Origin of the sequence: Candidatus Poriferisodalis sp. (assembly GCF_965208555.1) — a bacterium.
GTDB lineage: Bacteria > Actinomycetota > Acidimicrobiia > Acidimicrobiales > Poriferisodalaceae > Poriferisodalis.
This window is the reverse complement of the sequence record NZ_OZ242342.1, coordinates 3,432,075-3,489,365: the sequence shown is the minus strand read 5'-3', so window position 1 is coordinate 3,489,365 and position 57,291 is coordinate 3,432,075. Positions and strand designations below refer to the sequence as shown.

At 66.6% G+C, this 57,291-nt stretch carries 48 protein-coding genes, 3 tRNA genes and 2 pseudogenes (2 of these 53 running past the window's edge); 24 read left to right on the top strand and 29 right to left on the bottom strand.

Annotation, left to right across the window (positions count from 1 at the left end; translation table 11 throughout):
- Positions 1-381, bottom strand: the 5' portion of a protein-coding gene (thrH, locus tag ACOGXE_RS15920) for a bifunctional phosphoserine phosphatase/homoserine phosphotransferase ThrH (protein ID WP_419931865.1). 264 nt of this gene lie to the left of the window's left edge; only the first 381 of its 645 coding nucleotides appear in the window; its start codon is at positions 379-381; its stop codon lies beyond the left edge, outside the window.
- Between the two features lie 68 nt (positions 382-449).
- On the opposite strand from thrH, the gene ACOGXE_RS15915 reads away from it, so the two are divergent.
- Both ACOGXE_RS15915 and ACOGXE_RS15910 read left to right on the top strand, forming a co-directional pair.
- Complete coding sequence (locus ACOGXE_RS15915; RefSeq protein WP_419931864.1) at positions 450-980, top strand: VOC family protein; 531 nt, start codon at positions 450-452, stop codon at positions 978-980.
- A 28-nt stretch (positions 981-1,008) separates the two neighbouring features.
- Entirely contained in the window at positions 1,009-2,163 is a 1,155-nt protein-coding gene (locus ACOGXE_RS15910) for an acyl-CoA dehydrogenase family protein (protein WP_419933542.1), read from the top strand.
- On the opposite strand, the gene ACOGXE_RS15905 is transcribed toward ACOGXE_RS15910, so the two are convergent.
- The 4 genes from ACOGXE_RS15905 to ACOGXE_RS15890 are packed head-to-tail and all read right to left on the bottom strand — an operon-like array spanning position 2,160 to position 6,692.
- A complete protein-coding gene (locus ACOGXE_RS15905; protein ID WP_419931863.1) occupies positions 2,160-3,650 on the bottom strand; it encodes a 2-oxo acid dehydrogenase subunit E2 in 1,491 nt (496 codons plus the stop codon). The two genes, ACOGXE_RS15910 and ACOGXE_RS15905, sit on opposite strands and share 4 nt — an antisense overlap.
- Positions 3,651-3,664: 14 nt before the next feature.
- The gene (locus ACOGXE_RS15900) at positions 3,665-4,705 is read right to left on the bottom strand and encodes an NAD(+)/NADH kinase (protein WP_419931862.1); all 1,041 of its coding nucleotides are present in this window, start codon (positions 4,703-4,705) and stop codon (positions 3,665-3,667) included.
- A complete protein-coding gene (locus ACOGXE_RS15895) occupies positions 4,702-5,703 on the bottom strand; it encodes an alpha-ketoacid dehydrogenase subunit beta (protein ID WP_419931861.1) in 1,002 nt (333 codons plus the stop codon). The genes ACOGXE_RS15900 and ACOGXE_RS15895 overlap by 4 nt, the downstream gene beginning before the upstream one ends.
- Positions 5,700-6,692 (bottom strand): thiamine pyrophosphate-dependent dehydrogenase E1 component subunit alpha, encoded by a 993-nt coding sequence (locus ACOGXE_RS15890; RefSeq protein WP_419931860.1) that lies wholly within the window; start codon positions 6,690-6,692, stop codon positions 5,700-5,702. The genes ACOGXE_RS15895 and ACOGXE_RS15890 overlap by 4 nt, the downstream gene beginning before the upstream one ends.
- A 153-nt stretch (positions 6,693-6,845) precedes the next feature.
- Here ACOGXE_RS15890 and ACOGXE_RS15885 point away from each other — a divergent pair, with 153 nt between their 5' ends.
- Positions 6,846-8,636, top strand: coding sequence for an IlvD/Edd family dehydratase (locus tag ACOGXE_RS15885; protein ID WP_419933541.1), 1,791 nt, complete (start codon positions 6,846-6,848; stop codon positions 8,634-8,636).
- A 42-nt stretch (positions 8,637-8,678) separates the two neighbouring features.
- Entirely contained in the window at positions 8,679-9,632 is a 954-nt protein-coding gene (locus ACOGXE_RS15880; protein ID WP_419931859.1) for a calcium/sodium antiporter, read from the top strand.
- Between the two features lie 61 nt (positions 9,633-9,693).
- Here ACOGXE_RS15880 and ACOGXE_RS15875 read toward each other — a convergent pair whose 3' ends face one another.
- Positions 9,694-11,160 carry an MFS transporter gene (locus ACOGXE_RS15875; RefSeq protein ID WP_419931858.1) on the bottom strand — a complete coding sequence of 489 codons (1,467 nt, stop codon included), beginning with the start codon at positions 11,158-11,160 and terminating at the stop codon, positions 9,694-9,696.
- Positions 11,161-11,202: 42 nt separating this feature from the next.
- On the opposite strand from ACOGXE_RS15875, the gene ACOGXE_RS15870 reads away from it, so the two are divergent.
- Genes ACOGXE_RS15870 through ACOGXE_RS15860 form a run of 3 tightly spaced genes read left to right on the top strand, consistent with a single transcriptional unit; the run spans position 11,203 to position 15,740 of the window.
- Entirely contained in the window at positions 11,203-13,299 is a 2,097-nt protein-coding gene (locus ACOGXE_RS15870; protein ID WP_419931857.1) for a molybdopterin-containing oxidoreductase family protein, read from the top strand.
- A gap of 12 nt (positions 13,300-13,311) precedes the next feature.
- The gene (locus ACOGXE_RS15865; protein ID WP_419931856.1) at positions 13,312-14,814 is read left to right on the top strand and encodes a class I adenylate-forming enzyme family protein; all 1,503 of its coding nucleotides are present in this window, start codon (positions 13,312-13,314) and stop codon (positions 14,812-14,814) included.
- Positions 14,811-15,740, top strand: a complete 930-nt coding sequence (locus ACOGXE_RS15860) for a YihY/virulence factor BrkB family protein (protein ID WP_419933540.1) — start codon at positions 14,811-14,813, stop codon at positions 15,738-15,740. The genes ACOGXE_RS15865 and ACOGXE_RS15860 overlap by 4 nt, the downstream gene beginning before the upstream one ends.
- Before the next feature lie 38 nt (positions 15,741-15,778).
- Here the strand turns inward: ACOGXE_RS15860 and ACOGXE_RS15855 are convergent, their stop codons facing one another.
- The 3 genes from ACOGXE_RS15855 to ACOGXE_RS15845 form a co-directional block, all read right to left on the bottom strand.
- Positions 15,779-17,056, bottom strand: coding sequence for a DUF222 domain-containing protein (locus ACOGXE_RS15855; protein WP_419931855.1), 1,278 nt, complete (start codon positions 17,054-17,056; stop codon positions 15,779-15,781).
- Positions 17,057-17,225: 169 nt separating this feature from the next.
- Complete coding sequence (locus ACOGXE_RS15850) at positions 17,226-18,644, bottom strand: McrC family protein (RefSeq protein ID WP_419931854.1); 1,419 nt, start codon at positions 18,642-18,644, stop codon at positions 17,226-17,228.
- Entirely contained in the window at positions 18,645-20,894 is a 2,250-nt protein-coding gene (locus ACOGXE_RS15845; RefSeq protein ID WP_419931853.1) for an AAA family ATPase, read from the bottom strand. It lies immediately after the preceding gene.
- A gap of 160 nt (positions 20,895-21,054) precedes the next feature.
- On the opposite strand from ACOGXE_RS15845, the gene ACOGXE_RS15840 reads away from it, so the two are divergent.
- The 3 genes from ACOGXE_RS15840 (at position 21,055) to ACOGXE_RS15830 (ending at position 23,490) form a co-directional block, all read left to right on the top strand.
- Entirely contained in the window at positions 21,055-21,840 is a 786-nt protein-coding gene (locus ACOGXE_RS15840; protein ID WP_419931852.1) for a hypothetical protein, read from the top strand.
- A 175-nt stretch (positions 21,841-22,015) separates the two neighbouring features.
- Entirely contained in the window at positions 22,016-22,567 is a 552-nt protein-coding gene (locus tag ACOGXE_RS15835) for a TIGR03086 family metal-binding protein (RefSeq protein WP_419864680.1), read from the top strand.
- Positions 22,564-23,490, top strand: coding sequence for an MBL fold metallo-hydrolase (locus ACOGXE_RS15830; RefSeq protein WP_419931851.1), 927 nt, complete (start codon positions 22,564-22,566; stop codon positions 23,488-23,490). The genes ACOGXE_RS15835 and ACOGXE_RS15830 overlap by 4 nt, the downstream gene beginning before the upstream one ends.
- Before the next feature lie 68 nt (positions 23,491-23,558).
- Here ACOGXE_RS15830 and ACOGXE_RS15825 read toward each other — a convergent pair whose 3' ends face one another.
- The gene (locus tag ACOGXE_RS15825) at positions 23,559-25,010 is read right to left on the bottom strand and encodes an NAD(P)/FAD-dependent oxidoreductase (RefSeq protein ID WP_419931850.1); all 1,452 of its coding nucleotides are present in this window, start codon (positions 25,008-25,010) and stop codon (positions 23,559-23,561) included.
- A 93-nt stretch (positions 25,011-25,103) separates the two neighbouring features.
- Here ACOGXE_RS15825 and ACOGXE_RS15820 point away from each other — a divergent pair, with 93 nt between their 5' ends.
- From ACOGXE_RS15820 to ACOGXE_RS15795, 6 genes are all read left to right on the top strand, one after another.
- Complete coding sequence (locus ACOGXE_RS15820) at positions 25,104-25,784, top strand: GNAT family N-acetyltransferase (protein WP_323672852.1); 681 nt, start codon at positions 25,104-25,106, stop codon at positions 25,782-25,784.
- Positions 25,781-26,806 carry an agmatinase gene (speB, locus tag ACOGXE_RS15815; RefSeq protein ID WP_419931849.1) on the top strand — a complete coding sequence of 342 codons (1,026 nt, stop codon included), beginning with the start codon at positions 25,781-25,783 and terminating at the stop codon, positions 26,804-26,806. Before ACOGXE_RS15820 ends, speB begins: the two co-directional genes overlap by 4 nt.
- On the top strand, positions 26,803-27,957 hold the full coding sequence (locus ACOGXE_RS15810) for an ABC transporter ATP-binding protein (RefSeq protein WP_419931848.1): 1,155 nt from the start codon (positions 26,803-26,805) through the stop codon (positions 27,955-27,957). The genes speB and ACOGXE_RS15810 overlap by 4 nt, the downstream gene beginning before the upstream one ends.
- Positions 27,957-28,910 carry an ABC transporter permease gene (locus ACOGXE_RS15805; RefSeq protein WP_419931847.1) on the top strand — a complete coding sequence of 318 codons (954 nt, stop codon included), beginning with the start codon at positions 27,957-27,959 and terminating at the stop codon, positions 28,908-28,910. Before ACOGXE_RS15810 ends, ACOGXE_RS15805 begins: the two co-directional genes overlap by 1 nt.
- Positions 28,907-29,743 (top strand): ABC transporter permease, encoded by an 837-nt coding sequence (locus ACOGXE_RS15800; RefSeq protein WP_419931846.1) that lies wholly within the window; start codon positions 28,907-28,909, stop codon positions 29,741-29,743. The genes ACOGXE_RS15805 and ACOGXE_RS15800 overlap by 4 nt, the downstream gene beginning before the upstream one ends.
- A gap of 83 nt (positions 29,744-29,826) precedes the next feature.
- Complete coding sequence (locus ACOGXE_RS15795; RefSeq protein ID WP_419931845.1) at positions 29,827-31,038, top strand: polyamine ABC transporter substrate-binding protein; 1,212 nt, start codon at positions 29,827-29,829, stop codon at positions 31,036-31,038.
- A 27-nt stretch (positions 31,039-31,065) separates the two neighbouring features.
- Here ACOGXE_RS15795 and ACOGXE_RS15790 read toward each other — a convergent pair whose 3' ends face one another.
- From ACOGXE_RS15790 to ACOGXE_RS15775, 4 genes are all read right to left on the bottom strand, one after another.
- Positions 31,066-32,304, bottom strand: coding sequence for an acyl-CoA dehydrogenase family protein (locus ACOGXE_RS15790; protein ID WP_419931844.1), 1,239 nt, complete (start codon positions 32,302-32,304; stop codon positions 31,066-31,068).
- Positions 32,305-32,383: 79 nt separating this feature from the next.
- Entirely contained in the window at positions 32,384-33,229 is an 846-nt protein-coding gene (locus ACOGXE_RS15785) for an enoyl-CoA hydratase/isomerase family protein (RefSeq protein WP_419931843.1), read from the bottom strand.
- A 44-nt stretch (positions 33,230-33,273) separates the two neighbouring features.
- Complete coding sequence (gene infA / locus ACOGXE_RS15780; protein ID WP_323672860.1) at positions 33,274-33,498, bottom strand: translation initiation factor IF-1; 225 nt, start codon at positions 33,496-33,498, stop codon at positions 33,274-33,276.
- Positions 33,499-33,634: 136 nt separating this feature from the next.
- Positions 33,635-34,162 (bottom strand): flavin reductase family protein, encoded by a 528-nt coding sequence (locus tag ACOGXE_RS15775; protein ID WP_419931842.1) that lies wholly within the window; start codon positions 34,160-34,162, stop codon positions 33,635-33,637.
- A 148-nt stretch (positions 34,163-34,310) separates the two neighbouring features.
- Here ACOGXE_RS15775 and ACOGXE_RS15770 point away from each other — a divergent pair, with 148 nt between their 5' ends.
- Positions 34,311-35,984 (top strand): N-acyl-D-amino-acid deacylase family protein, encoded by a 1,674-nt coding sequence (locus tag ACOGXE_RS15770; RefSeq protein WP_419931841.1) that lies wholly within the window; start codon positions 34,311-34,313, stop codon positions 35,982-35,984.
- 81 nt (positions 35,985-36,065) lie between these two features.
- Positions 36,066-37,070 (top strand): low-specificity L-threonine aldolase, encoded by a 1,005-nt coding sequence (ltaE, locus tag ACOGXE_RS15765; protein WP_419931840.1) that lies wholly within the window; start codon positions 36,066-36,068, stop codon positions 37,068-37,070.
- A 25-nt stretch (positions 37,071-37,095) separates the two neighbouring features.
- Here ltaE and ACOGXE_RS15760 read toward each other — a convergent pair whose 3' ends face one another.
- Both ACOGXE_RS15760 and ACOGXE_RS15755 read right to left on the bottom strand, forming a co-directional pair.
- A complete protein-coding gene (locus ACOGXE_RS15760; protein ID WP_419931839.1) occupies positions 37,096-39,141 on the bottom strand; it encodes a flavin-containing monooxygenase in 2,046 nt (681 codons plus the stop codon).
- A gap of 201 nt (positions 39,142-39,342) precedes the next feature.
- Positions 39,343-39,846 carry an FABP family protein gene (locus ACOGXE_RS15755; protein WP_419931838.1) on the bottom strand — a complete coding sequence of 168 codons (504 nt, stop codon included), beginning with the start codon at positions 39,844-39,846 and terminating at the stop codon, positions 39,343-39,345.
- A 63-nt stretch (positions 39,847-39,909) separates the two neighbouring features.
- On the opposite strand from ACOGXE_RS15755, the gene ACOGXE_RS15750 reads away from it, so the two are divergent.
- Entirely contained in the window at positions 39,910-40,260 is a 351-nt protein-coding gene (locus tag ACOGXE_RS15750; RefSeq protein WP_419931837.1) for a thioesterase family protein, read from the top strand.
- A 41-nt stretch (positions 40,261-40,301) separates the two neighbouring features.
- Here ACOGXE_RS15750 and ACOGXE_RS15745 read toward each other — a convergent pair whose 3' ends face one another.
- Positions 40,302-40,643, bottom strand: coding sequence for a peroxiredoxin (locus tag ACOGXE_RS15745; RefSeq protein WP_419931836.1), 342 nt, complete (start codon positions 40,641-40,643; stop codon positions 40,302-40,304).
- Positions 40,644-40,661: 18 nt separating this feature from the next.
- Positions 40,662-40,790, bottom strand: a complete 129-nt coding sequence (locus tag ACOGXE_RS15740; RefSeq protein WP_419931835.1) for a hypothetical protein — start codon at positions 40,788-40,790, stop codon at positions 40,662-40,664.
- A 129-nt stretch (positions 40,791-40,919) separates the two neighbouring features.
- On the opposite strand from ACOGXE_RS15740, the gene ACOGXE_RS15735 reads away from it, so the two are divergent.
- Together ACOGXE_RS15735 and ACOGXE_RS15730 are read left to right on the top strand one after the other, a co-directional pair.
- Positions 40,920-42,053 carry an ergosterol biosynthesis protein gene (locus ACOGXE_RS15735; RefSeq protein ID WP_419931834.1) on the top strand — a complete coding sequence of 378 codons (1,134 nt, stop codon included), beginning with the start codon at positions 40,920-40,922 and terminating at the stop codon, positions 42,051-42,053.
- Between the two features lie 39 nt (positions 42,054-42,092).
- On the top strand, positions 42,093-43,226 hold the full coding sequence (locus ACOGXE_RS15730; protein ID WP_419931833.1) for a DUF1295 domain-containing protein: 1,134 nt from the start codon (positions 42,093-42,095) through the stop codon (positions 43,224-43,226).
- Positions 43,227-43,283: 57 nt separating this feature from the next.
- Here ACOGXE_RS15730 and ACOGXE_RS15725 read toward each other — a convergent pair.
- Positions 43,284-43,357 (bottom strand) — tRNA-Val (locus ACOGXE_RS15725).
- Between the two features lie 21 nt (positions 43,358-43,378).
- Positions 43,379-44,155, bottom strand: a complete 777-nt coding sequence (locus ACOGXE_RS15720) for an inositol monophosphatase family protein (protein WP_419931832.1) — start codon at positions 44,153-44,155, stop codon at positions 43,379-43,381.
- A gap of 133 nt (positions 44,156-44,288) precedes the next feature.
- On the opposite strand from ACOGXE_RS15720, the gene ACOGXE_RS15715 reads away from it, so the two are divergent.
- Positions 44,289-44,858 (top strand): hypothetical protein, encoded by a 570-nt coding sequence (locus tag ACOGXE_RS15715; protein ID WP_419931831.1) that lies wholly within the window; start codon positions 44,289-44,291, stop codon positions 44,856-44,858.
- Between the two features lie 51 nt (positions 44,859-44,909).
- Here ACOGXE_RS15715 and ACOGXE_RS15710 read toward each other — a convergent pair whose 3' ends face one another.
- The 8 genes and pseudogenes from ACOGXE_RS15710 to ACOGXE_RS15675 form a co-directional block, all read right to left on the bottom strand.
- A complete protein-coding gene (locus tag ACOGXE_RS15710) occupies positions 44,910-46,064 on the bottom strand; it encodes an ABC transporter ATP-binding protein (protein ID WP_419931830.1) in 1,155 nt (384 codons plus the stop codon).
- Positions 46,061-46,732 (bottom strand): annotated as a pseudogene (locus ACOGXE_RS15705) (oligopeptide/dipeptide ABC transporter ATP-binding protein); the annotation flags it as partial. The pseudogene ACOGXE_RS15705 and the gene ACOGXE_RS15710, both read right to left, overlap by 4 nt.
- 687 nt (positions 46,733-47,419) lie before the next feature.
- Positions 47,420-47,794: pseudogene (locus ACOGXE_RS15700) on the bottom strand (ATP-binding cassette domain-containing protein); the annotation flags it as partial.
- Positions 47,795-47,836: 42 nt separating this feature from the next.
- Entirely contained in the window at positions 47,837-48,667 is an 831-nt protein-coding gene (locus ACOGXE_RS15695) for an ABC transporter permease (RefSeq protein ID WP_419931829.1), read from the bottom strand.
- On the bottom strand, positions 48,660-49,799 hold the full coding sequence (locus ACOGXE_RS15690; RefSeq protein WP_419931828.1) for an ABC transporter permease: 1,140 nt from the start codon (positions 49,797-49,799) through the stop codon (positions 48,660-48,662). The genes ACOGXE_RS15695 and ACOGXE_RS15690 overlap by 8 nt, the downstream gene beginning before the upstream one ends.
- 57 nt (positions 49,800-49,856) lie before the next feature.
- Positions 49,857-51,809, bottom strand: a complete 1,953-nt coding sequence (locus ACOGXE_RS15685; RefSeq protein ID WP_419931827.1) for an ABC transporter substrate-binding protein — start codon at positions 51,807-51,809, stop codon at positions 49,857-49,859.
- A 34-nt stretch (positions 51,810-51,843) separates the two neighbouring features.
- Complete coding sequence (locus ACOGXE_RS15680; RefSeq protein WP_419931826.1) at positions 51,844-53,787, bottom strand: ABC transporter substrate-binding protein; 1,944 nt, start codon at positions 53,785-53,787, stop codon at positions 51,844-51,846.
- A gap of 30 nt (positions 53,788-53,817) precedes the next feature.
- Positions 53,818-55,854: an ABC transporter substrate-binding protein gene (locus ACOGXE_RS15675; protein ID WP_419931825.1), complete on the bottom strand. Its 2,037-nt coding sequence runs from the start codon at positions 55,852-55,854 to the stop codon at positions 53,818-53,820.
- Between the two features lie 149 nt (positions 55,855-56,003).
- On the opposite strand from ACOGXE_RS15675, the gene ACOGXE_RS15670 reads away from it, so the two are divergent.
- A tRNA-Ile gene (locus ACOGXE_RS15670) sits at positions 56,004-56,076 on the top strand.
- Positions 56,077-56,159: 83 nt separating this feature from the next.
- Positions 56,160-56,232: transfer RNA gene (locus ACOGXE_RS15665), tRNA-Asn, on the top strand.
- A 6-nt stretch (positions 56,233-56,238) separates the two neighbouring features.
- Here ACOGXE_RS15665 and dnaG read toward each other — a convergent pair.
- Positions 56,239-57,291: the 3' portion of a DNA primase gene (gene dnaG / locus ACOGXE_RS15660; protein ID WP_419931824.1), read on the bottom strand. It continues 963 nt past the right edge of the window; only the last 1,053 of its 2,016 coding nucleotides appear in the window; its start codon lies beyond the right edge, outside the window — the gene reads right to left on this strand; the stop codon is at positions 56,239-56,241.

The window sequence follows — 57,291 nt, the reverse complement described above, 5'->3', positions numbered from 1 at the left end:
ACGCCGCCACCCGGCCAGGCGGCCGTCGATCACGTCGAGCCGGTGGCACAGCAGATGCGGGTAGTCCATCAGCTCCAGGAAGTGATCGTCGAACTGCTCGAACGTGTCCGACAGCAGCACCACCACCCAACGCCGCCGGAGCTCGTCGAGGAACTCCCGCGCACCGTCCAGCAGGGGCAGCCCGGCGATCACGTCGCGGATCTGATCGAGCGACACGTCATGGGCGTTGAGCACGTCGATCCGGTACCGCATGAGTGCGTCGTAGTCCGGTTCGTCACGGGTCGTGCGCCGCAGCTCGTCAATGCCGGTGCGCTCAGCCACCGCTATCCAGATCTCCGGCGTCAGGACGCCTTCCATGTCCAACGCAATGAGCCTCTGCACGAGCGCCGATTCTCGCACGCAACGGATAATCACCCACGCCACTAGGGTCAACGACGAGGAGGCTCACCATGCCGAAGCCCACAAAGATGGCTCATTGCGTGTTTCGCACCGATGACATCGGGGCAGTGCGCGACTGGTGGTGCACGGTGCTGGATGCGCGGGTCGTCCACGAGAACGAGTTCATCTGCTTCATCTCCTATGACGACGAGCACCATCGGATGGCATTCGTCAACCGCGGTCAGCCTGGCCGCTACGAGTCGCGCAGCGGCACCCTGGAGCACATCGCATACACCATGGGCAGCTTCGGCGACCTCATGGACCACTACGAGCGGCTGCGGGCCGAGGGCATCCTGCCGGTGCGCACCATCAACCACGGCCCGACTACCTCCATGTACTACGCCGATCCCGACGGCAACGGAGTGGAGTTCCAAGTCGAGAACTTCGCCACGATGGCTGAATGCATCGAGTTCATGAATGGGCCGGTGTTCGCGGAGAACCCCATCGGTGTGCTGTTCGACGCCGACGTGCTGCTTGAGCGATTCCGCCGCGGCGATCCGCTCGCGGAGCTAGTGCAGCAGGGTTCTGCACCAGCTGCTTGACACCCCTCGAAGGCATCTGGTGAGCACGATGGTCCATCGCAACGTCTACATGACCGACGAGCTGCAGGCGATCTATGACCAGACGGTCGCCTTCGTCGCCAACGAGGTCACGCCGCTGGGCGATGCCTGGGAAGAGGCCGGCCAAGTGCCTCGCGAGATCTACAAGCGCATGGGCGAGCTCGGGATGTTCTCGCTGCGGGTGCCCGAACGGTGGGGCGGGCTGGGCCTCGGACCGCTTGCGTCTGCGACGTTCGCCGAAGCGCTCGGCACTTCCACCTACGCAGGCTTCGAGGCGAACATCTTGGTGCACACCGACATGGCGCTGCCGCACCTGCTCAACGCAGGTTCTGACGCGCAGCTCGAACGCTGGCTGCCGTCGATCCAGTCCGGCGACACCATGATGTGCATCGGCGTGACCGAGCCCGATGCGGGATCCGACGTGGCGGGACTGCGCACGACCGCGGTGCCCGACGGAGACGGGTGGCGTCTCAACGGCACCAAGACGTTCATTACCGGTGCTGTCTACGGCGACGTGATCGCACTGGCAGCGCGCACAAATCCCGATGACCGCTACGGAATCTCCATGTTCCTGGTTCCGACCAGCGCGGAAGGGTTCGAAGTCGCCAACAGGCTGGACAAGCACGGCTGGCGCTGCTCGGACACCGCTGAACTCGTGCTGACTGACGTGTGGCTTCCCGGCGATCACCTGCTCGGCGAGGTGCACCGGGGCTTCTATGCCGCCATGGCCAACTTCCAGAACGAGCGGATGGTCATCGTGGGCATGGGCATCGGCGCCGCGCAGGTCGCGATCGATCTCACCAACGCCTACACCCAGCAGCGCAAGGCGTTCGGCGGCTCGCTCTACGAGCTCGGCGCCATCCGCCAACGCATGGCCATGAATCAGGCCAAGGTCGATGCCGCCCGCGCCTCCATGTACCACGCTGCCTGGCTGGCCGAGCAGGGCATCGATGCCACCAAGGAGATGTCAGGCGTCAAAGCCTTCGGCGCCGAGGTCGTCAACCAGGTCATGTACGACTGCGTGCAGTTCCACGGCGGCCTCGGCTACATGCGCGAGTCGACCATCGAGCGCATGTACCGCGACGCCCGCATCCTGCCGATCGGCGGCGGCGCCACTGAAGTCATGCTCGAAGAGGTTGCCAAGCGCAGCTACGTCGACAGCTAGCGCGACTCCAGCCAGTCCCGTACCGCACCGGCGAAACGGGCAGCAGGCGCGCCGTCGAAGGCCCGGTGATCCCAGGTCAGCGAGAGGGTCAGTACCGGGCGAGCTGCCGGCACATCGTCTGTCCAGACGGTCTCGTCGCGGATGCGGCCCACGCCCAAGATCGCGGTGTTCGGCGAGTTGATGATCGGCGTGAATGCGTCCACGCCGAACATGCCCAGCGCGGTCACCGTGAACGTGCCGTCCTGGTAGTCGTCATAACCGAGCGAGCCGTTACGTGCGCCCTCGGCAAGGCGGGTGGTCTCGGCTGCGATCTCGCCGAGGCTGAGACGGTCAGCGTTGCGCACAACCGGCACGAGCAACCCATCGTCGAGCGCGACGGCGAGCCCGATGTGAATGTCACCCAAGAGCGCAACGGCATCGTCGGTGACCTGGGAGTTCACCCGTGGATAGGCGTGCAGCGCCGCAGCGGCCGCCGCCACCACATAGTCGGTGTAGCCCGGCACCTCTGCTCGCACCGATTCTGATGCCCGAGCGCCGTCGCCAGCGTCGCCCCCGCGAGCAGCCTCGACAAGTGCCGCCCGTTCCGCCACCACAGCGCTCATGTCAACGTCCATCGTGAGCGTCAGCTGCGCCATCGAATGAAGGGAGGCGCTCATGCGTTCAGCGATCACGCCCCGCATCCCTCGCAGCGGAATCTGCTCGGTCGGCGTCTGTGTGAGCGGGGCCGAGGCCGGTCCCGGAGTCGCATCCGCCGCCTGGCTCGGGGGCTCGGCCCTCTCGGACGCGGAGGTCAGGCTGGACAGCAGTTTCCTGACGTAGGCGGCCACGTCCGCCCGCGAAATGCGCCCGTCTGCAGCGCTGGCGTGCACGGCACCGAGGTCCGCGCCGAGCAGGTCAGCGAGCTGGCGCGCTGCGAAAGTCGCCGGCGGCGCCATCGATGTATCCGGTCGGTGTGCAGCTAGGCGGGATCCAGCAGCCGGCTGCGCCGGTTGCGATGCTGCCGGAGCCTCACTCGCCGCTCGCACATCACGGTCGGTGATGCGGCCGTTGGGACCGGTCCCGGCAACCGCAGCAAGCTCGACGCCGAGTTCGCGGGCCAGCCGCTTGGCTGCCGGTGACGCCAGAATGCGCTCGCCGGGCGCACGAGCCGGCGCCGCCGGAGCTGGCTGCGGCGACGGTCGAGAAGCCAGACCGGCTGCTGCGGGCGCGGGCGCCGCGGCCGGCGCCGACTCGAGAGCCGGCGGTGTCTCACCGGCCCCCAGAAACCAGCCGATCCGAACCCCGCAGGCGTACTCCTCGCCTACCTCACCGGTCTGAGCCAGCATCCCGCTGCCCGAGGCCTCGATCTCGGTCTCGACCTTGTCTGTCTCCACCAGCAGCACGGCCTGCCCTGCGGTGACTTCGGCACCGTCCGGAACCAGCCACCGCAGAATCGTCCCCGACTCCATCGTCAGGCCCAGCTTCGGCATCGCAAACTCGGTGGCCATCGATGTCCCCTCGCTCAGCGACCGGCAGTCGCAGGGCCGAAGGGGTAGCGCCGTCGCTGCGCCATCGCAACTGCGGCGCCCACATCGATCAGCTGTGGACCATCCGGATTGACCGTGACAGTTGCCCGCTGGCGAGGCCCGAGAACGATCTCGCGCTCACCGTCGAGCGTCAGAACGCCGGGACCGGACAGCATGACCGGCTGGCCGAAACGCAGCATTTCGCAGTGGGCGATGTCGAGGTCGGAGTAGCTGCCGGGCATCACGGCCGCCCGGATGTGCCTGCCTCGCTGTATGCCCTGTGCATCGCGGGAGGCACATTCCAAGCCGACATGCACCCCGCCGGCATCGCGCCGCCCCACAGGCGCAACGGCCGCAGCGATGGCCGACAGCCCAACCGATTGCGGTTCAGCAACAGCAGCAACGATCTCGCTTACCGATGCCGAGTCCCAGACGGCGCGTGCCCCCACGAACGCTCCCCGCACCAAGCACACGTCGACGAGCGCCACGTCGGCATGACGGGTCCCTTCGATCGCAACATCGATGATCTTCGACCGTGACGTCACATCCGCTGCGGCGAGCTGGTTGCTTGCCACCGCTCCCGCGGCAAAACCGGCCACGGTGGCTTCCATCTGCAGCGGGAAAACGTTGTTGGTGCCGACCGCCAGCGGCACCAACGGTACATCTCGCCATCCTTTGGCGACATCACGCTGGGTGCCGTCGCCGCCGAGCGCAATCACCGCCCCCACGCCCCTCTCGCGAAATTCTGAGGCGGCCATCTGGGAGTCGCGGCCGTTGTGCCAGCCGTATGGCTCGAAGACCTGCACGCCTGGGGCGACGTCGAGACCCGCCACGGCTCGCTCCCCGAGCCGTGCCCGGTCGCCGCTGATCATCACCTGCCCGGCGCCGCCCTCGAATGCGCCCACGACAGCACGGCGGATGACGCCGATCTTGACCGCATCCGATACCGGTGTCGCACCCGAGGTGAGGCGCCGGACATCTTTGCCGGCCAGAGGATTGGCGACGATGCCGACCACGTAGCCGGCAGCTTCGCTCACGCGGCTGCGAGTGCTCGGATCCGCTCGCCGATCATCTCGGCGTTGGGCACCCATTCGGACTCGAGCGCGGGACTGAAGGGCACCGGGCTGAACGGTGCGCCGACGCGCTCGATCGGAGCATCGAGATAGTCGAAGGCCTCCTCGGCAATCTGGGACGCGATCTCGCCGCCGAGACCGCCGAACCGGACCGCCTCGTGCACGACTGCAACACGGTTCGTCCGGCGAGCCGACGCGATCACCGTGTCGATGTCCAGCGGCTGCAGCGTCCGCAGATCGATCACGTCGCACTCGATGCCCTCTGTCGCGAGGGTCTTCGCTGCCGAAGTCGCCTCATGCACCATGCGGCCGTAGGTCACCACGGTGATGTCGTCGCCGGACCTCACCGTGCTGGCCGAGCCCAAGGAGATCTCGTACAGGTCCTCGGGCACGTCACCCTTGAGACCCAGCAGGCGCTTGTGCTTCACGAACACGGTGGGGTTGTCGTCGCGAATGCACGATATGAGCAGCCCTTTCGCGTCGTAGGGATTCGACGGCATCACCACCTTGAGGCCCGGGATGTGGCACAGCATCGCCTCGAGGCTCTGGCTGTGCTGTGCCGCTGCCGACAACCCGGCACCAGCGCTCGTCGTGATCGTCATCGGCAGTGTGGCCTTGCCGCCGAACATGTACTTCAGCTTCGCCGCCTGGTTCACGATCTGGTCCATGGCCACGAGGATGAAGTCCATGAACATCAGGTCGACGACCGGGCGCAGGCCGCTCACCGCCGCGCCGGTGCCGAGCCCCACGATGGCCTGCTCGCTGATCGGCGTGTCCACCACGCGCAGGTCGCCGAAGCGCTCGTTCAGCCCGCGGAACGAGCCGAAGACTCCCCCGGCGCGCCCCACGTCCTCACCGGCCACGAACACGTTCGGGTCGGCTTCCATCATCTGAGCGAGACCTTCGGTGAAGGCTGCCCCGTAGGCGATGCTTCGCTCGGCAGTATCGGTCGTCTGATTCATGACGAGGCTCCTGAATACGCGGACGGGGTATAGACATCGACCAGCAGGCTGTCGGGGTCAGGCAACGGGCTCTCTTCGGCGAAGGCGATTGCGCCTTCGATGTCGGCTTCCGCTGCGTCGTGCACCGCTTGGGCGCCGTCAGCGTCCAGCACGCCGGCGGCCGCGAGCCGATGCTCGAACAGATCGATCGGGTCCCGCTGCTTCCACTGCTCGAGCTCGTCATCGGAGCGGTACTTCATCCCGAGCGTCTGCACGCCGTGGTGGTTGTAGAAGCGGTAGGTCTTGGCCTCGATGAACGAGGGCCCCTCGCCCCGGCGGGCCCGGCCCACGGCCTCGTTGGCCGCTTCCCACACGGCGACCACGTCCATGCCGTCCACGATCGCCCCGGGCATGCCGTAGCCGGCTGCGCGGTCCACCACGTCGGTGATGGCCATGGTGCGATCACGCGGCGTGAACTCGCCGTACTCGTTGTTCTCGCACACGAACAGGACCGGCAGCGACAACGCAGCCGCCATGTTCGCCGCCTCGTGGAAGGCACCGATATTCGAAGCGCCGTCGCCGAAGAACACCACCGAGACCCGATCGTTCCCGCGGTATTTGTTGGCGAATCCGGCGCCCACGGCGATCGGGACGCCGCCCCCCACGATGCCGTTCGCACCGAGCATGCCCAGATCGAGGTCGCAGATATGCATGGAGCCGCCCTTGCCCCCGCAGTAGCCAGTGGCCTTGCCCATCAGCTCCGCCATCATCCCGCCGTAGTCGCCTCCCTTGGCCACCAAGTGCCCGTGACCCCGGTGGGTCGAGCTGATCTGGTCGTCGTCGTCGAGGTTGGCGCACACGCCGGCGGCCACGGCCTCCTCACCCACATACAGGTGCAGGAAGCCGGGCAGGCGGTTCTGCTCGGCGAGCCGGCCAGCGGCTTCCTCGAAGTGGCGGATGCGCACCATGCGCCGGTGCAGATCCAGCAGTACTTCTGGACTCGGATCCATGCGTGACCCCCTCTGCCGAGCTCTGGCCCGGCTCAGACTAGTTCTGGGCCGTCGCGCAGGTCCGCGTAGGGTGGCCCGGTGGCTCCTGAACAAGATGCACACACGACTTCGGACCCTCGTTCGATTCATCCCGCAGACGGTCCCGATCCCGGCATCGGGCGCGGCGGCCTGCGCTCAGCGGCCTGGTTCGACATCGAGGGCGACCCGCTCATGTCGGCGCTCTACCTCGAGCGCTACGCCAACTACGGGTTGACACGCGAAGAGCTCCAGTCGGGCAAGCCGATCATCGGCATCGCCCAGACCGGCTCAGACCTGTCGCCGTGCAACCGGCACCACCTCGAGCTCGCCAAAAGGGTGCGCGAGGGCATACGCGAGGCCGGCGGCATCGCCTTCGAGTTCGGCGTGCACCCCATCCAGGAGACCGGAAAGCGTCCCACGGCTGCGCTCGACCGCAACCTCGCGTATCTGGGCCTCGTCGAGGTGCTGCAGGGATATCCCCTCGACGGCGTGGTGCTCACGATCGGCTGCGACAAGACCACCCCCGCCTGCCTGATGGCAGCTGCGACCGTCAACCTGCCGGCCATCGCCCTGTCGGTCGGGCCGATGCTGAACGGCTGGCACGAGGGCCGCCGGACCGGCTCGGGCACCGTCGTGTGGAAGGCCCGAGAGCTGTACGCGGCCGGCGAGATCGACGATGCGGGATTCATCGATCTGGTGGCCTCCTCAGCTCCGTCAGTGGGCTACTGCTCCACGATGGGCACAGCCACCACGATGAACTCGCTGGCCGAAGCGCTGGGCATGCAGCTGCCAGGCTCGGCAGCCATCCCCGCCCCGTACCGGGAACGGGCACAGGCGGCATACCGCACGGGCTTGCGCATCGTCGAGATGGTGCGGGAGGATCTTCGACCGTCCGACATCATGACCCGGGAGGCATTCGAGAACGCCATCGTCGTGAACTCTGCCATCGGCGGCTCGACCAACGCCCCGATCCATCTGAATGCGATCGCCGCTCACCTCGGCGTGCCGCTCGACAATGACGATTGGCAGAAACACGGCTACGCAGTGCCATTGCTGGTGAACCTGATGCCCGCCGGGGAGTATCTGGGCGAGGACTACCACCACGCCGGCGGTGTGCCAGCCGTGGTCGGCGAGCTGATGCGAGCCGGGCTGCTGCCGCACCCCGAGGCGCTGACCGCCAACGGCCGCGGCATCGGCGAGAACTGCGCCGATGCCGCGATCATGGATACGGACGTGATCCGCGCAGTCGGCGAACCGCTTCTGGCCGACGCGGGCTTCATCAACCTGTCGGGCAATCTCTTCGACAGCGCCATCATGAAGACCAGCGTCATCTCCGACGAGTTCCGCCAGCGCTACCTGTCCAATCCCGACGATCCCGATGCCTTCGAAGGCCGCGCCATCGTCTTCGACGGACCGGAGGACTATCGGGCCAACATCGACAACCCCGAACTCGGCATCGACGAGCACTGCATGCTGTTCGTGCGCGGGACGGGCCCAGTGGGGTACCCCGGCGGCGCCGAGGTGGTCAACATGCAGCCTCCGGCAGCGCTGCTGGTGCGGGGCGTCCACTCGCTGCCATGCATCGGCGACGGTCGCCAGTCCGGCACGTCGGGCTCGCCGTCGATCCTGAACGCAGCTCCCGAGGCAGCCGTGGGCGGTGGCCTGGCGCTGCTGCGCACGGGCGACCGCGTCCGCATCGACCTACGGCGCGGCAGCGCCGACATGCTGGTGGACGACGCCGAGCTGGCACGGCGTCGCGCCGAGCTGGACGACGTCGGCGGCTACCCCGTGCCGCCCTCGCACACCCCGTGGCAGGAGATCCAGCGTTCGATCGTCACCCAGTTCGACGAAGGCATGGTGCTGCGTCCGGCGGTCAAGTACCGGGACACTGCTCGTACCCATGGCACACCTCGGCACAACCACTAACAGCCGGTTGACGGCGCTCAACGAGCCCCGGACACCTCAGCGATGATCTGGGCACTGCTGGCGCTGCTGGCAGGTCTCGTGCTGCTAGTGGTGGCCGGAGACCACTTCGTCGCGGGAGCATCGCGCCTTGCGACCGCGCTGCGCATGCGCCCCGCAGTGATCGGCGCGGTTGTGCTGGGCTTCGGCACATCCGCTCCCGAGATGGTCGTGTCCGCGCTGGCGTCGATCAATGACAACCCGGCGCTGGGTGTGGGCAACATCGTGGGCTCGAATGTGGCCAACCTCAGCCTCGGCCTCGGTTTGGCGGCGTTGCTGATGCCGATCCCGTTCTCCAACATCGCGCTGCGCCGAGACGTCCCATGGTCGGTAGCAACCGCCGCCGTCTTCGCCCTGCTCGTGATGGACGACTACCTCAGCCGGCTCGAAGGCGGGTTGCTGGCGGCGCTGATGGCGATCACGCTGGCATGGCTGATCCGCACGTCGCGTGATGACGAGCGGCTGCCCGATGCAGGCGGCGCTCCCGGCACGACGGCACGCGACGCCGGGACGGCATGGCGCAATCTGGTGCGAGCGGTCCTGGGCTTGTGCGGCGTGATCCTCGGCGCTCAGCTCGCCGTGGAAGGTGCCATCGCCCTGGCCAAGCACTGGAATCTGAGCGGCGGCTTCATCGGCTTCTCGATCGTGGCCCTCGGTACGTCGCTGCCGGAGGTGGCAACGGTGGTGGCCGCTGCCCGCAAGGGCCATACCGAGCTGATCGTGGGCAACCTGTTCGGCTCCAACGTCTTCAACAGCCTGGCTGTGGGCGGGGCCATGGGTCTCGTGGGCGCCGGTGCCATCGACGACCCGTCGCTGACCGGCCTCGGCATCGGGGCGATGATGGCGGTGGTGCTGCTGGCCTACCTGGGCGCCTTGGTGGGCAAACGTGCCGGGCGCATCGACGGCGTCGCCCTGCTCGCCATCTACATCGCCACCATGATCCTGCTCGGCACCAGTTGAGGCAGGTTCAGTGCGCTGGGTATAGCTGTCGCACGAACGACGGTGCGCACCGCCGCACTTGCTAACGACTGGATGAGGCCAAGCCCCGCTGCCAGATCCACAACAGCACGATGCCGATCGCCGACATGGTCGCCGATGCGTAGAAGGCGCCGACGGTGGCACCGACCATCCACGCCGTGACTCCCAGTATCGGCCCGCCGATTCCCGCCGAGAGCTCGAAGAACATCGTGAAGGTGCTCACGGCTTGCGCGCGTTCGTTGGGCGGCACACCGTCCACCGCAGCCACCATGAGCGCCGGGTAGAGCAGTGATCCGCCCAGAGCCAAGATGACGGTGCCGATATAGAAGCCGGCTTGCGAAACGAACGTGCCCATCACTGCCATTCCCACCGTCGCTCCGATGAGCGCCAACGTTGCTGTGCGCTTGGTTCCTAGCTGGTCGGGCAGCTTCCTTCCGATGACCCGCAGTACGAGTACCAAGATGCCGTAGATGAAGAAGATCGATCCGATGAAGTCCGAACTCCAACCTTGCTGTTCAGCGATCTTGGGCAGGAAGCCCCACAACGCAGGGAAGATGATGATGCCCATCGCAAGGACGACCCCGGGCCACAGGGCCGGCTTGTAGAAGATGCGCCCGGCGTGCTGCGAGGCCGCCGGGGCGCTCGACTCCTGAGGCCCCGGCAGTGAGGAACTTCTGCCGTGTCGACCGACCAATTCGAACACCATCGGCCGAGCCGCTGCAGCAAGACGCTCCCGAAGCGCTAGCGCCCCTGCTGTGCCGTTCACAGGTGGTTCCGGGTCGCCCTGGTTGCGATGCGGTACTTCACCGGGTGAATCGTTGGGCAGCAGACGAGCCACCAAGGCCCCTACCAGCATGAGCCCTCCGGCGACGAGGAACGCTGTGTCGAAGCCGCCGAGCGGCGACCACGTCTCTGCCCAGTCATTGACGGCGACTCCGAACCACGGGCCCAGCGACATGCCGAGGTAGATCGACACCGAGAACCAGCTCAGGGCCTCTCCCCGTCGATGCTCAGGCGCCAAATCGCTGACCAGTGCTGCACTGCCGACAAAAAAGGCGCCCTGGAATCCCCCCGTCAGTAACCGCATGACGAGAAGAACTACGTACGTATCGGCCCAGGCATGCGCAGCGAAGGTCAGTGCGGTGGCAAGACTTCCCACCACGATCAGGTACCTGCGGCCGCGTGAGTCGCCCAGTCGGCCGATCGTCGGCCTCGCAGCGATGGCAGTCACTGCGAAGACGCCGATGACGAAGCCGATAGCCACATCCCCGCCACCGAGCTGAACCGAGACCAGCAGCGTCGTCACCGGCAGCATCGCGGAAAACGACACTGCCGAGAAGAGCGCGCTGACGTTCAGAATCAGGAATGGGGCGCTGAACAGGCGCAAGGGTTCGCCAAGCGGCGAAGCAGCGGCGGGTGCCGCCGTGAACGTTGTCTGCGACATGGCGCCCTGGCTTCGTTGACGCTCAGCCCGGAATTCGATACCGGTGAGCGGGTCCCGGTGCGCCATGCTAGGGGCGATGTTCGAGATGTCGCCGGGAGCTTGCGGCCGATGAGCGACGTGCCGACCGTCGTGCGCGGGGCCTGCCATCACGACTGCCCCGACACGTGCGCCTGGGAGGTGACGGTCCGCGAGGGCGTGGCAGTAAATCTGCGAGGCGATCCGTCCCACCCGTTCACCGACGGCCAACTCTGCCCCAAGGTGAATCCCTTCCTCGACCGCGTCTATCACCCCGACCGGCTGCTGCGGCCGCTCCGGCGAACCGGGCCCAAGGGCGAGGGGCGGTTCGAGCCGATCGGCTGGGATGCCGCGATCGCTGAGATCGCCGAGCGGATCGGCACTGCCGTCTCGCAGCGCGGCGGTGAGACGGTGCTGCCGTACTCGCTCGACGGCACTCAGGGGCTCGTGCAGAAAGGCGTGCTGGCCGATCGGTTCTTCGCAGCGCTCGGGGCTACGCAGCTGAACCGGCACATCTGCGGTGTGACCGCCTGGCATGGCGCCGCCGACGTGCTCGGCATGCCGCTCGGAGCGGACCCCACCGAGATTGCGAGCGCCCGCACCATCGTGCTGTGGGGCACCAACACACTGCTCACCAACCGCCACCTGTGGCCCTATGTGGAGGAGGCGCATCGCAACGGCGCCAGCGTCATCGTCATCGACCCGGTCTCGACGATGACTGCTCGACGGTCCGACTGGCATGTCCAGCCGCGCCCCGGCACCGACGTCGCGCTCGTGCTGGGAATCATCGGAGTGCTGGACCGCGATGACCTCATCGACCCCGAACGTCTGAGCGCAACAACGTCGGGCTGGCCCGAACTGCGAGCCGAAGCGAGAGCGCTCGGCCTCGACGGTGCCGCTTCGATCACCGGTATCGAGAGCGCCGACATCGTCTCGCTGGCCCATCGCATCGCACATCACCAACCCGCGGTGTTGCGTGCGCTCATCGGCATGGAACACCGCGAGCACGGCCAGGACATCCACCGAGCCGTTGCAGCCCTGGCCGCCGTGTCGGGCTCGGGGTACATGCGCTCCACGCAGGTCTATTTCGACACGGCGTTCGCGGACATCGTGCCACCGCCGGGGCCGCAGCGTGTCGTCAACATGTCAGTCCTCGGCGAGGTGCTCACCGACCCCGACCTGGAGCCGCCGGTCACGGTGCTGATGAACTACGGCTGCAACCCTGCTGCCATCACGCCGGACCAGAACCGGGTGGTCGCCGGTCTTGAACGCGACGACCTGTTCACGGTGGTGATCGAGCAGTTCATGACCGACACGGCTCGCTATGCCGACATCGTCCTGCCTACCACCACCCAGATCGAGCATCTCGACCTGATGAACGCGTGGGGCCACCTCTACGTGTCGCTGAACCTGCCGGCGATCGAGCCGCTCGGCGAGTGCATGCCGAACACCGAGATCTTCCGCCGGCTGGCCAGCGCACTGTCGCTCGACGCATCCGGACTTGCCGACAGCGATGAGCAGATAGCGCGGGACTTGCTGGCGAGCGGTCACCCCTGGCTCGACGGCATCACCTACGAACGGCTCCAGCGCGACGGCTGGGCACGGCTGGCAGTGCCTCCGGGCTGGTCGGCGCTCGAAGAGCGGGAGGTTCCCCTTCCGCCGTCCTCGGATGGCGGTGGGCTCGGGATCGCCCGCAAACGTCAGCTTGGCCCGATGCGGCTCGGAGCTTTGCAGTACCGGCCCGCCACTGAGTCCGCCGACGGCAGAGCCGAACTCGCAGAGCGCTACCCGCTCGCGCTCATGTCGCTCAAGCAGCACCAGCGATTCCTCAACAGCCACTACGGCGGGTTCGAGCACCACCTGCCCGATCCGCCTCAACCGCAGCTCGAGATCGGTGCCGCCGACGCTGCGGCACGCGGCATCGCCGACGGCGAACGGGTGCGTGTGTTCAACCACCGCGGCGCACTGTTCGTCACGGCCGCTGTATCGGATCGCCTCCAGCCTGGTCTGGTGACGATGCCCTTCGGCTGGTGGGCGGGCAGCGCCGACGAGCGCACGGTCAACGTGCTCACCAATGCGACGGTCGGCGGCCACGATCCCGATGTCGGTTCGTCCGCATTCCACGACACCCTCGTCGAAGTGGAACCTGCCCCGGACACACAGCAGCTAGCCGATGACTCATCGTCGTAGCCTGCAACGACCATGAACCTCGCTGAGCTGCTCGAGCGATTCCCTCGCGACGACGCCGTTGTGCTCGTCGATCGCTCGGCCACCCCGCCCGAGCAGGTCACCGCATCTGCCCTGCGCGAACGGGCTCTGCGTTGCGGGGCAGGTCTCGCGGCCCGCGGCCTGGCGCCGTTCACCCGCATCGGGCTGCTCGCAGCGAACTGCGGCCAGTACTACGACGTGATGTTCGGCGCTCCGGCGGCGGGGCTGGTCTTCGTGCCGCTCAACACCCGTCTTCCCGCCGAGACCCAGTCCTACATCCTCGACGACGCCGACGTGCAGCTGGTCATCTCCGATGCCGCGCACGCGCCGCTGGTGCCCCCAGACATTCCGCACATCGTCATCGGCACCGCCGAATGGGAGGCCTTGGCAGCCCACGAGCCGTTGAGCGCGGCAGTCGCCGTGGACGGCGACGACATTGCGGTGCAGATCTACACCTCGGGTTCGACCGGGCGGCCCAAGGGCGTGCTGCTGACCCACCGCAACGTCACCTTTACGGTCCTTGAATACGGCGCGGCGATGCCGGGCGAGGTGATGCTGGTCTCGGCCCCGCTGTACCACAAGAACGCTTCGATGTCGTCCAAGCTGGCGTTCGCGAACGGCGGCACGGTGGTGCTCCTCGGGGGATTCACTGCGTCGGGCTACATCGAGGCGATCACCGAGCACAGCGTGACGATGTGCTCGGGCGTACCGACGATGTTCGCTCTCGTCACTGCCGAGATCGCCTCCCGTGTCGCGGCCGGTAACGAGATCCCTGACCTGTCCTCGGTGCAGCGTGCCTTCATCGGCTCGGCTCCGCTCACCGAGGCGCTCTACGACGACGTGCAGCGGCTGCTCCCTCAGGCCGTCGTGTCCAACGGCTACGGCACCACCGAGGCGGTGCTGGAGTTCGGACCGCATCCCGAGGGCAAGCCCAGGCCCAAGATCTCTGTGGGCCATCAGCACCCGAAGGTTGAGCTGCGGCTCGTCGACCCGGACACCGGCGAGGACGCCGACGCCGGCGAGCTGTGGGTGCGCTCGCCCGGCGTCATGACCGGCTACCACAACCTGCCCGACGTCACTGCCGAGCGCCTCACCGACGGCTGGTACCACACGGGCGATCTCATGACCCGTGACGAAGACGGCTGGTACTACTTCGTGGGCCGTGTGGACGACATGTTCGTGTGCGCTGGCGAGAACATCTACCCCGACGCCGTCGAGCAGATGCTCGAGAAGCACCCTGGGGTGCACCAGGCCGTCGTGGTCCCGGTGCCCGACGAGCTGAAGGGCCAGCTGCCGGCTGCCTTCGTGCGTGCCGAGCCCGGCCACACGCTCACGGCCGACGAGGTCAAGCAGCACGCGCTCGCCAATGGCCCTGCCTATGCGCACCCTCGCCACGTCTGGATCGTCGACGAGATCCCGCTGGCCTCGACGGCGAAGATCGACCGCAACGGTCTCGTCAGCCGCGCCGCCGATCTTGTGAAGGCTGACTCCCCCTGAGCGGCGAGCGCCCCACTGCGGAAGACGCAGCACAAGGCACGACGCCGATCCGGACGCTGACACACAACGCACTGAAGATTGCCGACGAGGTCCGGCAGGACTGGGCGACCAAGCGAATCGCCGGCCTGTCAGCAGAGATCGCCTTCTTTGCACTGTTGGGGCTGTTCCCTGCCATCATCGTGTTCGCTGCGCTGCTGGGCTCGCTCGATGTCCTGATCGGCCAGAGCGCGGCATCCGGCACCGAGGATTGGCTGCTCGAGCAGATCAGCAGCACGTTCGGCGATCAGAACACTCTTGACGCCACCGTCGCGGATCTGTTCGACCGCTCCGACGCTCGCGTGGTCACAGTCGGCATCGCCGTGGCCGCCTATGCCGCGTCGAGAGGCTTCATCGCCGTGGTGCGTGCGCTGAACGTCTGCCGCGGGCACCAGGGCACTCGCGGCTGGCTGTCGACCCGTCTGGTGGGATTTGCCCTGACGTTGTTCACCCTGACGGTCGCGGTGGCAGTCGCAGCCATGGTGGTCGTCGGGCCGCTGTTCGGCAGCGGCTCTGAGCTGGCGGATCGGCTGGGTGCGGGGAGCTCATTCAGCACGGCATGGGACTGGCTTCGCTGGCCGCTCGTCGTCATCGCCGTGGTCGCCTGGGCGGCGACCGTGTACCGCATCGCGCCGCTCCACAAGCTGCGATGGCGGCGTGAAGTTCCCGGCGCGCTGCTGGCGACCGCATGGTGGCTCGCCGTCTCGGGAGGCTTCGGCGCCTACCTCAGCCTAGCGTCAGGCGGCGTCAACGCGATCTTCGGCTTGCTGGGAGGTGCCATCAGCCTGCTGCTGTGGCTCTACCTGCTCGCAATGGGATTGCTCGCCGGCGCCGAGTTGAACAGCCTCCTCGACCGCCACCGCCCGCCCCGACACTCCTCAACCGACTGACGCTGCTGTCGCCCGGTCGCGGGGCTGCCCCGCTTCGTTCAGTGCGGCGGTGCTCGTGGCCCGATTCGGCTGTCGGAGTGTGTATTGGTGGCGGTGGTCGCGGTGTCAGGCGGCTGGAGTTCGTAGTGGCCGGGATTCGCGGCTTGGTCAGGGTTGGTGGGCTTGCCTGGATGCCATTGGGCGATGAAGCCTTGTTGGTGGATCTTGTCGTTGTGGCAGTTGTGGCAGACGGTCAGGAGGTTCTCATAGTCAGTGGTTCCGCCGTGCTGCCAGTGGTCGATGTGGTGGTGCTGGCAGCGTTCGGGCCCGATGCCGCAGCCGACACAGCCCTTGTCCCGAAGCGCCAGCGCGAGGCGTTGGAGGTCGGTAGCGGTGCGGCGGCTGCGTCCCATGCGCAGATTGCCGGTAGCGGCTTCGAAGACAGCCGGTAGCACCTCAGCATCGACGGCGACGCCGGCGATTTCGTCGATCGGGATCGGCGTACCGTCAGCGAGACGCCCGTTGGTGAGCTGGTGGTTGACCAGGTCGTAGTCGGCGATCACGATCAGCGATGTCCCCGCAGAACGCTTCGCGTCGGGTGCGAGGATGAGTTGGCAGATCGCGTCCGCTGCACGTTGTGGCGGTGTGCGGCGCGCATCGGGGTTCTCGTCGCTGAACAGGCGCCGCTCCGCAGCAGCGACCGCGCTGCCGAGCCGGGCACCGGTGACCGGGTCGACCTCGAGATGCAGCACCGTCATACCGTCGCTGCCTCTGGTCGCGATCGTGCCAGAGCGCGCCTGGCGCTGCCGCTCCAGCACCGACACGCCGTCGTCCTCGCTGACGTCGGCCACATGGCGCGCCACAGTGCGGCGGAACTCGTCAAAGCCCTCATGGGCCGCCCGCTGGACCAGATACCGCTCGTCGACCGGAGCGTCGCCGGCAGCGCGGGCGATTATCTGCGCGTGCCCCACCGGCACCGAACCCGCAGCAAGCCCATCCCGAGTCGCGCCCAGACCGCCGAGCCGCACCGCGTCGCGCACATCGCTACGAGCCTTACGGCCCGACACTGACATCTCGTTAGTTGCCGCATGCGCAGCCGCACCGTCGCCGCTGCGACGCGCTATCTCGCCCAGCGTGTCAGCCTTCATCGCCGCCAGCCGCGATTCCGCCCGCGCGATCTCACCCAATCGAGCCCGCAACCCCGCCCCGCACAGCATCGACACGTCAGTCGCATCGACACGCACCCCACCCGACGCGAAGACGCCAGTCGCTCCATCGGCCGGAGCGGTGTTCGTGGCTTGAGCGCTGCCGAAAGCCGATTCGCTACCGCTTGCCATAGAACAACCGTACGAAGGGGGTGTGACAGTCATGATGTTGGGGCCAGCAGTTCGGGCCTGGGTCGGCCTCAGGGCGTCACGGGTTTGGCGCCTGCCTGCTGAGCTGTGGGCCTGGTACCCGGACCACTGGCGCCCACCGTCCGATCGCGCGGCCTTTCCCAACGCAGGCTCACGGGGCGACTGAGCGTTCCGCCGATGTTTCCAGGTGGCCAGCGAGGGCGTTGATCTGAGCGTCGATGCTGCTGGGACTGCCTGACAGATCGATCGCGATCGCGTGGAGTTTCGTGCCTACGTGCTGAACCGTGATCGTTGACTCAACCAGAGGCGTAACGCTGCCATCGTGGTTCGAAGCCTCGCCTGTACCACTGGAGGCTCGATCCGAGCCAACGGGACCGTCAGGCTCACTGGACTCGTCTCGATTGACATCGGTGCAGTAGATAAGAGTGCCTTCTTTCAGCTTGAGCGCCGTGGCATACGCCAGCAGTTGGTAGTAGTCAGACGCGCGGCCGTAGGCCCCGTCGGGATCAGTGCGCTTGTCTCGAGCGGCGAGCTTGTACTTGATATCGGCGACGCCAACCACCCGGCCACCCTGCCGAAGGAGTAGATCGGGCCTAACACTTACATGCTTTTGCCTGTTCTCGATGACCTCGCTCTCTCCAAATGCCGACGTCGCTTGCTCTCGTACATCGAACAGGCTGCCGAGTTTGCGCTGCAATCTCGTAGTGATGAAGTTCTCGAAGAGTCGATTCATGTCCAGCATGAATGCAGACGCCGACGTATCACCGTGGCGATCCTGCAGGGTGAAGTTGGACAGTATCAACCGCGCAAGGCCTAGAGCTGGCCGATAGTGCTCGTTTAGGCGGGTGTATTGCATCCAGTGGAGGCGATTCAGCGCCGTCGAAACTGCCGGTTCTCCCACGCTGTCCAGTGCAGCCAGCAGCCGATGGAGCCGTCGCTGGTCGTCGCCGGGAACACCCTGCACCTGGAGGCTTCGCCGTGCGGCGACCCGCAGGCATCGATTCTCGTCCACATCGGGGGTGAATTCCTCCCACGAACAAGCGATGGGAACAAGCACCCCTCCTCGCCGGAATTGTCGTGCAAAGTCGATGCGGCCGCGCAACGCGAGCAGATCGCCCTCATCGCGCCGATAGTGGTGAAACAGACCGCGTGCCAAGGCGGTCTCCGCTGTTCGCGCAAAGAACGACACCAGTGCCGGCAAGAGCTCGTAAGTACTCGCATAGTCGGTCGCTTCCTGCCGCCACGCGGCGCGAGGCAGGCCGACCTCAAGCAGCGCAAACAGGTTCTCGGGCTTGATCTTCGGTCGCACGATGACTGATAAGCCCGCCGCGATGAACGAACCGACGAAGTTCCTGGGCGTGACGATCCACCTCCCCGTCTGCTCACCAAAATCAAGCTGCAGCCAATTGCGGCCAGTGCGGCCTCGCGCTTTGGCCAGTGCGTTGGCTTGAGCCTGGGTGAGATCAAGGGACTCAGGTTCCGACTCAGTGAGCAAGAGCGGTGGGAGACCGTCGTCATCTCTCGCCGCGGCAGCCGTCGACGATCTCATCAGGGTGTCGACGACGGGCACCTACCCGGCATCCTGGCTCACGTTGCCATCACCATCATCAAGGATCTGCCCGACCTCTTCGCTCAACTCATCCGGTGACTCCCCTACGGCATCCGGCGAAGCCGCACTTGGGCCGTGCTGATCCCAGATCTTGTCGAACTGAAAGGAAGCGATCACTTCCTGACGGCCGAAGAACTGATCCTCGATCAGCGGCTCGATGTTGTACTTCCAGATGCGCTCCAACTCCCTCTTGCCCAGTCCGCTCTTCATGAAGTGGCTCGGGCCAATCAGCATGTAATCACCGCCGAGATCGCCACGGAGCCTCTCGTTGACCCTGTTCAGGAGATCGGCTACCCAAATCTGCTCGGGTTCATTCGCCTCACACCAACGTCGCAGGAGACCAGCCGTAGGTTCACGATCTGGGAAGAATGGCATGCAGTGGAATCGCCGGCGCATCGCGGCGTCGATGAGTGCGATGGAACGGTCAGCGGTATTCATCGTGCCAATGAACAACAGATTCTCCGGCAGCGAGAATTTCTTGTTGGGCCGATACTGCGTGTGGATCTCGTCTTCGCGATATTCAAGCAAGTAGAGCAACTCGCCTAGCACCCGCGGCAAATTCGCACGATTGATTTCGTCGATGACCATGACATGTGTCTCGTCGCGGCGCTCCCGCGCCCTGTCAGCAAATCGCACCAGCGGACCCGGTGTCAGTTCATAGGTCATCTGCCCATCCAGGACCCGAGGCCGAATGCCCTCGAAGAAGTCCTCGTAGGAATACGCTGGATGAAACTGCACCAGCATCGAGGCATCGCTATCGGATGTGAGCGCCCTCGCAAGTTTCCGAGCGAAGTATGTCTTGCCTGTACCCGGAGGACCATACAAGATCACCTGACCCTTGTCTTTGAGGCGCTCGACAACGTCTTCGAGAAAGTCCATCTCGCACAGCAGTTCTGTGGCGGCCTCGGCTAGGGAGTTCTTGAGTCGATCGTCCTCGCCGTCGCGATCGTTCCCTGAGCCCGATGAGTCTGCGTCCCGCTTGGCCAGCCAATAGAGGAACTGCGCCATCCCCCAGCTGTCAACAAAGTCGTCGTCACTGAAGAAGGGATGCAGGAGCTCCCTGAGCAAGTCGTTAGAGCGAACAACCAGATCACCGACGCTGTGGGAGCCCCAACTCTCCGCCAGGAGAAGCTGGGCTTCGTCCATCGATGATGCGTCGAGCAGATCGAGACGACCCAGCAATTCGATCATGTCAAGCTTGCCTGGCCACCTCGGGTTTGCGGAACGGAGCATGAAGTTCGGCAAGAAGCGATTCGGCCAAGTGATCGCCAGCATCCTGGTCGCCATCAACTCACCGAGGCCTCTGACGCTGGCGATCGTCCCGTCGAAGCGCGCGGCGAGCTCGCTAGGGCCATGGCAGAGGGCGTAGATCTGGTCACGCATGGCGGGCCAATCGGCTTCGCTTACGTCACGGAGTGCAGAGTGCATGCCTGCGACCACACCGGCGCCGCCGTAGTCGTACTTAGTGGAATTCCATACAGCTTTGAGCTGGTCACGCTCGTCGTAACTCAAACTCGGCAGTGAGTTGAGCACCCGTTCGAACTCTGCCCGGGCTGCCCGATGGTGTGGAACATCTTCATCGGGGTAGCCCCGGTCTCGAAACTGCTGGACCAAATCCGCAAGCGTTAGCGAGCCCAGGCCGTTGTCACGCCAGTACTGGCACCATGCCTGAATTCGACCGCGTATACGGTCGCGTTGGGTCGCCGAGTCCACCGTGCCCCACATGACGAATGCCTCGTCGATGGCGGCCGGATCCCACACCGCCGGATTTCGGCCGGTTGAACACGCGAATCTGATCCAGTTCGACAGCTTCCTGCGCCTGTCACGGATTGTGCTCGACTGTCGTCCACGATGCTGCAGATAGCTCAAGTACTCCTCGAGCCGCTTCGTCCATAAGGCGAGACCGTCGTGCTGTGCAGTGCTGACGTGACGTACTGTCGACGGCTCGGTCGATGCCCAACGGCACCACACACGAAGATGAGATGCGTAGTCGCGACGCGTGCTGACCGCCAAACCATCCTGTTGCTCCAGATAGTCCTTGACGGCCGCCTCGTCGAAGGCAGCCGGATCAAGGTGGTGCGCGCCTGCAAAATCGATCCATGCGCGAACGACCCTCTGACGTTGCTTGGCCCCCTCATCAGAGTGCTTCCTGTCGCTCAAGTGAACGATGTACTCGTCCAGTCGCTGATGCCAATACTGCCGATCGTCCATGGCAGCGAACCTACTGCGAGGGTGCGACACGCCGTCAGGTGTAGTGCCTCGCCGGTATCCCCCCGGGGCAAGGCCCCTCGCAGGAACTCAGAGGCCCATCTCGGATGCGGGCCGTCGGGTCCTCTGCGGGGGTGCAACGCAGCGTCGTAGGGTGACGCGCATGTGGATTCGTCTTCGTCAGATTGCCGTGACTACTGCCGACTTGGCCCAGACCTCGGCGGACATCCAGAGTGTCCTCGGCGTCGAGCCGTGCTTCACCGATCCAGGTGTCGGCATCTTCGGCCTCAAGAACGTGCTCTGGCCGATCGGTACCCAGTTTCTCGAGTGCGTCACGCCGATTCAAGACGACACTGCTGCCGGCCGGTATCAGCAGCGGCGCGGAGGGGACACCGGCTACATGGTCATCACCCAGGTCAGCGACGTTGCTGCACGCCGCGCCCATGTCGACGAGCTGGGCATCCGGATCGCGTTCGAAATGAACTTCCCCGATGAGGGCCACGTGGGCATGCAACTGCACCCGGCCGACACCGGCGGCGCATTCTTCGAGATGGACCAGATGACCGGCCCGACCGGCGATGCGATCGGCGGTGCCTGGACGCCCGCCGGCTCCAACTGGGAGCCATACGTCTGCACCGATCGGGTGAGCAGCATCGCCGCCGCCGAGTTGCAGAGCCCCGATCCGCAGCGGCTGGCCGAGCGCTGGAGCCAGATCGCGCAGATCGACCTGGGCACCGACAGCGACGGCCACTCCACGATCCAACTCGACAACGCCACGCTGAGGTTCGTGCAAGAAGAGGACGGCCGCGGCGAAGGCCTCGGCGGCATCGATGTCGCGGCCGTGGATCGTGACGGGGTGCTGGCAGCGGCCCGCACCCGGGACTGCTACGTGAACGACAGCCAGGTGGCGCTGGCCGGCCTGCGGGTCAACCTCGTCGACGCCAGCTGAGCCGACCTCGCCAACTCCAGCTGAGCCAAGCCCGCCGACGCTGGGCTGCGGGTCAATCTCGTCGACGCCGGCTGAGCGGGCTTGCCGGCGCGAGTCGGCCTACCATCGGCATCCGCCGCAGGTTGCCGCTCTGCCTCAAGCGGGAGGGCGCGACCACACAAGGAGGTTCTTGCCGATGAGCGAGATCGTTGACCAGTTCAAGCGCTCCGTCGCGCTCTTCGATTCGGTGGTGGCCAGCGTGCCCGACGACGCCTGGGGCAACGACACCCCGTGCGCCGACTGGAACGCAACCGAACTGCTGCGCCACCAGTGCGGCGTACTCGATGCGCTCGCCGGCATCGCCCGTACCGGCGAGGTGAGCATGCCCCAAATGGCCGACGACGCCGGCGATCCGGCGGCCCAGTGGCAAGCCACCCGCGACGGCGTGCTCGACGCAATAGACGGGGCCGACCTGTCTGCCGAGGACAAGTACTGGTTCGGGCCGATGAGCTTCGAGAACTTCGTGGGCATGGTGCAGTGGGATCCGCTGACCCATGCATGGGACCTGGCCCAGTCCACCGGCAACCCCATCGACCTGCCTGATGACCTGTGCGAAGCCACCCTCGCACGGGTGCAAGCACTGGGCGACATTCCCCGGAAGTGGAGGCTGATCACCGACGCGATCGATGTGCCCGACGATGCACCGATGTCGCACCGCTACCTCGGCTACGTCGGGCGCCAGCCGTGAACGCCGCCGCTGAGAGCGAGGCCGGCCCCGCAGACGCCGGCAGCGAGCGCGCCGAGCCGCAGCGCTGGCAGATCGGCGAGGTCACCATCACGTCGATCTCGGAAACCGCCACGCCCACATCGCCACGGTTCCTCTATGACGGGGTGAGCAAGGGCGGGGTGCTGGCCCGCGCAGAGGCCGCGCCGTGGCTGCGCCCGCATTTCGTCAGCGACGACGGCTACCTGCTGCAGCGCATCCACACCTGCGTGATCTCTGCCGGAGAGCACCGCATAGCGGTGGACACCTGCGTCGGCAACAACAAGCAGCGTTCCAACCCCCTCTGGCATGAGCAGCAGGGCCCGTTCCTCGACGACATGACCGCAGCGGGCTTCCCGCCCGAGGCCATCACTCATGTGGTCTGCACCCACCTGCACGTGGACCACGTGGGCTGGAACACCTGCCTGAGCGCCGACGGCGAATGGGTGCCCACATTCCCCAACGCGGAGTACCTGTTCTGCGCTCCCGAGTACGACTACTGGGCCGACCACGAGGACCTGTTCGGCGATGCGGTGTTCGAGGACTCCGTGGCACCCGTCGCCGCAGCGGATCGCGCCAACATGGTCGAGGCCGTCGACAGCATCTGCTCAGAGGTGTCGTTCCAGTCGACGCCGGGCCACACCCCGGGTCACCTTTCCGTGGTGATCCAAGACGGCGGCAAGCGGGCAATCATCACCGGCGACATGGCGCACACCCCGATGCAGCTCGCCGACCCCGATCTCAGCTCGATGTTCGACACCGACCCCGACGAGGCCCGCCGCACCCGCCACGAGGCCTTCGGCGATTGGGCCGACGGTGAGACGTTGGTGATCGGCACCCACTTCGGGGGACCCACCGCCGGCATCATGGTCCCCCACCAGGGCGCCTACCGCCTCGACTGCGACTGACCCCCTCGGGTCGGTTGTGGCGTCCGCGACGGCAGCGCCACCAACCGGGACCGAATGGCAGGGCCGCGCTAGTGGCCGCCGCGCAGCAGCGTCGCAATGCCGGAGGCCAACCGCTCGCGACGGCCCGTCCGCTGCTCTCGGTGGTCCGCCACACCGAGCAGCGCCCGACTGGCACGCACCCCCAGCCAGCGCAGCGGCTCGGGCTCCCAGCGCCGGGACGTGACTCCCACCCACGGCAGGCTCGTGCGTTCAGTGTCCAGCCCGCAGACCAGTTCGGCCATGGTGCGTCCGGCAAGATTCGACGCTGCGACGCCCTCCCCCACATAACCGCCCAGCACGCCCTCGCCCGTCCGCGGGTCAAAGCGGACACCAGGCAGCCAGTTGCGTGGGATGCCGAGCACCCCGCCCCAGCGGTGAGTGATCCTCGCATCGGCCACCTGCGGCAGCATCTCAGCCAGCACTCGCCAGATCCGCCGGTGCATGCCCATGTGCGCCTCGGTGGACGGAACGATGCGTGAACCGAAGCTGTAGGGCACCCCCGTCGCGCCGAATGCGAGCCGGTTGTCGGCGGTGCGCTGCCCGTAGGTGACCATCCGCCGGTCGTCAGCGAAGCTGGGACGGTCGGCCAAGCCGATGTCCTCGAACAAATCACCGGGCAGCGGCTCGGTTGCGATCATGCGCGAATAGACCGGCAGGACGTCCCGTCGCAGCCCGCGCAGATCCCGGGTGTAGGCCTCAGTAGCGCGCACGATCACCGGGGCCCGGACTTCACAGCGACGACGGCTCATCGGCAGATCACGGGTGCCTTCTGGGGCAACCTGCACTGCTCCGCCGTCGAAGCCGGTGGCACGTGTCTGCTCGTAGATCTCTGCCCCAGCCGCTTCGGCGGCGCAGGCGAGCCCGGTCACGAGCTTGGCTGGATCCACGACGGCGGACGGACCGAGCAACAAGCCGCTGCGCACCTCAGTGGCGTTGAGCTGCTCGCGGGCCTGGTCCGCGTCGAGCAGGCGCATCTCGTCGGGGGTCAGCCCGATCTCGCGGGCCTCAGCAATCTCGGCAACCTGCCGATCTGCTTGGGGATCCGTGCGCGCCACCCGGATCGTGCCGCCCTTGGCGTAGTCGCAGTCGATCCCCTCGGCTGCTGACACGCGCCCGATCTCATCCACTGCGTCGAAGACGGCCCGCACCAAGCGGAGCGACTCGGTGGGACTGGCGCGCCGCGCGTAGTCGTGGAACGAGCCTGCCAGCTCCCCCACAGCCCAGCCGCCGTTGCGTCCCGATGCCCCGAAGCCACAGTAATGCCGCTCCAGGACTGCCACCCGCAGCGACGGTTCGAGCCGACGCAGGTAGTAGGCAGTCCACAGTCCGCTGAAGCCGCCACCCACGATGACGACATCGACATCCAGATCGCCCTCGACCGCAGGCCGCGGCGAAACAGGCGGCTCCAGCCGGTCGATCCACAGCGGTGTGGTCGATGCCGTTTCCAGCGACCAGGGATCCCCCTCGAGCGCGGCAGCCATACCGCGGAAACTACCGCTGCGATCAGTCCCGCCGGGGCGGAAGTAATGTCTCAGCCGGCGACTGAGTGCAGCAGGCGCCGCGGGGGTGCTGCGATGCGTGAGATCGAAGCCGTCTCAGTCGGCGAGCGTTCGGGCCTTCGCTACGCCCGAATCCTCCCGGAGTGGGCTCCCGAACTGGAGGCCCTGGAATTGGCCTCCCACCCCACGGCCGATCGCAATGATCTCTATGACGCCCAAGGCTTCGAACAACTGGCGCACGACTTCCCTGAGGGCTGTTTCGCAGGATTCGACGGCGACGAGCTGGTGGCCATGGGGGTCGGCATTCGCTGCGATTTCGACATGGCGAACCCGATTCACACCATCGCCGACCTCGTCCCCGAAGACCACAGCGGCAGCGGCCATGTCTCTGACGGCCGCTGGTACTACGGCACCAGCATTGCCACCCGGCTCTCCCACCGCCGCCGCGGCATCGGTGCCGAGCTCTACGTGCTGCGCAAGCAGGTCTGCATCGACCTGGGGCTGGACGGGATCGTGGCGGGCGGTGTCATTCCGGGATACGCCGAGCACAAAGACGACATGACGGCTGATGAGTACATCGCCGAAGTCCGCGAAGGCCGGCTGTACGACCGGACGCTGAGCTTTCAGATCGAGAACGGGTTCGAGGCAGTGTGCGGCCTGCCGAACTACATCGCCGATCCGGCCACGGACAGCTGGGCGGCGCTGATCGTGTGGCGTAACCCCGAGCTGCGCGGCCCCTCGGAAGACCGCTCGTGAGTGGCAGCGCCGAATCCGCGGCGGGCGGCGGGGGCCTGATCGCCGGCTCCGATGCCGAAACCCTCGGTGACCAGGCATTCCGCTCGGAGGACCTGCACGGTCGCAAGCCCGAGATGACCTACGGCGGCGCGCTGTCGTTCCTGCGGCGCCGCTACACCCGCGACATCGCCGATGCCGACATCGTCGTGTCGGGCATCCCGTTCGACATGGCGACGTCGAACCGGCCCGGCGCACGTCTCGGCCCACGCGCCATCCGGGCGGCGTCGACGGGTCTTGCCGAGCTCGACGCCTACCCCTTCGGCTTCGACCCGTTCGCCTACCTCGCCGTGGTCGACTACGGCGACTGCTTCATCGACTACGGCCATCCCACCGACGCTGTCGAGCGAATCGAAGCTCACTGCGCCGAGATCCTCGCCCACGATGCCCAGATGGTGACCTTCGGCGGCGACCACTTCGTCACCTACCCGATCCTGCGTGCTCACGCGGCCAAGCACGGCCCGCTGGCGCTCATCCACTTCGACGCACACCCCGACACCTGGCCCGACGACGAGGGTCGCCTGGACCACGGCTCGATGTTCCTGCGAGCGCTGCAGGAGGGGATCATCGACCCGTCAGCGTCTGTCCAGATCGGCATCCGCACCCACAACGACGACGACTACGGATTCACGGTGCTGGGCGCGCCATGGGTGCATCGCAACGGGCCCGCGGCAGTGCTCGAGGTCGTGCGTGAGCAGGTCGCGGACCGGCGGGCGTACGTGACTTTCGACATCGACTGCCTCGACCCTGCCTTCGCACCCGGCACGGGCACCCCGGTTGCAGGCGGGCTGACCACGGCACAAGCACTGGAGATCGTGCGCGGCCTCGCGCCCTTCGACATCGTCGGCATGGACGTGGTGGAGGTTGCGCCGGCCTACGACGTCTCTGAGATCACGGCGTTGGCGGCCGCCACCCTCGCCCACGAATTCATCTGCACGCAGGCCGTGCGGGCTGGCGCGCCGGCCAGCCCCCTCGGGCTCACATGAACGGCGACGGCGCGGTGGCCGGGCCGACAGCCGAACGCGATGGCGGAGTGGCGCACGGGCCGGGCGCTGAGGACCGCACAGGCGTGCCGGCCGTGGAGATGCACGGCATCTCGAAACGCTTCGGCAATGTGGTGGCCGTCGATGAGGTCGATTTGAAGATCGGCGACGGCGAGTTCTTCGCCCTGCTGGGGCCGTCTGGCTGCGGCAAGACAACCACGCTGCGCATGATCGCCGGCCTGGACATCCCGAGCGAGGGAAGGTTGGCGATCTTCGGCGAGGAAGTTGCCTCGTGGCCGCCGGACCGCCGCCCGGTCAACACCGTCTTCCAGGCCTATGCGCTGTTCCCCCATATGACCGTCGCCCAGAACATCGCATTCGGCCTGCAGATGCGTGGCATCCGGGGCGCTGAGGCCGACCGGCAGGTTGCCGAGGCAACAGCGCTGGTGCGCCTGGAAGGCATGGAGCAGCGCAGGCCCTCGCAGCTCTCGGGCGGCCAGCAGCAGCGTGTCGCCCTGGCCCGAGCGCTCGTGAACCATCCCAAGGTGCTGCTGCTGGACGAGCCCCTGGGTGCGCTCGACCTGAAGCTGCGCCAGGAGATGCAGACCGAGCTCAAGGCGCTCCAGCGCGAGGTCGGCATCACCTTCATCTTCGTGACGCACGACCAGGAGGAGGCCTTGGCCATGAGCGACCGGGTGGGCGTCATGTCCGAAGGACGCCTCCTGCAGGTCGGGACTCCGGCGCAGGTGTACGAGCATCCCGCCAACCGCTTCGTGGCCGACTTCATCGGGCGGACGAACCTGCTCGAAGGCGTCGTCGAAGGTCGTACAGCGCTGCGATTGGATGCAGGGACCGTCGTCACTGTCGAGACCGACCTGGCCGCGGGAACTCCGGCGGCCCTCAGCGTGCGGCCCGAGCAGGTGCGGCTGCACGGCCGAGGCGAGACACCCCATGGGGCGCCGTGCCTCGAGGGCGTGATCGGTGACGCCACCTACCTCGGTCACGCATTCGTGTACACAGTGTCGATCGGCGGGCCAGGCGACGGAGCGACCACCATCACCGTGCGCGCCGAGACCGGTTCCGCCGCACTGGCAGTAGGCGAACCCGTCTCGGTCAGCTGGTCGCCTGCGACGACGACAGTGGTCGCGGACTGATGCCGTCGCGGCGTCGCGCCAAACCTGAGGCGACGCAGCAGACCGCTGCCCGACCCAACGAGCCGGCGTCGGCGACGCCGAACGAACTCGACGCGCAACGCAGGGCCCGGCGCACCGGCACGCTCATCGCCACGCCCGGCGCGCTGTACCTGCTCATCTTCTTCATGGTCCCACTGGGGCTCATCACCGTGTACTCGTTCGCTACCCGCACGTCGACGGGCCGCACGTCGCTGAGCGGGTGGAACCTCGACTCCTACGAGCGCATCGCCGACGACGTCATCCTGGGCATCATCGCCCGCTCGGCGTGGCTGGCCTTCCTCACCACGGTGCTGTGCCTCGTCGTGGCGTACCCCTTCGCCTACTACCTGGCCACCCGTCCGCCCCGCCTGCGCGCCCGGCTGCTTGTGCTGGTGATGATCCCGTTCTGGACCAACGGGCTCGTGCGAGTGTTCGCCATCCGCTTCCTGCTCGGCTCGAACGGCCCCGCCTCTGCCCTCAGCGAAGCCATGGGCTTCGGCACGTTCCGCATCCTGTTCACCCCCACCGCCGTGGTGCTGGGCATGGTGTACGGCTTTCTGACCTTCATGGTGCTGCCGCTGTACGTCGCGCTCGAGCGCATGGACTGGCGCCTGGTGGAGGCCGCCCGCGATCTGTACGCCAGCGGAGCGAAAGCCTTCTGGAAGGTCACGGTGCCGCTCACCCGGTCGGGCATCGTGGCGGGCTGCGTGCTGGTGTTCGTACCCAGCTTCGGCTCCTACGTGGTGCCGGAGATCCTGGGCGGGGCCAAGACGCTGCTCATCGGCTCGTACGTGGCACGCCAGTTCCAGGCGGCGCGCAACTGGCCGCTCGGTGCCGCGCTGAGCGTGCTCATCATCGTGGCGATGCTCGTTGCGGTGGCCGTCAACCAGCGCAATTCAGCAAATGCCGAACGTACCGGGGCTGCGGCCCCATGAGCAACCTCGGCACCGCTGGCTCCAAGCGCTCGACCCGGCGCCTGCTGAAAGCGAACGCCTGGTTCGTGTTCGCCTTCCTGTACGTGCCGATCATCGTGCTGGTGATCTTCTCGTTCAACGACTCGGAGCGCGTCAATGTCTGGCAAGGCCTGTCGCCGCGCTGGTACGCCGAAGCGCTGGGCAACACACAGATCGTCAGCGCTCTGCGGGTATCGCTCATCGTCGCGATCAGCTCGACCATCGTCTCGACCGTGCTCGGTACCGCTGTGGCGCTGGCGCTCGACCGCTACCGCTTCAAGGGCCGGCGGGCCCTCGACGGCACGGTGTATCTGCCCATCGTCATTCCCGACATCACGATGGCCGTCATGCTGCTGGTGTTCTTCGCTGAAGCCTTCAAGCTCATCGACACGTTCGGTCCGCGGCTCACGCTGGGTGTCACGACAGTCGCCCTCAGCCACATCGCGTTCAACATCTCGTTCGTTGCGGTGGTGGTGCGCGCCCGGCTCGACCAATTCGACCGCACCCTCGAGGAGGCGGCGCGTGATCTGTACGCGACGCCATGGCGTACGTTCAGGAGGGTGACGCTGCCGCTGATTGCGCCAGGCATTGCCGCGGGCGCGCTGCTGGCGCTGACGCTGTCGCTCGACGACGTTGTCATCTCGGCGTTCACGGCAGGACCAGGAGCAACGACGTTGCCTGTGTATGTGTTCAGCTCCATCCGTCAAGGCGTCACGCCAGAGCTGAACGCCATCTCCACGCTGATGCTGGCCGCCTCGATCACGCTCGTCGTGGCCTCGCTGGCTCTGCAGCGACCCCGCACCAGCCCGCCATGAGACGAGCCATCCATGACAGCGGCACGCATTCACAACACATGACACAGGGGCGCTCCGCCAGAGCGTCCACAAGGGAGGAAAACATGACCGGCACATCGAACACGAGACGGCGACTGCGACGAAGTCGTTGGCTGGCATTGCTCGCCGCCACGGCACTTCTTGTGGCTGCCTGCGGCGATGGGGACGACGGCGCAGATGCCGATGACACAGCGACCGCCGCTGCGACAACCGCCGCGGCTGACGACGCGGCTGAAGTCGAAGCAGCTGACGACGACGGCTGCGAACCCGGCGAAACCGATGGCGACTTGGCCTTCTACAACTGGGCCGACTACATCGATGAGGAACTGCTGCTCGCCTTCGAGGAGCAAACCGGCATCAGCGTCGACTACTCGGTGTACGAGTCCAACGAGCAAATGCTCACCCAAGTGGAATCAGGTGCAGCCATCTACGACCTAGTAGTGCCGTCGGACTACATGGTGGCGCTGATGATCTCTGAGGATCTGCTGCGCCCGCTCGATTACGACGCACTTCCCAACTTCGCCAACATCGACGATGCCTGGGACAACCCCCCGTTCGATCCCGAGCACCGCTTCCACGTTGCGTATCAGTGGGGCACCACCGGCATCGGCATGACCTATGACGTACTGGACGCGCTCGGCGGCGAGTCGTCATGGGCAGTCATCTTCGACGCCGACACTGCGGCCCAAGTGCCCGGCGGTATCTCGATGCTCGACGATGCTCCCGAGGCAGTATCTGCTGCGCTCAAGTACCTGGGCTACAGCATCACTGAGACCATTGAGTCGGGCAACGAGGAGGCCATCCGCGAGGCCGGTGCGTTGCTCAAAGCCACGAATGATCGGCTGCTGAAGTACGACTCGGTGACCTACGGCGACGACCTCGTCAATGGCGAGGTCGACGTGGCACACGGCTGGAGCGGCGGCTTCGCCCAGGCATTCTTCGAGACCGATGCCTACGAGACCCACGTGTACACGATTCCCGTCGAGGGCGGCGTCCGCTGGGTGGACACCATGGCCATCCCGCACAACGCCGACAACGTGTGCTCGGCACACGCCATGATCAACTTCCTGCTGGACGCAGAGAATGGCGCTGCGCTCACCAACTACACGTACTACGGCAGCCCGAATGAGGCCGCCACGCCGTACATCCTCGACGAGATCCTGGAAGACCCGGGCATCTACCCGCCACCGGATGTCTACGAGCGGCTGGAGTTGATCCCCCAGATGGGCGACTTGGGCCTGATCGTGCAGGACATGCTGACCGAGGCCAAGAGCTGAGACGTTGACCCGTTGGGTGGGCGTGCCTCAGTTGCGGGGCACGTCCACCCAGGGCACGTCCTTGTCCACCCGCGGCTCGCCTGGCAGGCCGAGCACCTGCTCGCCCAAGATGTTCCGCATGATCTCCGATGTGCCACCCTCGATGGAGTTGGCGCGCACCCGCAGGAAGCCGTGCTGGACACCGCCGTCGGAACCGTCCACGGACAGATCGCCGGGGCGGCGGAAGGTGTAGTCGTAGCCGACGAGCCCGTCAGCACCCATCATGTCCACAGCGCAGGTCATGAGCGCCTGGTTGAGCTCGGCGAACGCCAGCTTGGCGATCGACATCTCCGGCCCGGGATTGCCCATGCGCCGGTTGGCTCCCGCCCGCATGTTCGTGAGTCGCAGCACCTCGGCGCGGGTCCACAACTGCGTCAGGCGGTCCTTGGTGACATCGTCGCGTTCAGCCTCGTCCCGCTGCTCCCACAGCTTCACCAGCACCGAGATAGGTCCGGTGCCCCGCTTGGGCGGGCCTGCGCCACCTGCTCCGATGGCATTGCGCTCGTTCATGAGGGTTGTCAGCGACACTCGCCAGCCGTCGCCCACGTCGCCGATTCGGTGCGCATCGGGCACGCGAGCGTCGGTCATGTAGACCTCGTTGAACTCGGCCTCGCCGGTGATCTGGCGCAGCGGGCGCACCTCCACGCCCGGGGATTTCATGTCGAGGGCGAAATAGGTGAGCCCCCGATGCTTGGGCACTTCGGGGTTCGTGCGCGTCACCAGCATCCCGAAGTCGCCAAGGTGGGCCAGCGTGTTCCACACTTTCTGGCCGTTCACCACCCACTCGTCGCCGTCGGCAACCGCCTTGGTCGCCAGTCCGGCGAAGTCGCTGCCCGCACCGGGCTCGCTGAAGAGCTGGCACCACAGCTCCTCGCCGGTGAACATCGGCCGCAGAAAACGCTGCTTGACCTCTTCGCTGCCGTGGGTGTGGATGGTCGGCCCGGCCAGGTGCATGAAGAACGTGACCGGCCTCGTGGGCCGGGCACCGGCTGCTCGCAGCCGCTCCTCCACTCGGCGCTGCAGCTTCGGACTGACGCCCAAGCCGCCATGGCCCTCGTCGAAATGCACCCACGCCAAGCCGGCGTCGAACTGGGCGCCGCGAAACTCGGTATAGCTCAGCTGCTGTGGGTCGTGCGAAGCCAGCAGTTCGTCGATGGTTGCGTCAACCCGCGAAGCAGCGGGATCGACGGCCTCATCGGTCGCCGGTGCGTCAAGCGTGTCGGTCATGGCGCCAGTCTGCCAGCAGTGCACAGCGCTCGGCGCTGCGCACCATCGGGCTCAGCGCAGCGCTCGTCGCAGGGCTCGGTCAGTAGCGGCTGCCCGGGAACGAGGGGTCGGTCTTGGCCAGGAACGCTTCTGCGCCGTGGGCCATGTTCTGGGGAATGAGCACCGCTTGATGTCCCATCTCGACGTCAAGCTGATCGGCGAGGTCACGCTGCATCGCCCCGTCGATGGCCGATCGGATCCGCGCCATTGCTGCCGGCGAACTGCGCCGGAGCACATCGACCACCTGGGCCACGGCGTCATCGAGCTCAGCGTCGTCGACCGTCTTCCACACCAAGCCCCATTCGGCAGCCTGATCGGCGGTCACGCGCTCGCCGAGCAGCGACATACCCAGCGCCCGGGCCCGACCGACGCGCATAGGGAGCTGCCACGTGGTGCCTAAATCTGGGACGATGCCCAGGCGAGGCCCAAATGTCGCGACGAAGAAGGCCGAGCGGGCAGCAATGGCGACATCGCATGACAGCGCCAGACCGATGCCACCGCCTGCGGTGACGCCGTTGATGCGGGCGACCGTCGGCACGGGGCACTCGGCTACTGCCCGAATTGCTGGATGGAATGCGTTGTCCATCGAGTCGGTGGTGGCCTCGCCGGCCGCTTCGGCGTCGAACCCTTCGGCGTCTCCGGCAGCGGCGTTGCGCAGATCGGCGCCCGAGCAGAACCCGCGTCCGGCACCCGTCAGCACGGCGGCCCGAACGTTCTCATCGGCCGCCACCATGCCGAAGGCCTCGGTGATGTCGTTCATGAACTCGTCGTTCATCGAGTTCAGCGTCTCGGGTCGGTTGAGCGTGACGGTTGCCACGTCGCCGTCGGTGGCCCGTTCGACGCTGTAGCTCACCGTGCCATTGGATGGCTGCGCAGTCGTGCCCATGTTGATCCCCCTTGCCAGAACGGCCGGACAGCGGCCGCTGCGGGCTACTTGTAGCGGTAGGTGATGCGCCCGCGGCTGAGGTCGTATGCCGAGACTTCCACCTGCACCCGGTCACCGGGAAGAATCCGGATGTGGTGCTTGCGCATCTTGCCGCTCAGATGCCCGAGCACCTCGTGACCGTTGTCGAGCTCGATGCGGAAGTGTCCGCCCTTGAGCGCTTCGACGGTCTTTCCTTCGAGCAAGATGGCGTCGTCTTTGACTTTCGGCACGTGGTATCCCTGATCGGCGGGCAGGAGTGGGACTCCACCCCGGTGGAGTCCGCAAGGCATTCCATGGTAGCCGAGCAGCCTTTGAACCGTCAGCGAGACATCCGTTTGTACCCGTCGGAAGTCGGTTCAAGCGGGTTCAGTGACGCTTGACACCGCCGTACTTCATGCGGGTATCCGACATAGAGGCGAGCCGAACGTCGTCGTTGTTGATGCCGGCCGCCACGAGTTCGCCCATGAAGAGCGTATGGGTGCCCAGGTTCACGCTGTGGCGCACCTCGCAGTCCATCCAGGCAGCCGAATCGACGAACACCGGTGCGCCGGTCGCTGCTTCATACACCGACCAGCCGTTGAGGGCGCCGGAGCCGGTGCCATCGGCGACGGCTTCGTAGGCCGCTGGCTTGGAGAACTTGACGAACGGACGGGTGTTCTCGGCGTCCCACAGGTTCACCGTGAACGAACCCCCGTCAGTGATCAGCCGGTGGGTGACAGCGGTGTTCTCGACGCCGATGCCGATGATCACCGGCTCCATCGAGAGCTGCGTGATCCAGCTGGTCGTCATGGCATTGCGCTCGTCCCCGGCTCTCGACCCCACCAGCGCAAGCGCATTGGGGATCTTCCACGTCACCCGGTTCACCAGCTCGTCGGGCAGGCTCGTCTCGCTCATGGCTGCACCCTAGGCAGACGGGAGTCCCTGCCGGCACCGGTGCACTCAGGGACCGACGCAGGGGGCGCGGCTAGCGTGTTCTTCGCAGCCTCGGGCAGACCAGCCCGAGAGCGCGCAGCGCGTACGCAGCAGGCATGGGGTGAGCGGCATGGCATATGACCTGAAGATCACGGGCGGGACGATCATCGACGGGACGGGAGCGCCCCGCTACGTCGGCGATGTGGGCATCTCCGACGGCAAGGTCGTGGCGCTCGGCGCTGCGCCGGCCGATGCCGCCCAGACCATCGACGCCACAGGCCGCATCGTGTGCCCTGGCTTCGTGGACATCCACACCCACTACGACGCCCAGATCATGTGGGACCGGTTGGTGAGCTGCTCGCCATGGCACGGTGTGACGACCATCGTGATGGGCAACTGCGGCTTCTCGGTGGCGCCCACCCGGCCCGAGCACCGTGACCTCATCATGCGCACGCTCGAGAACGTCGAGGGCATGAGCGTCGATGCACTGCGGGCCGGCCTGGGCGACTGGGGGTTCGAGACGTTCCCCGAGTATCTCGATGCGCTCGAGTCGAACGGTTCTGCGGTCAACATGGCAGCGCTCATCGGCCATACCGCTGCACGCATGTACGTCATGGGCGAAGAGGCCACCGAACGCGAAGGCACTCCCGAAGAGATCGCCGCCCAGCGAGACCTGGTGGCAGAAGCACTGCGGGCCGGCGCGCTCGGATTTGCCACGTCCAAGGCGGCTACCCATGTCGGCTACGAAGGGCGTCCGGTCCCCAGCCGAGCCGCGACCACCGATGAGATCGTCGAGATCGCCCAGGCGCTGGGCGACGCGGGCGGCGTCATGCAGGCCACCGTCGGACGGGGCCTCAGCCACGACGAGTTCGCTCGCATCGCCGAGACCACCGGAGCGCACGTGAGCTGGACCGCTCTGCTGGGCTCGGCCCGCGGCCCGGGCAGTCACCGTGCCGAGCTGGAGCGGGCCCGCGAGATCGCCGACCGGGGCCTGCCGGTGTTCCCCCAGGTTGCGGTGCAGCCGATCCAGTTCGAGATGAGCTGGAAGGCGCCGTTCATCTACGAGGCGCTGCGCTGCTTCACCCCGGTGTCCCAGAGCGATCTCGAAGGCCGGAAGCAGTACTACGCCGACCCGGACTGGCGTGCTGAGTTCAAGGAGAAAGCCGGCACCGGCGGCAAGATCGGCGATCGCTGGGCACGCACCGAAGTCAGCTGGCTGCCCATCCGCCCCGAGCTCGAAGGCCGCAACGTCCAGGAGCTGGCCGACGAGGCAGGCCAGGACCCGGTGGATTGGGTGCTCGACGTGGCGCTCGAAGCCGACTTGGACATGCGCATCGTCCAGGACGTGATCAACCACGATCCCGACGACATCGACGAGCTGCTGCACGACCCGACGACAGTGATCGGGCTGTCCGATGCCGGGGCGCACGCCAGCCAGCTCTGCGACGCCAAGTACTCCACGGAGTTCCTGCAGACGTTCGTGCGCGGTCGGCAGAGCTTCGACCTCGAGACCGCCATTCACATGCTGACCCAGCGGCCGGCCGAGGTGTTCGGCATCACCGACCGGGGAACGCTGGCCGACGGCAAGCCTGCCGACGTCGTGGTGTTCGACGCCGACGAGATCGGCCACATGGGCAAGCGCCGGGTGTACGACTTGCCCGCCGGGGCCGACCGGCTCATCTCCGATGCGAAGGGCATCGACGCGGTGGTCGTGAACGGCACCGTCATCCGCCGGGACGGCGCCGATGCGGTTGATCCGCATGGCCCGCTGCCCGGCAAGCTGCTGCGCAACGGCAAGGGCTGATCGCCGGCTGCTGCAGCCGGCGCACGCGCGGTACTCGTCGCCGGTGTGGTGACCGGCAGAACGCATGGCAGGCTTGCGCCCGTGATCGACCTGCGTTCAGACACTGTCTCCAAGCCGACGCCGGGGATGCGCGCCGCCATGGCTGCAGCCGAAGTCGGCGATGACGTTTGGGGCGACGATCCCACGGTCAACGAACTGGAGCGCTGCACCGCCGAATTGCTCGGCAAGGCCGCTGCGCTGTACGTGCCCAGCGGCACCCAGTCGAACCTGTGCGGGCTGCTGGCGCACTGCGAACGAGGCGACGAGTACATCGTCGGCCATCACGCCCACACCTACATGTACGAGGGCGGCGGAGCAGCGGTGCTGGGCAGCATCCAGCCCCAGCCGGTGCCCACCGACGACACCGGCATGCTCGACCTCGAAGCGGCTGAGGAGGCAGTCAAGCCCGACAACAGCCACTTTGCCCGTACCAAGCTGTTGTGCCTCGAGAACACGATCGACGGCAAAGTGCTGACGTCCCAGCAGCATCAGGCAGCGCGCGACTTTGCAGACCGCCACGGCCTCGGGCTGCACCTCGACGGCGCCCGGCTGTGGAATGCGGCGGTAGCGCTGGGCCTGTCCCCCGCCGAGGCCGCTGCACCGTTCGACACTGTCTCGGTGTGTTTGTCCAAAGGGCTCGGCGCACCCGTGGGCTCAGTGCTGAGCGGGAGCGATGAGCTTGTGGACAAGGCACGACGTTGGCGCAAAGTGCTCGGCGGCGGGATGCGCCAGGCCGGCATCATCGCTGCGGGCGGTCTCTACGCCTTGCAGCATCACATCGACCGGCTGGCCGACGACCATGCCAATGCCGCTCGCCTGGCCGCTGGTCTCGATGCCCTTGAAGGCATCACGGTGACCGGATGCAACACGAACATGGTGTTCTCACAGCTGGACCGGGACGATCCGACGCTCGGCAAGCGTGTCGAGGCCCGTGGCGTTTTGGCCGACTGGCGCTTCGGCCGCTCCCGCATGGTGCTGCATATCGATGTCACCGAAGTCGACGTCGACACAGCACTGCAAGCCATCGCTGCCGAACTAGCGGTATAGGCCGAGGCAAGGCCTCCGCGACGTCTCAGTCGGCGACGAGCTCCCGGTCGGCGACTCGGGGCTCGCAGACGTAGTCGTCGAGATCGGCTTCGGAGGTCATGTCGAAGTAGTCGACGTTGCGCCACGGCGAGTTGACAACGATCCGGCCCGCCTCGTTGCGGTAGTAGCTGGTCATGCCCGGATGGGTCCACACCATGTGCTCATGCGCCTCGTCCACCCGGCCCCGGTAGGCGTCGTGCACCTCCCGGCGCACCTCGACCGAGCCGAGGCCTTCGGCGCACATCTTGGCGATCATGTCCATCACGTAGCGCACCTGCATCTCCACCACGAAGATCAGGCTGCCGCCGTGTCCGGGCTGCAAGTTGGGTCCGTACAGCGTGAAGAAATTGGGAAAGTCCGGGGTGACCGTGCCCAAGTAGGCGCTGGCGTCGTCATCGCCCCACGACTCGCGCAGGCTGCGGCCCGAGCGACCAGTCGCCTCGTAGGTGGTGATGAACCGCAGCACGTCGAAGCCGGTGGCCAGCACCAGCACGTCGGCTTCCCGTTCGGTGCCGTCCGCAGTGCGGATCGTCCGGCTGGAGATCTCGGCGATCGGGTTGTCGACCAGCTCCACGTTGGGGTTGCGCAGCATCCGGTACCAGCCGTTGTCCATCAGCATGCGCTTGCCGAATGGCGGGTAGGTGGGCAGCACCCGGTCTGCCAGCTCGTCGGCCCGGTCGCCCAGTTCGTCGATCACGTACCGGGCGAAGTAGGCGCGGTGGGCGTCGTTCTGCGCGTTGAGGGAGCGCTCAGGGTGCTCCCAGTCGGGGTCCTTCTGCAGGGCCGTGTGGATGCGGTCGTTGAACGTCCAGCCCAAGCGCACCCGGTACCAGGCCCGGTACAGCGGCACCGCCTCGAACAGGGTCCGCATGGCGTCGGGCACCGGCTTGCGGAACTGCTCGAACGGCGCTGCCCAATGGTTGGAGCGCTGGTAAATCGTGAGCGACTCCACGTCGTTCTGGATCTCGGGAGCCGTCTGCATGCAGCTTGCCCCGTTTCCCACGATTGCCACCCGCTTGCCGCTGACATCGGCATCGGCGGGCCAGCGCGATGTGTGCCAGGTCTCGCCGCTCCAGGTCTCCAGACCGTCGATGTTGGGGCGGATCGGCGGGTTGAAGATGCCTGCAGCGCTGATGACGACGTTGGCCTCGATGATCTCCGCGGGTCCGTCGGCGGCCTGGGCATGGCCGTTCGCGCCGGGAGCGGTCGCCGCTCCGTCGTCCCGCCGCCGCAGCCCGGTCTCGTCGGGCGTGGCGCTCAGCCCCAGCCGTCCGGTCTCCCAGCGACCTTCATTGTCAGCCACATGGCGCACTTCGGCCCGCCAGACCTGACGCTCGGCGTCGTAGCTGATGCGCTCCACCGACGTGTTGAAGCGGATGCCGTCGCGCACATCGAAGTCGTCCGCCACCTTCTCGAGGTAGCCGTGCAGCTCGTCGCGCAGGCAGAAGTACATCTTCCAGTCGTGCGGCGCGAACGAGTACGAGTAGAGGTGGTTCGGCGTGTCGACGCCGGCACCCGGGTAGCGGTTCTCCCACCACACGCCGCCCACTGTGCCGTTGCGCTCGACCATCTCGAAGGGCACGCCAGCCTGCTTCAGGTTGATGGCAGCGCACAGCCCCGAGGCGCCGGCGCCGATCACCAGCACCTTGAAGCCGGCGGGGACATCGATGGGGTCGTGATCCAGGAACTTGGCAAGGCCGAGCTGGGCGGCGGTAAAGGCGCCGTACTCGTCGGGCACATGCTCGCCCATCGCGGTGCTGAGCATGCGCACGATCAGTGCGTCATCGGGTTCGGGAATTGCCATCGGGCGGCCATCGCGCCATGCCGCGATGGCTTCCAGCGCTGCGTCGCGCACCTCCTGCTGATGGGAAGGCGCGAGACCACCGGTGTCGTTGTCCCCCAAGCCGGGCTGGCGCTGGGGGCGATACGGCTCGTCCAGCCAGTGCAGCTCGCCGGTCATCTGGACCAGCACCATCAGCAGCGTCGGGATGTTGGCCACGGCAACTGCGGCAGCGAGCGTCTCATCGTCCACGTCGGGCCGGCCGGCGGCCGTCGGCGCACCATAGGAAGACGCACCTGCGCCGTTCGATGCGCTTGCCCCGCTGGATCCACTCGTCTGCGACACCTGAGACATCGCTCCCCCCTCTGCCAACAGGCCAGCGTAGGGCGTCGCAGCCGGTCGAACCCGGTGTGAAGCAGCGGCCAATGCGCGCGGTGAGCTGATCTGGCGACGTCAGTCCTGCAGCGCCAGTTCGCCGCGCAGGTGATGCAGCAGTTCGCCGTGCCCCACGGCGGCCATCCACAGCTCGGAGACCAGCGTGGGACCCTCGCCGGAACCCAGCCCGGCGATGCTCAGCTCCCGCCGCACCGAGGTGACCTCCTTGGCGGTGGGACTCAGCCCCACGTGCTCGCTTTCCAGCTCGATCGCCAAGCCGTCGGCGGTCGTGCGCACCATCCCGAGGCAGATCTCGGTGACGCCTGACGGCTGTGCCAGCGAGAGCTCGATCCGGCCGTCTCCCACCGCCCGCAGGTAGCCGGCCTCCGAGTGCAGCGGCTCACCGGTGACGGCGTTGCGAGTGCGCTGGATCATTGACACGAACGGCTTGCCCACATGGCCGAACGTCAGCTCCTCGGTGTAGGAGAAGTCGTCGATGGTCGGGTACTGGCCCGTGCCGCCGCCCTGCCAGGTTCCCAGCAGCGGGGCGAGGGGCACACAGTTCGGGTGCAGCTCTGCCATTCCCGCAAGCTAGTAGGCGGGCTCTGCGGCCAAACCCGAGCGCAACCTCTAGGGTCTGCCGCCATGAGCGCAGCCTTAGAGGTCGGATTCGGTGTCAGTGAGACACACCGGGTCACCGACGAGATGTCACCGCCGCACCTGCCCAACAAGGTGCTGTCCACCCCTGACATGGTCCGGCTCATCGAGGGCACGTGCCTGTTCGGTGTCCAGCCGCACCTCGACGAGGGCCAGACGACCGTGGGCATCCACATCTGCGTGAGCCACCAGGCCGCAGTGTCCTCGGGCGAGGATGTCGTGGTGTCGGGCGAGATCAGCGAGATCGACCGCCGCCGCCTGGTGTTCGACATCACGGTCACCCACGGCGACACACTGATCTCCGAAGGCACCCACCAGCGGTTCATCGTGGGTGGTTAGCCGCCCAGCACTAGGCGCGGGACGGCTGAAGGCTGGGGTGATCAGCCTTGGCGCGCCCGCATTTGCTGCACGAATCGGATGATCCGCATCGTGTCAAGCGCGGTGAACCGACCGATGGGCCCAGTCGAGTAGCACGCTTGGGCGACCTTGCCGCCCGGCGCCAAGATGAACCCGGTGGCGTGCAGGATGCCCCGCGCCTCTTCGGTGTAGGCACCGGTGAGCGACGACACCTCGGCCATGTCGGCGCTGTGCAGCATCTTCACCGTGCGCAGCTGCAAGCCGTCTGACAACCGCTGCGTGGTGTCCTTGTCGTCCACTGAGAGCGCCACGACGCTGGCGCCCAGCGTTTTGAGCAGCGAGCCTGCACCGTCGAAGTCAACCAACTGTTGACGGCAGTACGGTCACCAGTGGCCCCGGTACACCAGCACCACGCCCCAGCCGTCGCCGAAGACGTCGGGGATCGTGACCTGCCCGCCATCGAGATCGCTCAGGGTGAGCTCGGGGAACATGTCTCCGCTGTCGAGCTTCATCGGTTGCCTCGCCTTTCTGCCGGTGCCGCCGGACACTACCGCCGGATGCCCCGTCGAGTCCCTCAGGCACACCCCGCTGAAGGCAATACTGGCGGTCGACGCATGCATGCGTGAGAAGGGGTGCACCTCATGACCGACTGGCTGGGCATCGACCATCTGTTCAAGCTGACTGCCGGCGAGGCGGTGCTGGGATTCCTCACGCCGCTGTTCGTCTGCGCTTTCGTCTTCGTGGCACACATGATCCTGCCCGCCCGGCGCGTGACCGGCTACGCCACCAACCGTGAGACCGGCGAGCCCCGCAGCTACCGGCTCAACGGCATCTTGGTGTTCGTCCTCGCGCACATCGTCTGGGCGTTCGAGCTGTTCGGCCTGCCGCGGGAGTGGTTCTACGAGTCGACCATGTACGCGATCGCCGGCGGCGTGATTATCGCCGCCATCGCGACCATGTTCGTGGTGTTCACCCAGCCCCCGGGCGAGCACAAGAACCCGCTCAAGGCGTTCTATCTCGGCCGAGCGCAGGAACTGCAGTTCTTCAACAACCGCTTCGACCTCAAGATGTACTTCTACATCGTCGGCGGCACGATGCTGTCGCTCAACGCCTGGTCGGGGCTCGCATGGCATGTCGACTTCGTCGATGACGTCAATCCCGGCCTGATCCTCTACGTCGTCATCAACTCCTTCTACGTCTTCGACTACTTCGTGTGGGAGCGGGTGCAGCTCTACACCTACGACCTCATCCACGAGAACGTCGGATTCAAGCTCGTCTGGGGCGGACCGTTCGTGTGGGGCTGGATGTTCGTGCTGCCGCTGTGGGGCTTGGCGAAACATCCCGATCCGGGCTGGGCCGGCGGCTGGATGTACTTCTGGCTGATCGGCAGCGCCGTGCTGTTCGTGGCGGGCTGGGTGATCTCACGTGGCTCCAACATGCAGAAGTACACCTTCAAGCGCTGGCCCGATCGCCCCTTCCTGGGCATCAAGCCGGAGATCATCGTGGCCGGCGACCGCAAGATCCTCTGCAGCGGCTTCTGGGGGAAGGCGAGGCACTTCGGCTACTCCGGCGAAGCCCTGTACGGGCTGTCCAACGCGCTGGTGTTCGGGCACTTCACCAACCTGTGGGCCTGGAGCTACTTGATCCTCATCGTGACCTTCTTCGTGCCTCGCCAGTTCGAGGACGACAAGGTCTGCGCCGAGAAATACGGCGCAGAGAAGTGGGCCGAATACCAGGCCCGGGTGCCGTACCGGATCATCCCCGGCGTCTTCTAGCGCCGGCCGGCTGCAGGGGTACCGGAGAGGAGGCCACCGATGTTCGAGCGGCTCGGCATCGGCCACTTGGTCGAGTTGACGGCGGGCGAGGCGGTGCTGGGATTCCTCACACCGCTGTTCGTGATGGCCGCGTTCTTCGTGCTGCAGACGGTCATTCCCGGCAAGCGCGTTCCCGGATACGTCATCGACGCCGAGACGGGCCAGCCCCGCAGCTACCGCCTCAACGGGTTGGCAGTGTTCGTGGTGGCCCAAGCGCTGTGGTGGTTCGAGCTCACCGGCATGCCACGCGACTGGTTCTACCGCTCATCGCTGTACGCCGTAGCCGGCGGCACGGCCTTGGCCGTCATCATGACGCTGATCGCCGTGTTCAGCCAGCCCGAGGGCGACGTCAAGAACAAGTTCCTGGCATGTTGGTTCGGCCGCGCCCAGGAAATGCAGTTCTTCAACAACCGCATCGATCTCAAGATGTACTTCTACGTGGTGGGCGGCACGATGCTGTCGCTCAACGCCTTCTCCGGCGCAGTCTGGCACTACGAGAACGTCGACAACCCGAATCCGGGCGCGTACCTCTTCGCAGCGTTCTTCACCCTCTACGTCTTCGACTACTTCATCTTCGAGCGAGTGCAGCTCTACACGTTCGACATCATCTACGAGCGCCTCGGGTTCAAGATGTTCTGGGGCGGCCTGTTCGTCTACGGCTGGATGTTCATCATCCCGATGTGGGGCATGGCAGCGCACCCGGACCCGGGCCACGCAGGGGGTTGGCGCGCGCTCTGGCTGATCGGCGCACCGGCGCTCTACGTGACGGGCTGGTGCATCAGCCGTGGCGCCAACATGCAGAAGTACACCTTCAAGCGATGGCCCGAACGCAGCTTCCTGGGCATCAAGCCCGAGATCATCGAAGCCGGCGAGCGCAAGATTCTCTGCAGCGGCTTCTGGGGCGCATCCCGCCATCCCAACTACATGGGCGAAGTGTTCTACGGGTTGGGCCTCGCCGTGGCGTGGGGCCACTTCGGCAACCTCTGGGCGTGGCTCTACCTGATCTATGTCTTTGCGCTGTTCAGCTACCGGCAGATGGACGACGACAAGCGCTGCGCGCAGAAGTACGGCCTCGAGAAATGGACCGAGTACCGAGAGCGCGTCCCCTACCGCATCATCCCCGGCATCTACTGAGCGGACGCATTCCTAGCCGATTCAGCGTCGACCGATCACCCGTGCCGCCCGCATCAGTGGGCGCTGCAGGACTCGAACCTGCGACCCCCTCCTTGTAAGGGAGGTGCTCTCGCCATCTGAGCTAAGCGCCCCCGCCGGCGGGGCTTCGCAGGCTACCGTTCGGCTCCTGGCGCAGATTCCTCATGCTGAGCATGCCCGAGCAGCACGGCCAGCTCGGCGGTGCTGGCCGCGACCGGGCCCCTGCGCTCGCTGTGGCTGAGGTGGAAGAGCTCCCTGCCACCAGCCTCGCCGGTCCATGCGCCTGCTTCGGCGCAGATCAGGACGCCCGCTGCGTAGTCCCAGACGCCGTGGTTCGAGTTGAGGTCGATGTAGGCGTCGAGCCGACCGCAGGCGACGGCGCACAGGTCCAACGCGGCGGAGCCGAGCACCCGTACCTGCCAGACCGGAAGGTCAGCGCCGGGGCGACCCGAGACGCCGATGACCGCCCGCTCGCCGTTCGTGCGTCCGCTGGGGATGATCGGCTGGCCGTTCCGGCGCGCGCCGTCGCCGGCGGTAGCCGTGAACTCCTCGCCCGACACAAGGTGTCGCACCAGACCTGCCACTGGCGTGAGCCCTTCCACGGCGCACAGGCTGATGCAGTAGTGCGGGATACCCCGCGAGGCATTGGTCGAGCCGTCGACCGGGTCGATGATGACGGTGCTGGCACCGCTGCCCGGACGCAGGCCCGATTCCTCGCTCAGCACGCCCACGCCAGCCGCGTCGAGCACCTCGAGCGCCGCAGCGTCTGCCACCTGGTCGAGCGCATACTGATCCGGGCGGTCGCCGCCGTCGTGCCAACGATCGAACGTGCTGAGCGCCGCCTGGACAGCGTCCGCCGTCTGCCGCAGCAGGCTGAGCCAATCCCCGCGCCAGTCGCCGACGGCCGTCATCGGCCGGAGACTACCGACGGCCCGCGTGACCCCTCCCCGCATCGACGGCGCAGCACGAATATTCCGGTCGAGACGGACCGTGGCGGGCTATAGCCTCCGCGCATCGACTCGGCGCAGCGTGGGGAGCGTCCTGATGGCAGCGATCGATATCGCCGGCTACGTGACCAGCCTGAAAGACCATGCGCACGCGCACGGGTTTCATATCCATGACGAGCGGCAGTTCATCGAGACCTACAGCCTGCGCCAGACGTGGGAGGTCGACCTGCACCCAGCAGAGGCCTGCGGGGGGCCGCTCGACCTGCATCTCACGCTGGAGGTCGATCCGCGCACGATGCTGTCCTTCGAGGATGTGCTGTGGGCGACGCCGGAGGACGATCTTCCCCCCGACGAGTTCTGGCTGCCGCTGCACTTCACCTGGGCCCTGCCGCCGCTCGACCACAGCCCCGACATGCTCGTCCTGGCGACCGACCTCGCCGGGCTGGGAGGCACAGCCCTGCCGGTCGAGGTCTCTGCCATCGACTCGCTGACCTCAGTGACCGACCCAGCCAAGCGGACGCTCATGATCGTGGCCCGCAAGGAGCTGTCGCTCCAGGCGCTGCTACGGGGCGAAGACGATATGTGCGAGCCCTTCGACCTGTGCACCAAGATCTGCGACTACCTGCTGCACCACGCCAATGACTGGTACGACGAGGTCCCCTCGTAACGGTCTCGGCACATTCGGCCGCATCGGCCTGCGTCCGCTGCGGCGCCGTCGTCAGGTGGGGTTGATGACGACTCCGGCTTCGCTGACCCGGCCTGACGCTATGTTGCGCTCGAATGCCTCCGCCGCCTCAGGCGTGCCGACCGGGTAGAAGCACCGGTACAGGTGGGTGCCTGCGTCCGGGTCTGTCTCGCCGTCATCGCCGCCGCCGGCAACGACAGATCGGGTTGGCGCTTTCGTCGGCACCTCGATGAGCGCCGGCTCTTCGGCGTAGCAGAGGTCCTGCGCGTACTTGCAGCGAGGCGCGAACTTGCAGCCTGACGGAAGGTGAGTCATCTGGGGCGGCTGGCCGCCGATGATCTCCAAGCGCGCATGGCTGTCGTCGGTGACTTTCGGGATCGACCGGAACAGCGCCTCGGTGTAGGGCATCTTCATGTCGCGAAAGAGCGTCTTGGTCGAGGCGCGCTCCACGATGCGCCCCGCGTACATCACGATGATCTCGTCGGTGCGACCGGCCACGATTCCGAGGTCGTGAGTGATGAGGACGAGCGACATGTCACGCTCGGCCCGCTCGGCCTCGAGGAGATCCAGAATCTGCGCCTGGACGGTGACATCCAGTGCCGTGGTGGGCTCGTCCGCAATGAGCAGGCGAGGACTGCACGCCAAGGCGATGGCGATCACGATGCGCTGGCGCATCCCGCCCGAGAGCTGATGGGGGTATTCGTCAATGCGCCGGTGCGGCTCGGGAATGCCCACCTCTTCGAGCAGGTCGAGCGCTGCGCTGCGTGCGGCGCGTGCCGAGAGGTCACGGTGCACACGCAAGCCCTCGCCCACCTGCTTGCCGATCTTCATGACCGGATTGAGCGAGCCGAGCGGGTCCTGGAAGACCATCGAGAGCTGTGGCCCCCACATCTCGAGCAGCTCCCGGCGGCCCAGCGACATCATGTCGATACCGTCGAAGGTGACCTCGCCCGTCGACGTCACCCTCGACTTGGGCAGCAGTCGCATGATCGAGCGGGACATCACCGACTTGCCCGAGCCTGATTCCCCCACTACGCCGAGGCGAGCCCCCCTGCGCAAGGACCACTCGACCCCGTCGACGGCAACCAGCGGGCCGGCAGCGGTGTGAAACGCCGTGCGCAGGTCGGCAACCTCAAGCAGAGGTGACCCCTCAGCGTGCCGCTCGGCCGCTCTCGACGCGTCCGTCATGAGGCCCCCTGCGATGCCGGGGCTGTTCCGGTCATAACGTCGGCCGGCTCGACACGCTCGGGCGCCAGCTCGCCCACCAGCGGAAAGTGGCAGGCCACGAACCGGCCCGGTGCGATCTCGCGCATCTCGGGCTCCTCGGCTGCGCAGCGCTCGGCAGCATGCGGGCAGCGCGTGCGGAAACGGCAGCCCGACGGGGGATCCATCGGCGAAGGCAGCTCACCGCCGATACGTCCCGACCCCAGCTCTGCTTCTGGGTCTGGCTGCGGTATCGCCGCCAGCAGCAGTTCCGTGTACGGATGCGCGGGCTGGTCGAACATCGCATCGGGTTCGCTGACCTCGCACAGCTTGCCCAGGTACATGACCGCCACCCGGTCGCTCACGTTCTTGACTACCGCCAGGTCATGCGCGATGAAGATCAGCGTCAGGCCCATGAGGTTCTTGAGGTCTTCGAGCAAATTGAGGATCTGCGCCTGCACCGACACGTCCAGAGACGACACGGGCTCGTCGCAGATGATCACCTGGGGCACGCTGACGAGTGCCCGCGCAATCGAGAGTCGTTGTGCCTGGCCTCCCGAGAACTCCCACGGGCGTCGGTCCAAGGCATCGTCGGGGTTGATGCCGACGTAGTCGAGCACCTCCCGCACGCGCGGCTCGGCCCGCTCGCGCTCGACGTCGCGATTCGTCCGGTAGCACCGCAGCACCCAGCGGAACAGCAGGGCGTCGACGACCGCCGATGCCACCAGCACGGCCAGCTTGACGCCTCCGTCCAGACCGGCGATGTAGAACACCTGCAACACCACCATGGCGCTCAGCGTCGTGGCGACCCCGCTGGCGCCGGCGCGCTCGGGCTTCGCTATCGACAGCACAAGCCACACCGCTAGCACGGCGGTGAGCAAGATCAGCCCGCCGGAGTTCAGCCACTGCGCCCAGCCCCCGAAACTCGACCAGGTGCGCCACAGCAAGAACGCGCTGGCGCCAGTGGTGACAACCACGCCCGCGAGCCCGACGGCAGCTGAGACCTCGCCGAACTGACGCGACATCAAGCTGAACGGCAGCATCAATGCCAGCAGTACCCAGGTCAGACCCAAGAGGAGCGCGATCGCAGCGGCAAGCAGCAGCAACGCAAGCGACGGGAAGCCGATGACCGCCGCAGGCACCTGCGTCCACCCCAGCCACGGCTCAGCAGCGCGCTCCTCCACTGTCTCTGACAGGATCCACAGCACGAAGGCCACCGAGGCCAGCAAGCCCACGATGCGCATCGGTGCTGAGGCTCGCCGCAACAGGTTCTGCAGCAGCTCGCCGATGCGGTCCTGCCACACGGCCATGGCGGTTCGCCTCGACACGTTCTCGAGGGCAATGAACAGCGGCTCGGCGATGATGTCGCGCACGCGGCGCCGGGGGTTCAGCGACGAGATCGGGTCCTGGTAGATCATCTGCAGCCGGGGCCGGACCTCGCGAATGGCGTCCTCGTCGAGCTCGGTCAGCTCCTGGCCAGCGAGCTGCACCGTGCCCGATGTCGGCCCTGGCAGCTGCAGGATCGCCCGCCCCGTCGTGCTCTTGCCGCAGCCCGACTCGCCGACCAGCCCGAGAGTCTCGCCCTCCACCAGGTCGAGCGACACGCCCGAGACCGCGTGCACCGTGCGGCCGCCGGCCGCCGGGAACTCGACCACCAAGTCCCGCGCGCTCAGCAGCGCCTGCGGGCGCAGGTGGGCGTTGCCGCTGCCAGCCATCAGAAACCCGACCTCACAGCGCAATCCTCACGAACACAGTCCTCACAGGACCGACTCCCGCGGCTCGAAGTACTGCTGCAGCTTGTCGCCCACGAAATTGAGAGCCAGCACCGTCACGAACATGACGATTGCGGGCATCAGACTGATATGCGCGGCGACATCGAGGTTCGTGCGCCCCTTGTTGATCATGTCGCCCCAAGTGGGCGTCGGCGGCGGGACGCTCAAGCCCAGGAACGCCACCGAGCCCTCCACGACGATCAGGCCCGCCATGATGATGAGCGAGTAGCTGACGAACGAGGGCGCCACGTTCGGCAGGATCTCGCGGAACAGCACCCTGCCGTCCCGGGCCCCGAGCGTCCTGGCGGCGAGCACGAAGTCCTGCCCTGCCCAGCTCAAGGTGGCGGCACGCACGACGCGGGCAATCGGTGCGATCGACAGCAGCACGAAGGTGAACACCAGGATGAAGATGCGCCGCTTGGCTTCGGAGTCCAGGAACAGCACCAACGCGAGGAACAGGATCAGCGGCGGGATCACGAGCGACGCGTTCAGCGTGGCCGTGAGCCAGCGGTCGACCCGGCTGCCGTAGTACCCCGAGACCATGCCCAGCAGGCCGCCGATGATCAGCGCCAGCACCGTGCCGACGGTCGAGATCACCAGGCTCACCTGCGCGCCGTAGATGACCCGGCTGAAGACATCCCGGCCGACGCCGTCGTTGCCGAACCAGTGCGACAGGCTCGGGCCCTGTTTCGATGTGCCCGGGAAGGTCTCGGCCGGATCCTTGATGGGCAGCACGTCGGCGAACACAGCGGCGACAGCGAGCACGACGAGATACACCACCGCCAGCCAGAAGACGAAACCCAGACGCTTACGCACGAGTGCCCACCTCCCGGCCGCGCAGCCGCGGATCCAGCGCCAGATACAGGAAATCGGACATGGTGAGCACGACGATGTACAGCGTCGAGATCACCAGCACGCCTCCCTGCACGGCGATGAAATCTCGCTGGGTCACGCCCAGGAAGATGTACGCCCCCACACCTGGGATCGTGAAGATGAACTCGATGATCAGCGCTCCGCCGATGAGCAGACCGACAGTCAGCCCCACGACCGTCAGCAGCGTGAAACTCGACGGCCGCAGCGCGTGCCGCCACAGGATCCGTCGCGTCGGCAGCCCCTTGCTGCGCGCCAGGTCGATGAACGGCAGGCGCAGCGTGGCGATCATGTCCGACCGGAGCAAGCGCATGAAGACGGCAGCTTGGCCCATCGCCAAGGCCAGCGACGGCAGCAGCATGTGCTTGAAGTGCAACACCACGTCCTCGCCGAGCGGTACGTAGCGCGCCGCAGGAAGCGCCCGGAATCCGATCTCGTTGCCTGCGACGCTGAGCCCCCCGATCGCGAAGAAAAGCACGAGCATGACAGCGAGAACGAAATTCGGCGTGGCCAGGAATCCCAGCATCACGTTGTTGATCGTGCCGTCGGTCTTGGTGCCCTGCCGGTAGCCGGCCCAGATGCCCAGCGGGATCGCGAAGCCGAGAGCCAGCACCACCGAATACGCCATGATCTGCAGCGTCGGGGTCATCGAGCGCGAGATACCGTCGGCAACGTCCTCGCGCAGCACGATCGAGGTTCCGAGATCTCCCGTCAGCACGCCGCCCAGCCAGTTGCCGTACCGATTGAAGAATGGCTCGTCGAGCCCCAGCTCGGTGCGGACGATGGCGATCTGATCTGCGGTGGCAGCCGGTCCCAGGATGTTGATGGCGGGGTCGCCGGGCAGGCTCGCCATCAGCGCGAACACCACGAACGACACACCGACCAGTACCGGGATGACGCTGGCGATACGCCGCAATGCGTACCGGCCGTCAGCAATGCCAGCCCCGACGGTGCCGATGAGCACCAGTACGCCGAAGGTCCAGCTGAACGGGGGTCGCCAGATCCACGCCCACACAATCGTGGCCAGCAGTGCCGCCGCGACGATGCGGCCGAGCTGATCGCGGACGGCCTGCTTCATCGCCGCCGCCTGCCTGCGGCCGTCTCACAACGCTGCACGTTCGTTGCCCTCATCGCCTCAGCCCTGACAGTCGCCGTCGATGCACCAGATCTGCGACAGATGGTGCTTGCCGGTAACGACCGGGAAAACGGGCGCATCATTGCCAGGTATCGACAGGTTGGTGAGATTCTGCACGCGTGGGTCTGCGACGATCCCCCACAGCGTCCAGGTGACCCACAGGTTCCAGACGTTGCGTCCGAATTGTCGATTCACTTCCTCGGCTGCTTCCCGGCGGGCATCAGGGTCCGGATTGTGGCGGATGACCTGGTACAGCGCATCGATCTCGGGATCCTGGAATCGCCCGAGATTCAAGGCGATCTCGTTGATCGGCGCGGCAGAGGCCGAGTTCCACCAGAACCACTGCTCAGAGGGATCGACGCCTCCGTGGTTTCGCATTCCCGTCAGCTGGTAGTGCCCGGCCAGCATGAGACCGATGAACTGGCCCTGCTCGATCGTCTGGATAAGCACTGACAGCTCGTCGCCGAAGATCTCCTGCCACATGGCAACCATGTACTCGACCGACTCCACGCCGGCCGGGTCGTTGGGGGTATTGAACGAGAAGCTGACCGGATTCTGGCCGCTGCGCGTCTTGCACTGGGCGAACTCGGTTCTGGCGGCCTCGGGGTCGTAGGCGGGATAGCCGCTGTCCTCGAGGTAGCCCATGGATCCGGGCGGGAACGGCCCGTTGGCCGCCCGGACGATGCCCCCGAAGAGCTCGTCGACGTAGCGCTCGCCGTCGAATGCGTGGGCCAAGGCCTTGCGGCAGCTCAGATGCACGAGCGGATTGTCTGCGTTGATGCCCAGCGGGTCCATCGGCACCGGTTCATCCACACCCCTGGTCGTCGCCAAGACTGGGTTGGCGCCCGCTGCCACATTCACCATGTTGTAGCCCGTCTCACCGTAGTCGTTGGCCTGCAGCAGAACGAAGTCCGGATTGCTCTCGTACTTGGCGATCTCGTCGGCGTTCGAGGTGTGTATGACGTCGAACTGGCCCGCCTTGAGGCCGCTGGAGCGGCCGACGATGTCGACCGACACCACGAACTCGATCTCGTCTAGGTACGGGAGCTGCTCGCCGGTGATGCCGTTCGGACCGCGCCAGTAATCCGGGTTGCGCTCAGCGATGAAGCTGTTCCCGTTGCCCGGCGTGTAGCTCACGAACCTGAACGCGCCCAGACCTACCGGCGCGGCGGGATCCCCAGTGGCTTGGGCCATGCCCTCGGCCCGCTCCTGCGGGCTCAGGGGCGAGAACGGCGACGAGTACAGCGGATTGTTCGGCAGCGTTTCGAGCCACGCCGGCGAGAACATGAAGCCGCACGACTCGGCTCGGCCGTAGGGTCCGAAACCGATGGCAAATGGCTGCTCGGTCCTGACGGTGACGGTCTGGCCTTCGCCGGTGATCTCGGAGATGCCCAGGAACGCAGTTCCGGTGAGCTGGCCGATCTTGCAGAGATTGAGGTTGTAGGCCACTGCCTCACCGGTCAGCGGCGTGCCGTCGTGGAAGCTGATGCCGTCCCGGATCTGGAGGGTCCATTCGGTGTAGTCCGCGTTGTGCGCTTCGGACTCGACCAGATACGGCACAACTGCGCCGTCGGCGTCGGTGACATACAGCGAGTCGCTGATCGCGCGGAAGATCATCCGGCAGCTGATCGCGCACGACGACGCATAGTGCACGAACGGATTGGCCGTGTCGGCCTCTATCCCGTACACCAGTCGACCGCCATGGACGGGCCCCGCCATGTCGTCGCGGGTGTCCTCGCCCGAGGCCTCACCGGCCTCGCGTGCCTCCACGACCGCTTCTTGCTGCTCCGACAGCGTCGTGGCCGGCCCTGGTGCCACAACGTCCACGGTGTCCGGCTCCGATCCGGTGTCCTCACCGGTGTCGCTCCGGCACGCCGATGCGAACAGCGCAATCGAGATAACGACGGCCCACGTCGCCGCTGGGCAGTGCGTGCGATATCCCAGCGGCGTCATCGCACCGGTCCCCAGTCGGCCCTGACGTCGCCGGTCACTGCTGGCAGTCTCCGTCAGTGCACCAGATCTGGGCCACGTGGTGAGCGCCGGAGTTCACCGCAAACGCTCCCGTCTCGCTGCCCGGTATGGGCAGGTTGGTGAGATTCTGAACCCGCGGATTGGCGACAATCCCCCACAGCGTCCAGTGCGTCCAGAGGTTCCAGACATTGCGCCCAAAGGCCCGGTTGACCTCTTCCGCCGCCTCGCGGCGAGCGAGTGGATCGGGATTGTGGCGGATGACGTCGTATGCCGCATCGATAGCAGGGTCCTGGAAGCGTCCGACGTTCGAGGCCAGCTCGGGCACCCTGGGGTCGATCGGAAGCGCAGTCACCGAGTTCCACCACAGCCACTGCTCGATCGGATCCACGCCGCCGTGGCTCCGCATGGCCATCATCTCATAGAGGCCCGCGAGCGCCAGGCCGAAGTACTGGCCTTGCTCGATGGGCTGGATCGTCACCGCGATCTCGTCGCCGAACGCGTGCCGCCACATCGACACGATGAGCTCGTTCGACTCGACGTTGAACGGGTCGTTGGTGCTGTTGAATCCGAAGGTCACGGGGTTCTGGCCGCTGTCGGCCTTGCACTGGACGAACTCGGCCCGCGCTGCTTCGACGTCATGGGACGGGTAGCCGGAGTCAGCCAGGTAGCCCATGCTGCCTGGCGGGAACGGTCCATTGGCCACCTGGACCAGGCCGTGATACCGCTCATTGACGAAGCGCTCGCCGTCGAAGGCGTGCGCCAATGCCCTGCGGCAGCTCACGTGCACCAGCGGGTTCGCGGCGTTGAGTCCCAGCGGATCCATAGGGACGGGCTCGTCGAGCCCGCGCTGGTCTGCGAGCACGGGGTTCGTCCCCGAGGCCACGTTCATAAAGCTGAAGTGCGTTTCGCCGAAGTTGTTGGCCTGCAGCAGCACGAAGTCGTCGTTGCTCTCGTACTTGGCGATCTCGTCTGCGTTGTCGGTGTGGATGACGTGGAACTGACCGCCTCTCAGCCCGTTCGAGCGGCCGGTGATGTCCACCGACACCACGAACTCGATCTCGTCCAGGTACGGCAAATCTTCGCCGGTGATGCCATTGGGGCCCCGCCAGTAGTCCGGGTTGCGCTCGGCGATGAAGCTGTTGCCGTTGCCCGGCGTGTACTCCACGAATCTGAAGGCGCCGAGTCCCACCGGTGCCGACGGGTCGCCGGTGGCGTTGGCCAAGCCTTCGGTTCGCTCCTCGGCCGTCAGGGGTGAGAACGGCGATATGTACATCGGATTGTTCGGCAGCGTCTCCAGCCATGCCGGGGAGAACATGAAGCCGCAGCCTTGCTCCCTCGACGCCGGGCCTGGGCCGGTCGCGAACGGGATGGACGTCTCGTAGTGGACGAGCTGGCCCTCGCCCCAGACGTTCTCGATGCCCAGGTAACCGGGTCCGGTCTGCTGGCTGAAACGGCACAGGTTGATGTTGTAGGCAACGGCTTCGCCGGTCAGCGGCGTCCCGTCATGGAACGTGATGCCGTCGCGGATCCGCAGCGTCCACGTGAGGAAGTCGTCGCTGGGAGTCTCGGATTCCACGAGGTACGGCACGATGTCGCCGTTGGCGTCGGTGACATACATCGACTCGGTGATCGCACGCATGATCATGCGACAGCTGACAGCGCACAGCGCTGCGTAGGGCGCGAACGGGTTGGCCGTGTCCGCCTCGATGCCGTACACCAGCCGACCGCCATGGACTGGCCCCGCCGTCTCGCCGCGGGTGTCCTCGCCCGTGGCCTCGCCGGCCTCGCGAGCTTCGACGACTTCCGCCTGGGCCGCAGGCAAGGTCGTCGCCGCTTCGGCCGCTGCGGCATCACCGGCGTCGGGCTGAGTGCCTGCGCTGTCGCCGCCGTCGCCGCCCGCGCAGGCGACGGCAATCAGCGCGAACGCTGCCGCTGCTGCCAGCGAACGCGCTCGCGCCAATTGCCGCCTCCCCCTTCGTTCTGGTGGACCTCAGCCCTGGCAGTTCCCGTCTGTGCACCAGATCTGCGTCAGGTGGTGCTTGCCGGAGATCACCGGGAAGGTGTTCTCGGCATTGTCGGGGATCGGCAGGTCGGTGATGTTCTGCACCCGCGGGTTGGCGATGATGCCCCACAGGGTCCAGTACGTCCACAGGTTCCAGACGTTCTCGGCGAATGACCGGTTGATCGCCTCGGCAGCCGCGCGCCGTGCATCGGGATCAGGCACATGTCGGATGACGTTCAGCGCATCGAAGATCGCCGGATCCAGGAAGCGTCCGAAGTTCAGCGCCAGCTCGGGCACCGAGGGGTCGACCGGGCTCGCCGTGAACGGGCTCCACCAGTACCACTGCTCGGAGGGATCCACGCCGCCGTGATTGCGCCAGCCCTGCATCTGGAACACGCCGGCCAGTGCGAGGCCGATGTACTGGCCCTGCTCGATCGGCGCGATCGACACCGCCAGCTCGTCGCCGAAAGCGTCGTTCCACATAGACACGATCAGCTCGTTGGACTCCACGTTGAACGCGTCATTGGTGGTGTTGAACGCGAACGCCACCGGGTTCTGACCGCTGTCGGCCTTGCACTGCTCGAACTCCGCCCGTGCGGCGTCGACGTCATAGGCCGGGTAACCCGAGTCCTCCAAGTAGCCCACGCTGCCCGGCGGGAACGGCCCATTGGCCACCTGCACCAGGCCCTGGTGCCGCTCGTTGGCAAAGCGCTCGCCGTCGAAGGCGTGTGCCATCGCCGCGCGGCAGCTCCGGTGAACCAGCGGATTCGTGGCATTGAGCCCCAGCGGATCCATCGGGATCGGCTCGGCGGCGCCGCGGACGACTTGCAGCCACGGGTTCACGCCCGAAGCCACGTTGATGAGGTTGTGGCTGGTCTCGCCGAAGTCGTTGGCCTGCAGCAGCACGAAGTCTTCGTCGCCCTCGTACTTGGAGATCTCATCGGCGTTCGCCGTGTGGATGATGTCGAACTGGCCGGCTTTCAGACCGTTCGAGCGGCCCTGGATGTCCACGGCCACCACGAATTCGATCTCGTCCAAGTACGGCAGGTTCTCACCGGTGATGCCGTTCTCTCCGCGCCAGTAGTCCGGGTTGCGCTCGGCGATGAAGCTGTTGCCGTTGCCCGGCGTGTAGCTCACGTACCTGAAGGCGCCCAGTCCGACCGGAGCCGAGGGATCGCCGGTGGCATTCGCGAGCGCCGCCTCGCGCTGCTGCTCAGTGAGCGGAGATGCCGGCGACACGTACAGCGGGTTGTTCGGCAGCGTTGACATCCATGCCTGGCTGAACATCTGGCCGCACACCTCGGCGCGGCCCGCCGGGCCGACGCCGGCCGCCAGCGGCTGGCCGGGGCTGGCAGTGACCGTGACGGTCTGGCCCTCGCCGACGACGCTGTCGACACCCAGGAACGCCGGGCCCGTCAACTGGCTCAGGCGGCACAGGTTGATGTTGTAGGCCACGGCCTCACCGGTGAGCGGCGTGCCGTCGTGGAACTTGATGCCGTCGCGGATCGTGAGCGTCCACACCATGTAGTCGTCGCTGTGCTCTTCTGACTCCACCAGGTAGGGCACGATCTCGCCGTCGGCATCGGTGATGTACAGCGAGTCCGTGATGGCCCGGAAGATCATCCTGCAACTGATGGCGCACGACGTCGCGTAGTGCACGAATGGATTGGCCGAGTCGGCTTCGATGCCGTACACGAGCTTGCCGCCATGTACCGGACCGGTCTCGGTCTCGCGCACGTCCTCGCCGGTGGCCTCGCCTGCCTCGCGGGCTTCGACGACCTCTTCTTCCTCTTCGGACAAGGTGGTCGTGGGTGCATCCTCGGTCGTTGCCTGCGTTGTGTCGGGCTCCGGTGCGGCACCATCGCCGGTGTCGCCGCCGTCATCTCCGCCACCGCATGCGACGGCGATCAGTGCGAACGCCGCGAGGACCACGCCGATCCGGATGCCGAACGAGCGCCGTGATCCGCGTCGGCGCTGCCTGCTGGTGAGTTGATCGGCATCGCGCCGCGTGTGACCTCTTTGCATCGTGGATATTCCTCCCCCACTGCGCCACCGCGGCGCTTCCGGCGAAACCTACTAGCCCTGCTGATGGACTCCGTACCCGGCCCCGTACTCGACTCTGCACCTCGTTCCGCGTGCGACTGCATCGCATCCTGGACCGGTACGGTGCAGCCGGGCCGGTAGCTCAGTGGTCAGAGCAGGCGACTCATAATCGCTGGGTCGTGGGTTCGATCCCCACCCGGCCCACACGCTGCCGGAGGCAAGCCCATACCGACCGGCAGACTCAGTATCGTTGCGCCGCACGTTCGGGCACTTGGCTGCTCGTTCGGTCCGGGGTAGCTCAGTTGGCAGAGCAGCGGACTGTTAATCCGTTTGTCGTGGGTTCGAGCCCCACCCCCGGAGCTCAGCTCACTCGGCAGCTGTGACGGTCGAACTCGCTTCGCCGAGCGAGCACAGCCAATCGCGCAGGTCTTCGACCGCTGCGATGCGCTTGTCGAGATCCAGCAGCTCGGGTTCGCGCTCGCGCAACCATCGCAGGCATTGATGGCGGAACTCCATTTGCGCCGTTGCAGAAAGCTCCGGGTCAAGCTGCGTCCTCGGGATGTCGCCCCCTGCGCTGACACGGTCCACCGTTGCGCGGACGAAGTGCCGCCATGCCATCGCGACGCGGTCCTTGGCCAGCTCCGAGCTCACGTGCGCTCCTGTCGCAGCAGCGGCGGCGACCATGTCGGCGACGGGATCGACGTCTTCGCCTGACGGAGCGCTAGCGGCACCGGTTGCGCGCTCGTTCCAGCCTGGGTCGGTCGTCATCAGCGAGAACGCCTGACGCCCGGCAGAGGTTGCGAACAGCTCGGGGACCATGAGGCCCAGCGCATCGCCGTGCGGAGCAGCGGCAGCAGCCAGCAAGTCGGCGTCGGCTTGGATCTGCCTGCGCGGGCTCGGCTGACGCGGCACGCCGGCGGGCCGCCGCCGGGGTGCTGGCCCGGGGGCATCGCCGGGGCTGTCGCGGTACGCCGCGCCGGCGTCATTCCCGTCTGGATACCCGCCGCCGTCGTCGAAATAGCTCTCGCCAGGATCGGGCGGGGGCGGCGCATCGTCGTACGGCCCGGGCGCTGCGCGGGCTGGCCGCTCGGCCAGACGGCGCCTCGCTGCGTCGACGCGCTCGCGGAACTTCTGGACTTCCATGGGAATGCGCTCTGCGATCGGCCCCAGATCGCTGTCCAGCAGTATCTCCGGCGGGTAGACGGCGAAGACTCCCGCCGCTTCGTCAGCTGCGCGGTCGCGCCCGGCGGGGCTCTCGAGGTCGGCGCGCCCGAGGATCCGCTCGGCGCGAAAGGCGTGCAACGGCTGGGCCTCGTCGAGCGCTCGACGCAGTGCTGGGGGATTGGACGCCGCCAAGTCCCCGGGATCCGAATCGGGCGGCAGCGTCGCGACGAAGATGTCCAACCCGTACTCCCGCTC

What these genes read in the sequence shown, in the direction of transcription:
- ACOGXE_RS15915 (WP_419931864.1), top strand. Translation starts at nt 450, where the DNA reads ATGCCGAAGCCCACAAAGATGGCTCATTGCGTGTTTCGCACCGATGAC.
- ACOGXE_RS15910 (WP_419933542.1), top strand. Translation starts at nt 1,009, where the DNA reads ATGGTCCATCGCAACGTCTACATGACCGACGAGCTGCAGGCGATCTAT.
- ACOGXE_RS15905 (WP_419931863.1), bottom strand. Translation starts at nt 3,650, where the DNA reads ATGGCCACCGAGTTTGCGATGCCGAAGCTGGGCCTGACGATGGAGTCG.
- ACOGXE_RS15895 (WP_419931861.1), bottom strand. Translation starts at nt 5,703, where the DNA reads ATGAATCAGACGACCGATACTGCCGAGCGAAGCATCGCCTACGGGGCA.
- ACOGXE_RS15890 (WP_419931860.1), bottom strand. Translation starts at nt 6,692, where the DNA reads ATGGATCCGAGTCCAGAAGTACTGCTGGATCTGCACCGGCGCATGGTG.
- ACOGXE_RS15880 (WP_419931859.1), top strand. Translation starts at nt 8,679, where the DNA reads ATGATCTGGGCACTGCTGGCGCTGCTGGCAGGTCTCGTGCTGCTAGTG.
- ACOGXE_RS15875 (WP_419931858.1), bottom strand. Translation starts at nt 11,160, where the DNA reads ATGGCGCACCGGGACCCGCTCACCGGTATCGAATTCCGGGCTGAGCGT.
- ACOGXE_RS15870 (WP_419931857.1), top strand. Translation starts at nt 11,203, where the DNA reads ATGAGCGACGTGCCGACCGTCGTGCGCGGGGCCTGCCATCACGACTGC.
- ACOGXE_RS15865 (WP_419931856.1), top strand. Translation starts at nt 13,312, where the DNA reads ATGAACCTCGCTGAGCTGCTCGAGCGATTCCCTCGCGACGACGCCGTT.
- ACOGXE_RS15855 (WP_419931855.1), bottom strand. Translation starts at nt 17,056, where the DNA reads ATGGCAAGCGGTAGCGAATCGGCTTTCGGCAGCGCTCAAGCCACGAAC.
- ACOGXE_RS15845 (WP_419931853.1), bottom strand. Translation starts at nt 20,894, where the DNA reads ATGGACGATCGGCAGTATTGGCATCAGCGACTGGACGAGTACATCGTT.
- ACOGXE_RS15840 (WP_419931852.1), top strand. Translation starts at nt 21,055, where the DNA reads ATGTGGATTCGTCTTCGTCAGATTGCCGTGACTACTGCCGACTTGGCC.
- ACOGXE_RS15835 (WP_419864680.1), top strand. Translation starts at nt 22,016, where the DNA reads ATGAGCGAGATCGTTGACCAGTTCAAGCGCTCCGTCGCGCTCTTCGAT.
- ACOGXE_RS15825 (WP_419931850.1), bottom strand. Translation starts at nt 25,010, where the DNA reads ATGGCTGCCGCGCTCGAGGGGGATCCCTGGTCGCTGGAAACGGCATCG.
- ACOGXE_RS15820 (WP_323672852.1), top strand. Translation starts at nt 25,104, where the DNA reads ATGCGTGAGATCGAAGCCGTCTCAGTCGGCGAGCGTTCGGGCCTTCGC.
- ACOGXE_RS15810 (WP_419931848.1), top strand. Translation starts at nt 26,803, where the DNA reads ATGAACGGCGACGGCGCGGTGGCCGGGCCGACAGCCGAACGCGATGGC.
- ACOGXE_RS15805 (WP_419931847.1), top strand. Translation starts at nt 27,957, where the DNA reads ATGCCGTCGCGGCGTCGCGCCAAACCTGAGGCGACGCAGCAGACCGCT.
- ACOGXE_RS15800 (WP_419931846.1), top strand. Translation starts at nt 28,907, where the DNA reads ATGAGCAACCTCGGCACCGCTGGCTCCAAGCGCTCGACCCGGCGCCTG.
- ACOGXE_RS15795 (WP_419931845.1), top strand. Translation starts at nt 29,827, where the DNA reads ATGACCGGCACATCGAACACGAGACGGCGACTGCGACGAAGTCGTTGG.
- ACOGXE_RS15790 (WP_419931844.1), bottom strand. Translation starts at nt 32,304, where the DNA reads ATGACCGACACGCTTGACGCACCGGCGACCGATGAGGCCGTCGATCCC.
- ACOGXE_RS15785 (WP_419931843.1), bottom strand. Translation starts at nt 33,229, where the DNA reads ATGGGCACGACTGCGCAGCCATCCAATGGCACGGTGAGCTACAGCGTC.
- ACOGXE_RS15775 (WP_419931842.1), bottom strand. Translation starts at nt 34,162, where the DNA reads ATGAGCGAGACGAGCCTGCCCGACGAGCTGGTGAACCGGGTGACGTGG.
- ACOGXE_RS15770 (WP_419931841.1), top strand. Translation starts at nt 34,311, where the DNA reads ATGGCATATGACCTGAAGATCACGGGCGGGACGATCATCGACGGGACG.
- ACOGXE_RS15755 (WP_419931838.1), bottom strand. Translation starts at nt 39,846, where the DNA reads ATGGCAGAGCTGCACCCGAACTGTGTGCCCCTCGCCCCGCTGCTGGGA.
- ACOGXE_RS15750 (WP_419931837.1), top strand. Translation starts at nt 39,910, where the DNA reads ATGAGCGCAGCCTTAGAGGTCGGATTCGGTGTCAGTGAGACACACCGG.
- ACOGXE_RS15740 (WP_419931835.1), bottom strand. Translation starts at nt 40,790, where the DNA reads ATGAAGCTCGACAGCGGAGACATGTTCCCCGAGCTCACCCTGAGCGAT.
- ACOGXE_RS15735 (WP_419931834.1), top strand. Translation starts at nt 40,920, where the DNA reads ATGACCGACTGGCTGGGCATCGACCATCTGTTCAAGCTGACTGCCGGC.
- ACOGXE_RS15730 (WP_419931833.1), top strand. Translation starts at nt 42,093, where the DNA reads ATGTTCGAGCGGCTCGGCATCGGCCACTTGGTCGAGTTGACGGCGGGC.
- ACOGXE_RS15720 (WP_419931832.1), bottom strand. Translation starts at nt 44,155, where the DNA reads ATGACGGCCGTCGGCGACTGGCGCGGGGATTGGCTCAGCCTGCTGCGG.
- ACOGXE_RS15715 (WP_419931831.1), top strand. Translation starts at nt 44,289, where the DNA reads ATGGCAGCGATCGATATCGCCGGCTACGTGACCAGCCTGAAAGACCAT.
- ACOGXE_RS15710 (WP_419931830.1), bottom strand. Translation starts at nt 46,064, where the DNA reads ATGACGGACGCGTCGAGAGCGGCCGAGCGGCACGCTGAGGGGTCACCT.
- ACOGXE_RS15690 (WP_419931828.1), bottom strand. Translation starts at nt 49,799, where the DNA reads ATGAAGCAGGCCGTCCGCGATCAGCTCGGCCGCATCGTCGCGGCGGCA.
- ACOGXE_RS15685 (WP_419931827.1), bottom strand. Translation starts at nt 51,809, where the DNA reads ATGACGCCGCTGGGATATCGCACGCACTGCCCAGCGGCGACGTGGGCC.
- ACOGXE_RS15675 (WP_419931825.1), bottom strand. Translation starts at nt 55,854, where the DNA reads ATGCAAAGAGGTCACACGCGGCGCGATGCCGATCAACTCACCAGCAGG.